Consider the following 55855-nt stretch of genomic DNA (forward strand, 5'->3'; position numbering starts at 1 on the left):
CTTCGAGAATATTCCCAAGTCGTGCAGGCGCTCGACCAGCAGATCGTCCTGGCTGGCGTCGAACTTGCCGCCCCAGCCGGTGAAGCGGAAATCGAGCAGGCGGAAGCCGTCGCCGGCGCGCAGGCTGATCGGGCCGGAATCGCGCAGCCAGGTGTCGTCGTAAGGCGCTTCGACGAAGCGCACCCGGTCCATGTCGATGCGGGCCGAGGACAGGCGCGCACGCGCATAAGCCTGCACGTCGTCGTCGGCGACGCAGACGATCGCCGGCTGGAAACGGGTGATCGCCGCGACCAGGGCGATGTAGGTCTCCTCGACCTCGCCCAGGCGATCGGCCCAGTCGGTGTCGGCGTTGGGCCAGGCGATCAGGACCGCGGACTGGGGTTCCCACTCCGCGGGGAAGCGCAATGCTTGCTCGGTCAAAACTACGGTCTCGTTCGGCGGCTCAGCGCACGGGCGGCTTGGGCCCGATCTCTTGCGCGTCGGCCTTGTTGGCGACCACGTCGACCACCTTGTTCTTCTCGAAGTACACGGTGAACGCCGGGTAGACCCAACGGTTGATGGTGGGCCACTGGCGCTTCTGGCCGCCGCGCGGGTCCAGGCGTTCGGCCGGGGCGCCGTAGCGGGCCTCGACCTGGGCCATGGTCTGGCCGCGGACGGGCATGGCCGCCTTGTTCTCTTCGGACACGCGCTCGATCAGCAGGGTGTCGGCGGAGGCGGCGGTGGACAGGAGCAGCAGGGCGGCAAGCGCGAGTACGGCAGGAGCGGTGCGGGACGTCATGGGTGCAACCTCGCTGGAGGACGCGAGATTGTACGCACAAGCCCCGATACCACGGCAGCACGCGGCCGTCACGTTTTCGCGATTCGGCCGGGCCGGCGAGGGCGCCGGTACGCAACGCAGAAAGGCCGCCTCGCGGCGGCCTTCCAGTCGAGCGGTTCGAGGCGCGAACGCCGCGAACGGGCTTCTTAGCGCTGACGCGCCTTGAAACGCGGGTTCGACTTGCAGATCACGAAGACCTTGCCACGGCGGCGAACGACTTTGCAGTCGCGGTGACGGGCCTTCGCCGACTTCAGGGAGGACAGGACCTTCATGACAGACCTCGGCAACAGGATTGGAATAGACAGCCCGCGATAATAGCGGGTAAATCCCACTGCGATCAAGTGTTTGCGCGAAATAAATTGCGGGTGGGCCGAATCGGGCCCCGCCGCGCATCCGGATCGGGGCGCTTGCGGCCGTCACGATGAACAGGGAAGGGCCGGCGTCCTTGCATAATAGCCGGCATGACTACCCCTCACGACAGCAGCATCCCCGTCCTCACCATCGACGGCCCCTCCGGCTCCGGCAAGGGCACGATCAGCCGCCTGGTCGCCCAGTCCCTGGGCTGGCATTACCTGGATTCCGGCGCCCTGTACCGCGCGGTCGGCGTCGCCGCCGGCTGGGCCGACCTCGACCTGGCCGACCCGGCCGCCCTGGTCCGCTGCGCCTTCGACACCCGGATCGGCTTCCGCGACGACGAGCGCGGCGAGCTGCGGGTGCTGGTCAACGACCAGGACGCCACCGACGAGCTGCGCACCGAGACCGCCGGCGCGGCCGCCTCGGCCATTGCCGCCATCCCCGAGGTCCGGGCCGCCCTCAAGGACCGCCAGCGCGCCTTCCGCCAGCCGCCGGGCCTGGTCGCCGACGGCCGCGACATGGGCACGGTGATCTTCCCGGACGCCCCCTACAAGGTGTTCCTGACCGCCAGCGCCGACGAAAGGGCGGAAAGGCGCTATAAGCAGTTGAAAGACAAAGGGGTTTCCGTTACTTTAGACGGTCTGCTGCGGGAGATTCTCGCCCGCGACGCCCGCGATGCACAGCGAGCGGTGGCACCGCTGCGCCCGGCCGACGACGCCGTGCGCATCGACACCACCGGCCTGGGCATCGCGCAGGTGGTCGAACGCGTGCTGGCCTTGTTGCCGGCGCGCTGACGTTTCCGCAAACGCGGATCGAGCGCGGCAGTACGCAACAAAAAACAGCCCCGCCGTAATTCCGCGGCGGGATCCACAACGACACATGGTGCAGTCCATCGCGCCACATAACGGGTGGGTCGACCACGTGCTGCTTGCGTCGCTACGACAGCGACGATGCCAGCCGGTGCGGCCCGTGTGTTCAACCGAGTAAATCAACCAATGACCGAATCATTTGCCGAGCTGTTCGAATCCAGCCAGCAGTACCTGGCCAAGCTGAAGCCGGGCGCTATCGTCGTCGGCGTAGTCGTGGAAGTCCGCGGCGACGTCGTCGTGATCAACGCCGGCCTGAAGTCCGAAGGCATCGTGCCGATCGAACAGTTCCGTAACGACGCCGGCGAGATCGACGTTGCCGTTGGCGACGAAGTCAAGGTCGCCCTCGACTCGATCGAGAACGGCTTCGGCGAAACCGTGCTGTCCCGCGAGAAGGCCAAGCGCGCGATGGTGTGGGACGAGCTCGAAGAGGCGCTCGAAAAGAACGAGACCATCACCGGCCGCATCAGCGGCAAGGTCAAGGGTGGTTTTACCGTCGACATCAAGGATGTCCGCGGCTTCCTGCCGGGTTCGCTGGTGGACGTGCGCCCCGTGCGCGACTCCGCCTACCTGGAAGGCAAGGAGCTCGAGTTCAAGCTCATCAAGCTCGATCGCAAGCGCAATAACATCGTCGTCTCCCGCCGTGCGGTGGTCGAGAGCGAGTACAGCGTCGAGCGCGAGCAGCTGATGGAGAAGCTGCAGGAAGGCGCGATCCTGAAGGGCGTCGTCAAGAACCTCACCGATTACGGTGCGTTCGTCGACCTCGGCGGCATCGATGGCCTGCTGCACATCACCGACATGGCGTGGAAGCGCGTGCGTCACCCGTCGGAAGTCGTGGAAGTCGGCCAGGAGCTGGACGTCCGCGTGCTCAAGTACGACCGCGAGCGCAACCGCGTCAGCCTCGGCCTCAAGCAGCTGGGCGAGGATCCGTGGGACAACATCGCGCGCCGCTACCCGGCCGACACCCGCGTGTTCGGCAAGGTCAGCAACGTCACCGATTACGGCGCGTTCGTCGAGATCGAGCCGGGCGTCGAAGGCCTGGTCCACGTCTCCGAAATGGATTGGACCAACAAGAACGTCAACCCGTCCAAGATCGTGCAGGTCGGCGACGAGGTTCAGGTCATGGTGCTGGACGTCGATGAAGAGCGTCGTCGTATCTCGCTGGGCATGAAGCAGGTCACCTCGAACCCGTGGGAGACCTTCGCGGCCATCCACAAGAAGGGCGACAAGGTCGAAGGCCAGATCAAGTCGATCACCGACTTCGGCATCTTCATCGGCCTGGACGGCGGCATCGACGGCCTGGTCCACCTGTCCGACATCAGCTGGAACACCACCGGCGAAGACGTGGTCCGCAACTACAAGAAGGGCGACACGCTCGAAGCCGTCGTCCTGGCCGTGGATCCGGAGCGCGAGCGCATCAGCCTGGGCGTCAAGCAGCTGGAGCAGGACCCGATGGGTCAGTACGTCGCTTCCAACGCCAAGGGCTCGATCGTCAAGGGCGTGGTGAAGGAAGTCGACGCCAAGGGCGCCACGATCGAACTCGCCGACGGCATCGAAGGCTACGTCGCCGCACGCGACATCGCCAAGGAGCGCGTCGAGGACGCCAGCCAGTACCTCAAGGTCGGTCAGGAAGTCGAAGCCAAGATCGTCGGCACGGACCGCAAGGGCCGTTCCATGCAGCTGTCGATCAAGGCCAAGGACGAAGCCGAGCAGCAGGAGGCCCTGGCCGACTACAACCGTTCGGCGTCGGATGCCTCCAGCGGCACCACCAAGCTGGGCGCGCTGCTGCGCGAGCAGCTGAGCGGCAACAAGTCCGAGTAATACCAGCGTCAAGGCGCGCCGTTCCGGGCAACCGGATCGGCGTGGCCGCACTACCGCGGAGGCGGCCCGGCCGAGCCGGGTCGCCTTCGATTTGTGGCACCGTCGCGGCGCCGTCGTATCGGCACCGTCCCGACATCCCAGTACTAGAGCTTGCGCAGCGCCCATGACCAAGTCCGAACTCATCGAGATCCTTTCGCAGCGTCAGGCCCACCTGAAGGGCGACGACGTGGATCTGGCGGTGAAGGCCTTGCTCGAAATGATGGGCGGCGCGCTGTCGGTGGGCGAACGCATCGAGATCCGCGGCTTCGGCAGCTTCTCCTTGCACTTCCGTCCGCCGCGCCTGGGCCGCAACCCCAAGACCGGCGAGTCGGTGGCATTGCCCGGCAAGCACGTCCCGCATTTCAAGCCCGGCAAGGAACTGCGCGAACGCGTCAGCGGCGTGGCGCCGCTGGATGACGAAGCCTAAGGGCTAGGAACGAGCTTAGAGCAGTGAGGAGCGAGTAGGGCGGCGTTGCCGTGCGCTCGTCATCGCGCTTTGTCGTTTCGCTATTCTGGCCGCTGGCATGGCCGGCATCGGCTTTTCTCTAGTTCCTCGTTCCTCTGCACTCGTTTCTGGCCTTAAGCTAGAGCGACATCGCGGACGTTGGACCCATCCCCCATGCGCCTGATCCGTTTCCTCATCGCCTTCGTCTGCCTCGCGGCCGGCGCCACCGTCGGCGCGCTCAATCGGCAGATCGTGCCCATCGACTTGGGCTTCGGCACCTTTCCGACCACTCTGGGCGTGGCCCTGATCGTGTCGCTGCTGATCGGCGTGCTCGCCGGCGGCCTGGCGATCACGGCCAGCCTGGTGCTGCCGCTGCGTCGCCGCCTGGCCCGCGCCGAGCGCGCCGCCGCCGCCCCGCGCGAGGCCTGACGCATGGAATTCATCAGCGAGTGGTTCTGGTTCTTTCTGCTGCTGCCGATCGCGGCCGTCAGCGGCTGGGTGATCGGCCGTCGTGGCGGCGAACGTCACAGCGACAACCAGGTCAGCCACCTGTCGACCACCTACTTCCGCGGCCTGAACTACCTGCTCAACGAGCAGCCCGACAAGGCCATCGAGATCTTCCTGCACATCGCCGAGCTCGATAAGGACACCTTCGAGACCCAGGTCGCGCTGGGCCATCTGTTCCGCCGCCGCGGCGAAGTCGATCGCGCGATCCGCCTGCACCAGGCGCTGGTGCAGCGCCCCGGCCTGAGCGATCAGCAGAAGGTCCAGGCGTTGCTGGCCTTGGGCGAGGACTACATGCGCTCGGGCCTGCTCGACCGCGCCGAGACCGTATTCAGCGACCTGGTCGCCTTGGACATGGCGCCGCTGGCGCTGCGCCACCTGATCGGCATCTACCAGTCCGAACGCGATTGGGACAAGGCGATCGAGAACGCGCGCCGCTACGAGGCCGCCACCGGCGAGCCCATGGGCAAGCTGATCGCGCAGTTCGAGTGCGAACTGGCCGATCGCCATCGCGCCGCCGGCGACGTCGAGGCCGCGCGCGGTTCGGTCAAGCGCGCCTTCGATGCCGACGCGAACTCGGTGCGCGCCGGCATGCTCGAGGGCCGGATCGAGGTCGAGGCCGGCAACGACGCCGCCGCCATCCGCGCGTTCGAGCGCGTCGCCCGCGCCGATCCCGACTACCTGCCCGAAGTGCTGCCGGCGCTGCTGAGCTGCTACGAACGCGACGGCGACCCGACCGGTGCGCGCGCGTTCCTGGCCGAGATGTGCGAGCACTACCGCGGCATCGCGCCGGTGCTGGCCCTGACCCGCATGGTCGAGGCCGAGGACGGCGTGCCGGCCGCGCGCAGCTATCTGGCGCGCCAGCTCAAGGACCGGCCCTCGGTGCGCGGCGAGGCCGCCCTGATCGACCTGACCCTGGCCGAGGGCGCCGATCCGCTGGCGACCCTGCACGATCTCAAGCACATCACCGACCAGCTGCTGGTGCGCAACCCCAGCTATCGCTGCAACCGCTGCGGCTTCGGCGCGCGCAGCCACCATTGGCAATGCCCCAGCTGCAAGGAATGGGGAACGGTCAAGCCGCTGCTGAACTACGCGGTGGTCTGATCCCATGGCGAGTTGGCTGCTCATCCACCTGCTGATCGGAGCGGTCGGCACCTGGCTGGCGCGTTGGTACGCGCTGCGCAACGAACTGATCGACCAGCCCGGCGAGCGCCGCAGCCACGCCGTGGCGACTCCGCGCGGCGGCGGCATCGCGCTGGTGATCGCCCTGCTGGTCGCGACCCTGGCCCTGGCCGTGCGCCTGCCCGCGCAGGCGCCCTTGCTGGCCGCGTTCGGCCTGGGCCTGGCCCTGGTGGCCGGGGTCGGCCTGATCGACGACCACCGCCCGCTGTCGGCCTCGCTGCGGCTGGCGGTGCACGCCGTGGCCGCGGCGGTGCTGGCCTACGCGGTCTGGCACGTGCTGGACGCGCCCTGGCTGGCCCTGGGCGCGTTCGTGGCCGCGCTGGCGCTGACCAACGTTTGCAACTTCATGGACGGCATCAACGGCCTGGCCGCCAGCCAGGCCGCCCTGATCGCCGTGGCGCTGGGTTGGCTGGCCGGAGCGCCGGGGCTGTGGCTGGGTCTGGCCCTGGCCGCGGCCTGCCTCGGTTTCCTGCCCTTCAACTTCCCCAAGGCCCGGATTTTCATGGGCGACGTGGGCAGCGGAGCGCTCGGCTATGCCCTGGCCGGGCTCATGGTCCTGGCCGCGACCGTGCTGGGCAGCCGATCAGCGGTCGTCCTGATGCCGCTGTCGGCGTTCTTTATCGACGCGGGCTTGACACTGTTGCGCCGCATGCTGCGTCGGGAAGCGTGGTGGACGGCGCATTCTCAGCATGCATATCAGGTTTGGGCCAGGAGGGTAGGGCACACCAAAGTCACCATCGCCTACGCCATGCACACCCTCGTCGCTGTGCTGGCGCTCCCAGTCCTGCTGCAAACGAGAATGGCTTTCATGTTGTGTACGGTTGCGGCGTGGTATATGTCCGGCGCTTTTTTGTGGTGGTGGTTACAACGCGCCGGCTCCGAGCCGGCGTTGAATTCTCCCGGCAAGGTATAGGGGCATGGAATGAGCTCATGGCGCGATCGTCTTAAAGGTGCACTGCCGCGCATGGCGGTAGTCGCGCACGATCTCGCGATGGTGTGGTTGGTCTGGCAGGCCCTGTACCGTTTGCGCTTCGGCATCATCCCCGCCCCGGTTCCGCTGCCGCTGTGGTCGTCCGAGATCGCGCTGGTGATGGTGGCCCAGGGCCTGGTGTTCTGGCAGGTCGGTCTGTACCGCGGCCTGTGGCGCTTCGCCGGCGTGCCCGACCTTTGGAACATCTTCAAGGCCTGCATGCTCGGTCTGTTCGCGATCGTGCTGGTGCTGTTCCTCTATAACCGCCTCGACACCACGATGCCGCGCACGGTGCTGGTGCTGTATCCGGTGGTGCTGGTGGGCATGCTGGGCGCGCCGCGCCTGCTGTACCGCGCCTGGAAGGACAGCCGCGTCGAACGCGCCGACACCGCCTCGGTGCGCATCCTGATCCTCGGCGCCGGCCGTGCCGGCGAAGCGCTGGTGCGCGACCTGCGCCGCTTCGGCACCTACGAACCCGTCGGCTTCCTCGACGACGCCGCGCGCCTGCGTGGCAGCAAGGTCCAGGGCGTGCCGGTGCTGGGGCGCGTGCCCGAAGTGGCGGAGATCGCGCGCGAGACCGCGGCCAAGCTGCTGGTGATCGCGATGCCGTCGGCCGACGCCAACGCGCTGCAACGGGTGGTGATCGCCTGCGAGCGCACCGGGCTGCCGTTCCGGATGGTGCCGCGCCTGCAGGACGTGCTGGAAGGGCGTTCGCTGCCGGGCGAGTTGAAAGAGGTCGCGATCGAGGACCTGCTCGGCCGCAAGCCGGTACTGCCGGATTGGAAGGCGATCCGCAGCTGGCTGGGCGCGCGTTCGGTGCTGGTCACCGGCGCCGGCGGTTCGATCGGCTCGGAGCTGTGCCGCCAGTGCGCGCGCCACGGCGCACGCCGCATCGCCTTGATCGAGATCGACGAACTCGCCCTGACCCAGACCGAGGCCGCGCTGCGCCGCGACTTCCCCGATCTGGAATACATCCCCATCCTCGGCGACTGCGGCGATCCGGCGGTGATCGCGTTCGCGCTGGGCCAGTCCGAACCCGACGCGGTCTTCCACGCCGCCGCCTACAAGCAGGTGCCGCTGCTGGAAGCGCAACTGCGCGAGGCCGTGCGCAACAACGTGCTCGCCACCGCGACCGTGGCCAAGGCCTGCCGCGAGGCCGGCGTCGGCACCTTCGTGCTGATCTCCACCGACAAGGCGGTCGATCCGGTCAACGTGCTCGGCGCGACCAAGCGCCTGGCCGAGATGACCTGCCAATCGCTGGCCGACCAGCGCTCGACCCGCTTCGTGACCGTGCGCTTCGGCAACGTGCTCGACTCGGCCGGCAGCGTGGTGCCGTTGTTCCGCGAACAGATCCGCAGCGGCGGCCCGGTCACGGTCACCGATCCGGAGGTCACGCGCTTCTTCATGACTATCCCCGAAGCCTGCCAGCTGATCCTGCAGGCCTCGGCGATCGGCACGCACGAGGCGATCTACACCCTCGATATGGGCGAGCCGGTGCCGATCCGCCTGTTGGCCGAGCAGATGATCCGTCTGGCCGGCAAGCAGCCGGGCCGCGACGTCGCGATCATCTACACGGGCCTGCGTCCGGGCGAGAAGCTGCACGAGACCCTGTTTCACGCCGACGAGCGCTACCGCCCGACCCAGCACCCCAAGATCCTGCAGGCCGAGCCGCGCGAGGTGTCCGCCCACGCGATCGAGTCGGCCATCGCACAGCTGCGCGAGGCCTCGGCGCGCTACGACCGCGAATTGCTCAACCAGCTGCTGCGCATGGCGGTGCCCGAATTCGCGCCGGTCGGCGAGCATCCCGACTATGTCGAATCCGCCACCGTGGTGGCGTTCCCCACACGCAACGCCAGGAAGGTTTGATGGCCGCTCGCATCCGCAAAGCCGTATTCCCGGTCGCAGGGCTGGGGACCCGGTTCCTGCCCGCGACCAAGACCGTCCCCAAGGAAATGCTGCCGATCGTCGATCGGCCCCTGATCCAGTACGCCGTCGACGAAGCCATCGAAGCCGGCTGCGACACCCTGATCTTCGTCACCAACCGCTACAAGCACGCGGTCGCCGACTACTTCGACAAGGCCTACGAGCTGGAACAGAAGCTCGAACGCAGCGGCAAGCTCGAGCAACTGGAACTGGTGCGCAACGTGCTGCCTCCGGGCGTGCGGGCGGTGTTCGTGACGCAGGCCGAGGCGCTGGGCCTGGGCCATGCGGTGCTGTGCGCCAAGCCCGTGGTCGGCGACGAGCCGTTCGCGGTGGTGCTGCCGGACGACCTGATCTGGAACCGCGGCCCGGGCGCACTCAAGCAGATGGCCGACGCGGCCGAAATCTCCGGCGCCAGCGTGATCGCGGTGCAGGACGTGCCGCGCGAGCAGACCGGCAGTTACGGCATCGTCGCCACCGACGGTTTCGCCGCGCGCCAGGGCCGTATCCGCGCCATCGTCGAGAAGCCCTCGCCGGACGTCGCGCCCAGCAACCTGGCCGTGGTCGGCCGCTACGTGCTCAACCCGCGCATCTTCTCCCTGCTGGAGAACACCACGCCTGGCGCCGGCGGCGAGATCCAGCTCACCGACGCGATCGCGGCGATGCTCACCGAGGAGGCCGTTAACGCTTACCGCTTCCAGGGCACGCGTTTCGACTGCGGCACCCACTTGGGCCTGATCGAAGCCACGATCCGTTTCGCTCTGGACCACGAAGTGCTCAGCGACTCGGCGCGCCAGCTGATGCAGAACGCCTTGGCTGAGCTGGGCGTGGCGGATCTGGAGTGAGGCAGTAGCTAGTGTGAAGTAAGGAGCAACGAGTAGAGGCGGGCAGCTGTCTCACTCGTTACTACTTACTCGCTACTACTTACTCGTTCCTACCCCTAACCCGCAGCGCCAGAACGTCGCCATCGCCATCGGCCCGCGCAACGCGCGCACGGCGATGGCGGCTCGATCAAGGCGTGCCGCGATGCGCCCGATAGGCCAGCAACGCGCATAGCGCGGTGAACCCGATCCAGAGCGTCACGATCGCAGCGGCCGCGACGCGGCCTGCCAAACCGCCCTCGGGATCGCCGGCCTGCGCGGCGCGCGCGCGGCACTCGATCATGACGGTCGCTGGAATCATGCGGATCGCCCAGGCGATCCCTAGCGGAAGCAGGAGCAGGTCGTCCAGATAGCCCAGGACCGGGATGAAGTCCGGAATCAGGTCGATGGGGCTGAGCGCATAGGCCACGATCGCCGCGACCAGCAGCTTGGCGTACCACGGCGTGAGCGGGTGCCGCGCCGCGAGATAGAGCGCATGGATCTCGCGCTTGAGTTCGCGAGCGCGTTGCCGCAATGCATCGATCCACTGCACGTCTTCGACCTCTATGGCGCTTGGGCTGCGGGCACGCATCACGATGTATGCGAAGGCCAGTCAGGGCAACCGTTTCCTGCGCTTACCGTTCACCGGTAATACCAGAGCATCGCCATCGCCAGGACCGCGCACAGGATGGCCAGCACGCTCGCGGCCGCGGCCATGCGCCGCACCCGCACGATCCAGCGCTGCGCGACCACGCCGCGCAGCACGCGCACGTCGCGCAGGGTGCGCCAGTCGCGTGGTGGGAAGCGCCGCTCGGCCTGGGCCGCCGCGGCCAGACGCCGCAAGCTGCGCGCCAACAGCGACAGCGGGACCACCGGCAACAGCGCCAGCGCGACCAGCAGGCCGCGCAGCCAGCGCCGGGCGCGCTGCGGGTCGCCGTCCTGGGCCAGCTGGGTCGCGAGCCCGCTCAGCCAGCCGTCGAGTTGCCACAAGCCGAACAAGGCCAGCACCACGATCGCGGCGATGATCAGCAGGCTGCGCCTGCGATAGGCTAGGTCGGCCGGGTGGATGTCCGCTTCGCGCACCGTCGCGTTCCTGTGAGTCCGAGCGTTCCCGCGCATTTCAACAAACCCGACCGCCGCATTCCAGACCGCCCATGACCGTCCCCAGCTACTACCGCGCCACCTTGCCACCGACGCCCGAACGCCCGGCGCTGCAGGGCCGCCGCGAGGCCTCGGTGTGCGTGATCGGCGGCGGCTTCGCCGGGCTCAACACCGCGCTGGGCCTGGCCGAGCGCGGCGTCGCCGGCGTCGCCCTGATCGAGGCCCAGGGCCTGGGTCACGGCGCCTCGGGTCGCAACGGCGGTTTCGTGTTCGGCGGCTATTCGCGCGGCGAGGACGCGCTGCTGCGCGAACTGGGCCCCGAACGCGCGCGCGCCCTCTATGCGGGCACCACCGAGGCGGTCGAGCTGATCCGCACGCGCATCCATCGCCACGGCCTGGACTGCGACGCGGTCCAGGCCGGCGTGATCTGGGCCAATTGGTTCCGCGATCCCGAGGTCCTGCGTTCGCGCCAACGTCTGCTGGCCGAGCGCTACGGCGCCGAGTGGCGCTGGCTGGCGCAGGACGAACTGCGCGACCTGGTACGCAGCCCGCGTTACCACGACGGCCTGTTCGAACCGCAGGCTTTCCATTTTCACCCGCTCAAATACGCGCACGGGTTGGCCGCACTGGCCGAGCGCGCTGGCGTCGCCGTGCACGAGCGCACGCCGGCGACCGCGCTGCGTCGCGACGGCGCGGGGTGGCGGGTGATAACGCCGCAAGGCGAGATCGCCGCGCGCCAGGTCGTGCTGGCCTGCGGCGGCTACCTGGCCGGCCTGAGCGCGCGCGTGGACGCGGGCGTGATGCCGATCGCGACCTACGTCATGGTCACCGAGCCCCTGGGCGCGCGCCTGGACGAGGCTCTGCGCACGCGCGCGGCGGTCTACGACACCCGTTTCGCGTTCGACTACTACCGGCCGCTGCCGGACACGCGGCTGCTCTGGGGCGGCCGTATCTCGGTGCTGGACCGCTCGCCGGCGGCGGTGGAGCGCCTGCTGCGGCGCGACTTGCTCAAGGTGTTCCCGCAATTGGAGGGCGTGCGCATCGAGCAGGCCTGGTCCGGCCTGATGAGCTATGCGCGCCACCAGATGCCGCAGATCGGCCAGGTCGAGGACGGCCTGTGGCTGGCCCAAGCCTTCGGCGGCCACGGCGTGGCGCCGACCACCTACGCGGGCGAAGTGCTGGCCGCGGCGATCGCGCACGGCGATCCGCGCTGGCGCGAGTTCGCCCATTACGGCCTGGTCTCGGCGCTGAAGCCAGCGGGACTGCTGGGCGCGCAGCTGAGTTACAGCTGGGCCCAGTTCAAGGATCATTGGAAAGATTGGAACGAGGGCAGGCGCGCGTGAGCGAAAACGAAACCACGGTCGCCGGCGGCGATCTGAGCTGGAGCGAGTTCGAGCGGGTGATGCTGTGCGCGGGCACGGTGCTGCGGGTCGAGGCGTTCCCGGAAGCGCGCAAGCCGGCCTGGAAACTGTGGGTGGACTTCGGACCGCACGGCGTGCGCAAGACCAGCGCGCAGGTGAAACAGCTGTACACGGCCGAGGAACTGGTCGGGCGCCAGATCGTCGGCGTGATCAATTTCCCGCCCAAGCAGGTCGGCCCGTTCCGTTCCGAATTCCTGCTCACCGGCTTCCCCACCGACGAAGGCGTGGTGGTCACCGCGATCGAACGGCCGGTGCCGAACGGAACGCGCCTGGCCTGAGCTACCCGCACTGCTCTGGGGTAGGAGCGGCGTAAGCCGCGATCCGCCATCGCAGCAGCGACGCTAGCCTGTGGCGCGGTCGTGGCTTACGCCGCTCCTACACAAGAGTTGCCGGATTAAAAATGTTTAATCCCACGCCCAGCCGGCCGTAGTCTCGCCGCGCCTAGCCTGCGAACGCGATCGCACCGGTCGCGTCTTCGGGAGAGGCCGTCATGTTCCGTAAATCCCTGCTACCGATCGCCGCCGCCTTGCTGTCGCTGAGCCTGGCCGCCGGCGCCGCGCAACCCGCAGCGGCCACGCATCCGGCGCCCGCCGCCAAGCCCGCGCCCGCGCGTGCCGCCGTCCAACCGATGGCGGCCGCGGCCAAACCGGCGCCGGCCAAAGCGACCGCGGCGAACCACTGCCGCGATCCCCAGGGCAAGTTCGTGTCCTGCGACAAGCAGGCCGCCAGCAAGCGTTGCCGCGACGCCCAGGGCAAGTTCACCGCCTGCCCGAAGTAGTGCGCGCACGACGCCGGCTACCGTGGGCCGGGCGTCGCGCGCCCAGCGTGGTGCGAGGCGAGGGCAGTTCCGGCTGCCCTCGCTTTTTTTGTGGGCCGCAAACGCATCGGGGCGACCGTAGCCGCCCCGATGATTCGATGCGAAGGCCGAGGCCTTCGCTCGATGGCCGAACTCAGAGCGCCTCGAACACGCCCGCCGCGCCCATGCCGGTGCCGATGCACATGGTCACCAGGCCGTACTTCTGCTGACGACGGCGCAGGCCGTGGACGATGGTCGCGGTGCGGATCGCACCGGTCGCGCCCAGCGGATGGCCCAGCGCGATCGCGCCGCCCAGCGGGTTGACCTTGGACGGATCCAGGCCGCTGTCGCGGATCACCGCCAGCGCCTGCGCGGCGAAGGCTTCGTTGAGCTCGATCCAGTCGATCTGGTCCTGGGTCAGGCCGGCCTGCTTGAGCGCCTTGGGAATCGCCGCGATCGGGCCGATGCCCATCACTTCCGGGCGCACGCCGGCGACCGAGAAGCTGACGAAACGCGCGAGCGGGGTCAGGCCGTAGTCCTTGACCGCCTGGCCGGAAGCCAGCAGCACCGCGGCCGCGCCGTCGCTCATCTGCGAAGCGGTGCCGGCGGTGACCGTGCCGCCGAACTGGCCGTTGCGGAACACCGGCTTGAGCTTGGCCAGCGCTTCCAGCGAAGCATCGGCGCGCGGGCCCTCGTCCAGCTCGATCAGGCTCTTGCGCAGCTTGATCGTGTTGCCGCTCAGATCGGGCTGGTGCGACAGCACCTCGTAGGGGCTGATCTCGGCGGCGAACTCGCCGGCCTGCTGCGCGGCGATCGCCTTGCGGTGCGAGGCCAGCGCGAACGCGTCCTGGTCCTCGCGCGAAATCTTCCATTCCTCGGCGACCTTCTCGGCGGTGATGCCCATGCCGTAGGCGATGGCGACGTGGTCGTCCTTGAACACGCTGGGGCTCAGCGCGACCTTGTTGCCCATCATCGGCACCATCGACATCGACTCGGTGCCGCCGGCCAGGACCAGATCGGAGTTGCCCAGGCGGATCTCGTTGGCGGCCAGGGCCACGGCCTGCAGGCCGGAGGAGCAGAAGCGGTTGATGGTCTGCGCGGCGATGGTGTTGGGCAGGCCGGCCAGCAGCACGCCGATGCGCGCCACGTTCATGCCTTGCTCGCCCTCGGGCATGGCGCAGCCGATGATGGCGTCGTCGATGCGGTTGAGGTCGATGCCCGGGGCCTGCGCCACCACCGACTTCAACACGTGGGCGAGCATGTCGTCGGGACGGGTGTTGCGGAATACGCCGCGCGGGGCCTTGCCGACCGGGGTGCGGGTGGCGGCGACGATGTAGGCGTCTTGAACTTGCTTCATGATCTTTCTCCGAAAGAGGGATTCGGGATTAGGGATTCGGGATTAGTTAGGAACGGCGATTCGGGAACCGCTTTTGCGAATCCCGAATCTCGAATCACCAATCTCAGTTCCTCAGCGGCTTACCGGTCTTGAGCATGTGCGCGATGCGCTCCTGCGTCTTGGGCATCTGCGCCAGGGCGACGAAGTGTTCGCGCTCGAGCTTGAGCAGCCATTCCTCGTCGACCAGCGCGCCGCGGTCGACTTCGCCGCCGCAGATCACGGTGGCGATGCGGGTGGCGATCTCGTAGTCGTGCGGCGAGATGAAGCGGCCTTCCAGCATGTTGACCAGCAGCATCTTGAAGGTCGCGATGCCGACGTCGCCGGCGACCTGGACGCGGCGGCCGGGCAGGGGCGGGCGATAGCCGCTCTCGGCCAGGGCGCGGGCCTGGGCCTTGGCCACGTGCAGCAGTTCGAAGGCGTTGAACACCACCGCGTCGCCGTCGCGCGCCAGCTTGAGCTCGCGCGCCTCGAAGGCCGAGGTAGAGACCTTGGCCATGGCCACGGATTCGAACGCGGGCTTGAGCTGGGCGAACACATCGCCGCCCGGGCCGGCCGCGTCGGAGGCGCGCACCGCGAACTCCTTCAGGCCGCCGCCGGCCGGCAGCAGGCCGACGCCGGCCTCGACCAGGCCGATGTAGCTTTCCAGCGCGAACACGCTCTTGGCCGCGTGCATCTGGAACTCGCAGCCGCCGCCCAGGGCCAGGCCGCGCACCGCCGCCACCACCGGCACCAGCGCGTACTTGATGCGCTGACTGGTGGCCTGGAAGTTGGCGACCATGGCCTCGAAGCCCTTGAGGTCGCCGGCCTGCAGCAGGCCGAGCGCGCCGGACAGGTCGGCGCCGGCCGAGAACGGCTCCTTGGGCTGCCAGATCACCACGCCCTTGAACTTCTTTTCGGCGATGCCGATCGCTTCCTGGATGCCGTTGAGCACGTGGTCGTTGACCGTGTGCATCTTGGTCTTGAAGCTGATCACCGCGATGTCGTCGCCGTCGTCGGCCCACAGGCGGATGCCGTCGTTCTCGAACACGGTCTGGCCCTGCGAGAACTTCTCGCCGAGCAGGGCGTCGGGGAAGCGCTGGCGCGCGTAGACCGGGTTGGACGAGCGCGCGACCTTGGCGTTGCGGCCCGGGCTGTAGCTGCCGTCGGCGCCGTGCACGCCGTCGCGGCCGTCGAACACCCAGTTCGGCAGCGGCGCGGGCGCCATCGCCTTGCCGGCCACGATGTCCTCGGCGATCCAGTCGGCGACCTGCTTCCAGCCCGCGGCCTGCCAGGTCTCGAACGGGCCCAGCGACCAGCCGTAACCCCAGCGCATCGCGAAGTCGACGTCGCGCGCGGTGTCGGCGATCGATTCCAGGTGGAAGGCGCTGTAGTGGAAGCTGTCGCGGAACACCGCCCACAGGAACTGCGCCTGCGGATGGCCGCTGGCGCGCAGGGCGGCGAACTTCTTGGCCGGGTCGCGCTCCTTGAGCAGGGCGGCGACGTCGGCATCGAGCTCACCGGCCGAGACGCGGTAGTCCTGCGCCTTGAGGTCGAGCACCAGGATGTCCTTGCCGCGCTTGGTGTACACGCCGGCGCCGGTCTTCTGGCCCAGCGCGCCCTTTTCGATCAGCGCGGCCAGCCACTTGGGCGCCTTGAAGTACGAGTGCCAGGGGTCGTCGGGCAGGGTGTCGGCCATGGTCTTGATGACATGGGCCATGGTGTCCAGGCCGACCACGTCGGCGGTGCGGTAGGTCGCCGACTTCGGGCGCCCGATCGCCGGACCGGTCAGGGCGTCGACGGTGTCGAAGCCCAGGCCGAACTGCTCGGTGTGGTGCATCGCGGCCAGCATCGAGAACACGCCGATGCGGTTGCCGATGAAGTTCGGGGTGTCCTTGGCGATCACCACGCCCTTGCCCAGGGTGGTGGTGAGGAAGGTTTCCAGGCCCTCGAGCACGCTGGCGTCGGTGCCGCGGGCCGGGATCAGCTCGGCCAGGTGCATGTAGCGCGGCGGGTTGAAGAAGTGCACGCCCAGGAAGCGGTGGCGCAGTTCCTCGGGCAGGACTTCGGCCAGCTTGTTGATGCCCAGGCCGGAGGTATTGGAGGCCAGCACGGTGTGCGCGGCCACGAACGGCGCGATCTTCTTGTACAGGTCTTGCTTCCAGTCCATGCGCTCGGCGATGGCCTCGATGATCAGGTCGCAGTCGCGCAGCTGTTCCAGGCCGGTCTCGTAGTTGGCCGCGCTGATGCGCTCGGCCAGGCCCTTGGCGGCGAGCGGGGCGGGGCTGAGCTTGCCCAGGTTCGCGATCGCCTTGGCGACGATGCCGTTGGGGTCGCCCTCCTTGGCCGGCAGGTCGAACAGCACCGTGTCGACGCCCGCGTTGGTCAGGTGCGCGGCGATCTGCGCGCCCATGACGCCGGCGCCCAGGACCGCGGCACGGCGGACAAGCAATTTATTAGACATCGTCTGCAACTCCTTGGATTGATTGCATTTATGTTGCAGCGTCCGGACGGAAACGGAGGCGAGGGCCCCGGTGGGGTCGCCCGGACGCGACAGGAAAAAGCGGCTGGGCGCGGCTCAGCTCTTGAAGCCGGCGGCGGCGAAGCGGATCAGTTCGCGGCCCGCGCGTTCACGATGCGCCGCCTCGGTGACACCGGCGGGACGCTTGATCAGGCCGAAATCGGCCATGGCATAGGTCAGGGCGCCGGCCAGGAAGTCCAGGCGCCAGTACAGCTCTTCCTTGCTCAGGCCCGGCACCGCGGCCGCGATCGCCTTGGCGAACTCGCGCAGCACGTGGCCGTAATGGTCGGACAGGAACTTGCGCAGGCTGTCGTTCTTCTCGGCATAGGCGCGGGCGACCACGCGCACGAAGGCGGCGCCGCCGTGGCGGTCCTGGGCCAGGGCCAGGGCCGGTTCCACGAACGCGGCCAGGATCGGATCCAGCTCGCCCGGATGCTGCTGCACGGCCTCCTGCAGGGCGCTCAGGCGCTGCCGGCTCATGTCGTCCATGCGTCGGCGGAACACCTCGTTGACCAGGTTTTCCTTGCTGCCGAAGTGGTAGTTGACCGCCGCGATGTTGACGTCGGCGCGGCTGGTCACCTGGCGCAACGAAGTGCCGGTGAAGCCGAACTGGGCGAACAGTTCCTCGGCGGCGCCGAGAATGCGGTCCTTGGTGGAGAAATGCGCGGTGGCGGCCATGGGGCTCCGGGGCTGGGCTGAATCAAACGCTTGTTTGATCCTAGTCCCGCCCCGGCCGGATCGTCAACGGATTTTCAGCACAACCGTGCAAATCGCCTGACCGATCCGGTAGAATTACCGTAGCCATATTGGCTAAACCCGCGTCCTGTCGCGGGTTTTCTGTTATTCTCGGGCCCTCGCAAGGAAGCAGCAGCGGCCCGCCTACCCGGAGAATTTCCATGGCGCTGGAGCGCACCCTGTCCATCATCAAGCCCGACGCCGTCGCCAAGAACGTCATCGGTGAGATCTACACGCGCTTCGAGAAGGCGGGCCTGAAGGTCGTCGCCTCCAAGATGAAGCACCTCTCCAAGCAGGAAGCCGAAGGTTTCTACGCCGTGCACCGCGAGCGTCCGTTCTTCGCCGCCCTGGTCGAATTCATGATCAGCGGCCCGGTGGTGATCCAGGCGCTGCAGGGCGAGAACGCCGTGCTCAAGCACCGCGACCTGATGGGCGCGACCAATCCGAAGGACGCCGCGCCGGGCACGATCCGCGCCGACTTCGCCGACAGCATCGATGCCAATGCCGTGCACGGCTCGGACAGCCTGGAGAACGCCGCGATCGAAATCGCGTACTTCTTCCCGGCCACCGACGTCTACGCGCGCTAAATCGCCGTGACCGAGCTGCGCGCCAACACGAACGATCTTCCGCATGCCGGCGACGCGCCGGCGGCGGCAACGCCCGTGAGCGCGCAAGCCCTCGCCAACGACGTCGCGATCGCGGCGGCGCAGCCGGCCACGCCCGGCTACGTCGCCGTCGATCCGAGCAAGACCAATCTGTTCGATCTCGACCGCGTGTCGCTGGAAGATTTCTTCGAGCAGACCCTGGGCGAGAAGCGCTTCCGCGCGCACCAGGTGATGAAGTGGATCCACCACCGCTACGTCACCGACTTCAACGACATGACCGACCTGGGCAAGGCGCTGCGCGCCAAGCTCGAGCAGCATGCGCAGGTGCGCGTGCCGCAAGTCGTGTTCGACAAGGCCTCGACCGACGGCACCCACAAGTGGCTGCTGGGCATGGATCCGAAGAACGCGATTGAAACCGTGTTCATTCCCGACAAGGGCCGCGGCACCCTGTGCGTGTCCTCGCAGGTCGGCTGCGCCCTGAACTGCCAGTTCTGCTCCACCGCCACCCAGGGCTTCAACCGCAACCTGTCGACCGCCGAGATCATCGGCCAGGTCTGGGTGGCGGCGCGCCATCTGGGCAACGTCCCGCATCAGCAGCGCAAGCTCACCAACGTGGTGATGATGGGCATGGGCGAGCCGCTGGCGAATTTCGACAACGTCGTGCGCGCCATGAGCATCATGCGCGACGACCTGGGCTACGGCCTGGCCAACAAGCGCGTGACCCTGTCCACCGCCGGCATGGTGCCGATGATCGACAAGCTCGGCGAAGTCAGCGACGTCTCGCTGGCGGTGTCGCTGCACGCGGCCAACGACGAGTTGCGCAGCGAACTGGTCCCGCTCAACAAGAAGTACCCGATCGCGCAGTTGATGGAAGCCTGCGTGCGTTACGCGCTGCGCAAGCGCGGCACCTCGGTGACCTTCGAGTACACCCTGATGAAGGGCGTCAACGATCAGCCCCAGCATGCGCGGCAGCTGCTGCGTCTGCTGCGTCAGTTCGACAACGCGGTGCAGATGAAGGACGCCGCCAAGGTCAACCTGATCCCATTCAATCCGTTCCCGGGCACGCGCTACGAGCGCCCGGACGATGCCGCGATCCGCAGCTTCCAGAAGCTGCTCAACGACGCCGGCATGATCGCGCCGGTGCGCCGCACCCGCGGCGACGACATCGACGCGGCCTGCGGCCAGCTCAAGGGCCAGGTCATGGACCGGACCCGGCGCCAGGCCGAATTCCGCAAGAAACTCGAATCTCAAGGGCTGGGCGATGCGGCTTGAAGGACGTCCGCTGTGGGTCAAGTGGCCGCTGTTGGCGGCGCTGATCGCGCTCGCCGCGATCTCGCTGTCCGGCTGCAAGCGCTTGACCTTCGTGCGGCCGAACTTCGATAAGGCCAAGTACGAGCACACCGGGCCCGACTACGCGGTGCGCGACGACAAGCGCACCAAGGACGCTTCCTCGGCGCGCACCCGGGTCCAACTGGCCCAGGCCGCGCTGCGCAACGGCGACCTCGACGGCGCCGAGCGCGACGCCCGCACCGCGCTCAAGGCCGACCCGCGCTCGGTCGACGCCATCACCATCCTGGGCGCGGTCGCCGAACGCCGTGGCGACATGGCCGGGGCAGGGCAGCACTACAAAAAGGCGGTCGATCTCGCACCCGAGCGCGGCGCTTTCCTCAACAACTACGGCGCCTGGCTGTGCGCCAGCGGCCACGCCGCCGAATCGCTGAGCTGGTTCGACCGCGCCCTGGCCGACAGCGCCTACGCCACCCCGACCGCGGCGCTGGCCAATGCCGGCAGCTGCGCCGCCACCGCCGGCCAGACCCAGCGCGCCGAGCGCGACCTGCGCACCGCGCTGGCGCTGGACGCCAACAACGCGCTGGCCCTGGGCGGCCTGGCGCGGATCGAGCTGCAGCAGGGCAATGCCTTCGAGGCCCGGGCTTTTTCTGAACGCAGGCTGGCTGCCGCCCCGGCGGATCCGGACGCGCTGGTGCTTGCGTCACAAATCGAACAAAAACTCGGCGACACGGCTGCCGCCGCAAGATACGTTCAGCGTCTACGGGCGGAGTTCCCTGACGCGCAGGGCTCCGGGACAGGGGATGACGGTAAGCGATGATGCTTTCTAACGAAGTCGCGCCTGACGGCGGGGGTAGCTGTGGCGCGCGCCTGAAACTCGCCCGCGAACGGGCCGGTCTGTCGCACGCGGACGTGTCCGCGCGCCTCAAGATGCCGACCCGCGTGGTGCAGGCGCTGGAAGAGGACGACCTGTCGCGCATCGGCGCGCCGGTGTTCGTGCGCGGCCAACTGCGCAGCTATGCGCGCCTGCTCGGGGTCGATCTGGAACCCGAACTCGACCGTGTCGCCGTCGCCCAACTGGCGCCGTCGCAGCTGGTCAGCCACACCCACACGCCGCGCTACCGCCGCGTGTTCGAACAGGCCACCCGCCGCGCGATCTACATCGTGCTGACCGCCGCGATCGCGGTGCCGGTCTGGCTGGCCACGCGTCCGCACCTGGACAGCAACCTGGCCGTGCAGTCGCTGGACGTGCCGGCCAGCGCGCTGGGCGCCGGCGCCACGCCCTCCACCGAACCCGCCGCCGCGGCCCAGCGCACCCCGCTGATCGCCTCGATGGCACCGCTGCCGGCCGCGCCGGCGGCGCAAGCGCAGACCGCCTTGTCGCTGAACTTCACCGGCGACAGCTGGGTACAGGTCTACGCGACCGACGGCAGCACCCTGGAACAGGGCCTGCTCGGCGCCGGCGAACGCCGCAGCTACGCCGCCGGCGAAGTCGCGCGCGTGGTGCTGGGCAACTCGTCCGCGGTCGAAGTGCAGCAGGCGGGCCAACCCGTCGATCTGGCGCCGTTCAGCCGCGCGAACGTCGCGCGCTTTACGCTATCCTCTGACGGTTCCCTCGCGCCGGTCTCCGACTGACCCGCGACGCGGGTCTGCGCATGCCCCGGTAATCCGGCATGTCCCTCACTGGCCCGCACTGCGGGCCGGTCATATTCCTTTGGGCTCCAGCCGGTCGGCGGAGCGAGATGAACGATGGCGATCGACGATCTGGCTGACGAACACGAACAAAGCGAACGCGTATTGGAGTGGCTGCGCCGCAACGGCGCCGGACTGATCGGCGGCATCGCCCTGGGCTTGGCCGCGATCGGCGGCTGGAAGTGGTGGGAGAACCATCAGGTCCAGCAGCAGGCGCAAATCGCCAACCAGTATCAGGCCGCGCTCGACGCGATCGAGGCCAAGGACAAGGGCGCCGAAGCCAAGGTCAAGGCGCTGGGCCAGAACACCTATCACACGCTCGCCGCGCTGCGCCTGGCGCAGTCGCAGGTGGTCGCCAACCAGCGCGACGCCGCGATCGCGACCCTGCGCTCGATCCAGAGCGACGAGCCGGCCATCGCCGAGATCGTCAATCTGCGCCTGGCGCGTCTGTTGATCGACGCCAAGCAGGCCGACGCCGCGCTCAAGCTGCTGGCCAACGCGACCACGCCCACCGCCATCGCGGTGCGCGGCGACGCGCAACTGGCCCTGGGCCAGCGCGCCAAGGCGCAGGAAGCGTATACGCAGGCGATGACCAAGCTGGACGTGGCCTCGCCGCAGCGCCGCCTGCTCGAACTCAAGCTCACCGAAGCCGGCGGTTCCCCGGTCAAGCCCGAGGCCAAGTCTTGATGAAGGTTGCAGCCATGCCCCCCAGCCGCACCGTAGTCCGCGTTTCCGCCGTCCTGATGTGCGCTTTCGCGCTGGCCGGCTGCTCCACCGTCAAGGGCTGGTTCGGCGGTAGCAAGAAGGACGACGGCAAGCCCAACGAGCCGGTCGAACTGACCGACATCACCCCGACCGCCAACGTCGCCAAGCTGTGGTCGACGCATGCCGGCAAGGGCGAGGACCGCATGGGCGTGCGCCAGGGCCCGGCCATCGCCGACGGCCGCGTCTACGCCGCCGCGATCGAGGGCGGCGTGCACGCCTTCGACCTGCAGACCGGCAAGTCGATCTGGGACTACCTGCCGATGCGTCAGGGCGAGGACGCCAAGAAGAAGGACAAGGACATCCGCCTCTCCGGCGGCCCCGGCGTGGGCGAAGGCCTGGTCGTGGTCGGCAGCCTGGAAGGCGACGTGATCGCACTGGACGCCGCCAGCGGCGCCGAGAAGTGGCGCGCCAAGGTCGGCAACGAAGTCATCGCCGCGCCCGCCGTCGGCATGGGCCTGGTGTTCGTGCGTTCCAACGACGGCCGCCTGAGCGCGTTCGACGCCGCCAGCGGCGAGCGCCGCTGGTTCTGGACCCGCGACGTGCCGATGCTGTCGCTGCGCGGCAACGACGCGCCGGTGCTGGGCCCGGGCTTCGTCTTCGTCGGCAACGACGACGGCACCGTGGTCGCGCTGTCGGCCACCGACGGCCGCCCGATGTGGGAACAGGCCGTGTCGCAGCCGGAAGGCCGCACCGAGCTGGACCGCATGGCCGACATCGACGGCACCCCGGTGCTGGAAGGCAGCACGCTGTACGCGAGCAGCTTCAAGAAGCAGACCCTGGCGATCGACGGCCCCAGCGGCCGCCCGATGTGGAACAGCGAGCACGGCGGCGCCGGCCGCATCGGCGTCAGCGCCGACCGTCTGGTCGTCACCGATCCCACCGGCACCGTGTTCGGCCTGGACAAGGCCGGCGGCAGCGCGATGTGGCAGCAGGCCGGCCTGGCCCGCCGCAACGTCACCGGCGCCGCGATCCAGGGCGATTACGCCGTGGTCGGCGACTTCGACGGCTACGTGCATTGGCTGAAGCTCGACAACGGCGAGTTCGCCGCGCGTCAGCGCGTCGGCGGCAAGGCCCTGCGCGCCGCGCCGGTGGTCTCCGACGGCGTGCTGGTGGTGCAGAACGTCGAAGGCGAGCTGACCGCGTTCAAGCTGCAGTAAAGCCGGGATTCGGGATTCGGGAGTAGGGATTCGCAAGAGCGGGTCCCGAAGCGGCGCGGTTTGCGTCGTCCGGCTCGACCCACCGTCAGGTAGGGCCCGGTCGGCGTATGCCGCTCCGGGCCGTTCGTTTGTGGCCTTTAAGCGCGCCCTTTACCAGCGCGGCAAAACGCCGGGGCGGCCGCTCTGGCACTATGTACCGCTATGCCCTTCGGAAATCCGGCCGCGAGCCCCTGGGCTCCGCGCTTGTGCTTTTCCGAATCCCGAATCCCGATTCCCAAATCCCGGCTCTAAATCATGCTTCCGTTAGTTGCCCTCGTTGGCCGCCCCAACGTCGGAAAATCCACCTTGTTCAACGCGCTCACGCGCAGCCGCGATGCGCTGGTCCACGACCAGCCCGGCGTCACGCGCGACCGTCACTACGGCGTCTGCCGCCCCGAGGGCCTGCGCCCGTTCGCGGTGGTCGACACCGGCGGCATCGCCGGCGAGGACGAAGGACTGGCCGGCGCGACCGCGCGCCAGGCCCGCGCCGCCGCCGAGGAGGCCGACCTGGTGCTGTTCATCGTCGATGGCCGCGAAGGCGCCTCGGCCCTGGACGACGACATCCTCAAGTGGTTGCGCAAGGCCGCGCGTCCGACCTTGCTGGTGGTCAACAAGACCGACGGCATCGACGTCCAGGCCGCGCTCAACGATTTCGCCCGTTACGGCTTCAGCGACCGCGTCGCGGTGTCCTCGGCGCATCGCCAGGGCATCGACCGCCTGCTCGAGGAAGTGCTGGCCAAGCTGCCGGAAGAAGGCACCCAGGCTGAGCTCGACAGCGACCCCTCGCGCATCCGCGTGGCCTTCATCGGCCGCCCCAACGTGGGCAAGTCGACCCTGGTCAATCGCCTGCTCGGCGAAGAACGCATGATCGCCTCCGAAGTGCCGGGCACCACCCGCGATTCGGTCGCCATCGACATGGAACGCGACGGCCGCCTGTACCGGCTGATCGACACCGCCGGCCTGCGCCGCAAGTCGCGCGTCGAGGAAGCGGTGGAGAAGTTCTCCATCATCAAGACCCTGCAGGCGATCGAGCAGTGCCAGGTCGCGGTGGTGATGCTGGACGCGGGCGAGGGCGTGACCGACCAGGACGCCAGCGTGCTCGGTTACGCGCTGGACGCCGGCCGCGCGCTGGTGGTGGCGGTCAACAAGTGGGACGGCCAGACCGACTATCAGCGCCAGCAGACCGAAAACCTGCTGGTGCGCAAGCTCGCCTTCGTAGACTGGGCCGAAGCGGTGCGCATCAGCGCCAAGCATGGCTCCGGCCTGCGCGAGCTGTTCAAGGCGGTGCACCGCGCCCACGACTCGGCGACCCGCGAGTTCGCCACCGCCGAGGTCACCAAGGCGCTGGAAATCGCCTACGAGACCAATCCGCCGCCGGTGGTGCGCGGTCACGTCGCCAAGCTGCGCTACGCCCACCCGGCGGCCAGCAATCCGCCCACCTTCGTCGTCCACGGCACGCGCCTGCGGACCCTGGCCGACAGCTACAAGCGCTACCTGGAAAACTTCTTCCGCAAGCGCTTCAAACTGGTCGGCACGCCGGTGCGCTTCATCTTCAAGGAAGGCACCAACCCTTACGAGGGCAAGAAGAACGTGCTGACCGAGAAGCAGGTGGCGAAGAAGCGGCGCTTGATCCGGCATGTGAAGCGCGGGAAGTGAAGCGGGCGCGCAGGTGTTGCGCGCTTGCACCGATGAGCTTGTTGGCTAGCGTCCGCTCGGTTCGCGCTGAGGCTCTTCGCAGCAGCGCAGATACCCGCTCACTAACGTCGTCATTCCCGCGAAGGCGGGAATCCAGTGGCTTTAGCGTCATGTAGCGATGTTCGCAACGAGTTCCTTAGCACGTCGTAGTTCCATGCCGTGCTTTGTCACTGTCGAATCGTTTGAGAATGCCGGCTGAAGTCACCGGATTCCCGCCTTCGCGGGAATGACGAGCAAAAAAGCGGGGCGCTGCAGGTGCGTACTGCTACTTCGTCTTCGGAGTTGATACCAAGCTCATGCGAGCGCATCCTCCCGCCAACTTCATCGGTCCCTCCGACCTGACCCTAGGCCTCCTAGCCGGCGGCCGCGCCACCCGCCTAGGCGGCCTCGACAAAGCCTGGCTCGAACGCGACGGCGTCGCGCAGGTACTGCATCTCACCCAGCGCTACGCAGCCCAAACCAGCGCGACCCTGATCAGCGCCAACCGCGACCTCGACCGCTATACCGCCCACGGCCTGCGCGCCGTCCCCGACCCGCATCCCGACCTGGGCCCGCTGGGCGGCCTGGAAGCGCTGGCCGCGGCCACCGCCACGCCCTGGTTGTTCACTCTGCCGGTCGATGCCTTGAACCCGCCCGACGATCTGCTCGCGCGCCTCGCGACCGCCGGCCCGCACGGCGCCTGCGCGATCGACGACGACGGCCTGCAACCCTTGTTCGCGCTCTGGCACGTGGACAGCCTGCGCCCGACGCTGCGCGAGGCGCGCGCGCAGGGCCGCCTCGCGGTGCAGCGGCTGCAGACCGATCTGGGCATGGCGCGCGTGCGCTGCGATGGCCTACGCTTCGGCAACCTCAACACGCACGACGATCTGGCCGCGGCCGGGATCGTCGCGCCCGCACGCGATTGATCGAAGCCATGCATGAGTTCCCGACCGGTCTGAGCTACGACGAAGCGCTGGCCATCGTCGACGAGGTCGCGGCCGCGCACCGCCTCGACACCGAAAGCCTGGCCCTGCCGCGCTGCCACGGCCGCGTGCTGGCTCAGGACGTGGACGCGCCGCTGGCGTTGCCGCCGTTCGACAACAGCGCGATGGATGGTTACGCCTTCCGCCATGCCGATCTGGCCGGGCAGGGCGACGGCCTGCGTCTGGCCGGCGTGCAGTTCGCGGGCGCCGCGCTCGCGCTGGCGCTCGACGCGGGCCAGTGCCTGCGCATCACCACCGGCGCAGCGTTGCCGGCGGGCGCCGACACGGTCGCGATCAAGGAAAACGTGCGGCTCGACGGCGAGCGCGTGCGCATCCCGGCCGACACAGTCCCTGGCGCCAACGTGCGCTACGCCGGCGAAGACGTGCGTGTGGGCGACCGTGTGCTGCACGCGGGCCAGGCGCTGACGCCGGCGCGGGTGTCGCTGGCTGCCTCGCTGGGGCTGCCCTCGCTGCGCGTGGCGCGGCGCCCGACCGTGGCGGTGTTCACCACCGGCGACGAACTGGTCGAACCCGGACTGCCGCTGGGACCGGGTCAGATCCACGACAGCAATCGCGACCTGCTGATGGGCTTGCTGCGCGCCGACGGCCTGGAGCCCACCGCCTGGCCGCGCCTGCCCGACGATCCGCGCCAGGTCGAGATCGCGCTGCGCGACGCCGCCTGCGCCTTCGACCTGATCCTGACCTGCGGCGCGGTCTCGGCCGGCGAAAAGGACCATGTGCCGGCCGTGCTGGCGCAGTTCGGGCGTACCCATTTCTGGAAGGTGCGCATGAAGCCGGGCATGCCGCTGCTGTTCGGCAGCCTGGACCAGGCCCGCTTCCTCGGCCTGCCGGGCAATCCGGTCTCGGTGATGGCGACCTATCTGACCTTCGGACGCGCGCTGATCGACGGCCTGCAAGGCCGCAGCGAGCCGCGCCCGCGCTGGCGCGCGCGCCTCGCCGATGCGGTCGACAAGACCCACCCGCGCCGCGAGTTCATCCGCGCGCGCCTGTCCGCGGGCGAGGACGGCAGCCTGTACGCCGATCCCAATCCCGCCACCGGCTCGCACCGCCTGCGCGCGGCCGCCGATTCCAATGCCCTGATCGTGATCGGCGAAGGCCCGCAACGCCTGGCCGCCGGCGCGGTGGTCGAGGTGCTGCCGTATTGATGCGCGCAACGCTGCGTCGCCGCCCGCGCCGCACAGCGCCACCGCGAAGGCGGATAATCGCGGCATGAGCATCGAACGCATCACCCCGGCCGAAGCCCGGCGCCGGCAACGCGCGGGCGCCGTACTGATCGACGTGCGCGAAGCCCACGAACGCGCCGCCGGCCGCGCCGAGCACGCGCTGGGCGTGGCCCGCACCGAGCTGGAAACCGACCCCGCCGCCAGCGTCGCCGACCGCGACGCCGAGGTCCTGCTGATCTGTCAGTCCGGCGCGCGTTCGCTGCTGGCCGCGCAGGCGCTGCTAGAGGCCGGTTACACGCGCGTCGCCTCGGTCGACGGCGGCACCGCGCGTTGGATAGCCGAGGGCCTGCCGCTGGCGCCGCCGGATGCGCAGGCCGATTTCTACGACCGCTATTCGCGCCACCTGCGTCTGCCGGAAGTAGGCGAGGACGGGCAGCGCCGTCTGCAGGCCGCGCGCGTGGCCATGGTCGGCGCGGGCGGCCTGGGTTCGCCGGCCGCGTATTACCTGGCCGCGGCGGGCATCGGCACGCTGGTGCTCGCCGACGACGACCATGTCGATCGCAGCAACCTGCAGCGCCAGATCCTGCACACCGAAGCGCGCATCGGCAGCCCCAAGGTCGATTCCGCGCGGATCGCGCTGACCGCCTTGAATCCGCACATCGAGGTGATCGCGTTCCCCGAGCGCATCGATTCGGGCAACGTCGAGCGCCTGATCGCCGACGCCGATGTGGTCATCGACGGCGCCGACAATTTCCCGGTGCGCTACTTGCTCAACGATGCCTGCGTGAAGTTGGGCAAGCCGCTGATCTACGGCGCCGTGCATCGCTTCGAAGGCCAGACCAGCGTGTTCGACGCCGGCCGCCAACGCGGCCAGGCGCCGTGCTACCGCTGCCTGTTCCCGGAGCCGCCGCCGCCGGAAGCCGCGCCCAACTGCGCCGAGGCCGGCGTGCTCGGCGTGCTGCCAGGCGTGATCGGCCTGTTGCAGGCGACCGAGGCGATCAAGCTGATCCTGGGCTTGGGCGAACCGCTGCGCGGACGCCTGCTGCATTTCGACGCGCTGGGCATGCGCTTCCGCGAAACCCGCCTGCGTCCCGATCCGGGCTGCGCGGTGTGCGCGCCGGGCCTGGCCTTCCCGGGTTACATCGACTACGCCGCGTTCTGCGCCGCGCATTGAGCGCGGCGATGTGAAAACGGCCGACACACGGACTGTGCGACGTTCGCTCCATCGGGGATAGCCGATGGAGCGGAGCATGCGGGCAGGGTGGGCGACGATAGCGCTGTGGCTGGCCATGGCCCTGATACCCGCGCACGCCAGCGGCGTCTGCGTTCCCACCGCCGGGCCCGACAGCTACGCCAACCGCATCGCCGCCATCGCCTGCCAAGAGAACGCGCTGTGGTTCGGCGCCTTCATCGACGGCGACGGCCGCCTGGCCAGCACCACCGTCGCCGAAGCCGAGACCTCGCGCCTGCGCGACGCCAGCACCCCGGCCTGGCGCCGCGTCGCCGACTACTGGAAGGGCAGCGGCCTGCTGTGGCAGATGAGCGGTTTCGCCGGCGCCAGCGAATGCGGGTATTCGCCGGCCGCCGATCCCGACCAGATGCGCGTCGCCAACGCCTCCTGCCGCGCCTTCCTGATCGACAACCCCTGGTCGGCGGTGTTCGTGTCCTACGTGATGAACCGCGCCGGCGTGCCCAACTTCCGCGCCTCGGCCAGCCACATCGACTACGTGCGCGACGCCTACCTGCATCCCGATAGCAGCCCGTACACCTTCGCCGATCCCGACACCACCGCGCCCGCGCCGGGCGATCTGCTGTGCTTCGTGCGCGCCTCGTCCACGCCGTTCGGGTACGCGGGTCTCAAGGCCTTCCTCGATCGCGACCAGGGCGCCTTGAACATGCACTGCGACATCGCCGCCAGCATCGACGGCGGCAAGCTCTATCTGATCGGCGGCAACGTGCTGCAGAGCGTGACCCTGCGCGAGCTCAACCTCAATGCCGGCGGCCAGCTGTGGGCCTTGCCGCGCCGCGACGGAGCGCCCGCGGACTGCCGCCCCGGTCACGAGCAGGGCTGCAGTTTCAATCGCCAGGACTGGGCCGCGCTGCTCAAGCTCAAGACCATGGTGCCGACCACGCCGGCGCCGACCCTGACGCCGGTGCGCAATTGCTGCGAGGTCTGCCCGCTGCCTATTCCCGACGGCATGCAGCGCTGCCCGATCGCACCGGCTGCGTCGCCGCTGCCGGAAGCGCCCGCGCCGGCGAACTAGCGCGCCGCGTCCGCCACCGCGAAGAACTCGCGCAAGGCCTGCTCGAACGCCGGCTGCTCGCCGATGCTGCTGTGGTCGGCATAGGACAGCGCGACCACTTTGGGCGGTGTCGCCAGCGCAGCGATCAGGCGGTCGGTGTTGCCGGCCGGGATCACTTGGTCGAGGCCCGCGCGCAGCACCAGGGTCGGTCCGCGATAGCCCGCCAGCCAGCGCGCCGAGTCGAAACGGTCGCGCACCAGCCAGCCCACCGGCAGCAGCGGATAATGCGACTGCGCGACCGCGGCCAGGCTGTCGAACGGGGTCACCAGGGCCAGCCGCGCCACCGGCCGCTGCGAGGCGACGTGGCTGGCCACGCCGCTGCCCAGGCTGCAACCGATCACGTCGATGGGCTGGCCCGGATGCGCGGCGCGCACGCGGTCGTAGAAGCTCAGCGCGTCGCCGAACAAGGCCGCCTCGCTGGGCTGGCCGTCGCTGGCGCCGAAGCCGCGGTAGGCGAGCAGATAGACGCTGCGATCGGGGAACAAACGTGCGAGCTGGTCGCGGCGCGCCTCGATGCGCTCGGCGTTGCCGCCGAAGTAGAGCAGGGGGCGCGGCGCGTCCGGGTTCACCGCCCAGCCGCGCAACTGCACGCCCTCGCGTTCCAGCACGAAATCGGTGCTGGCCGGATCGACGCGCGTGTACTGGCCGTAATAGATCAGATCGCGCTGCTTGGCGTACATCAGGCCGCAGATGCCGGCGTAGACCACCGCCGGCAACCCCAACATCGCCATCCAGGCATGCCGCGAGACTTTGAGCGCCATCGTCACCCCCTGGCCGATACGGTTGCTTGCGAACGGTCTCGACTATGACCAACGACGAACGCGTCTGGCAACGGGCGTTCGACCGACGCAGTGTGAAAACACCCGAGCGAAGGCCGCGTCTAGGCCGCGGCGATCACCGCGTCGATCTGCTCGGGCGTGGTCGCGTAGCTGGTGACCAGGCGCAGAAAACGCTGGTCGGCGGCGATCGCGAAACCCTCGGGCAGGCCGCGGCTGGACCAGCCCGCGCAGACGATGCCGGCCTCGCGCCAACGCGCTTCCAGCGCCGCCGGCACCACCGCGAACACTTCGTTGGCCTGGGTCGGCCAGGGCAGGCGCACACCCGGCCGCGCAGCCAGCGCCGCGGCCAGGCGCGCCGCCATCGCGTTGGCGTGCAGGGCGTTGTCGCGCCAATGTCCGTCTTCGAGATAGGCGGCCATCTGCGCGCCGAGCAAGCGGCTCTTGGACAGGGTGTGGCCGGCGCGCTTGCGTTGGAACGGCAGCGACGCGGCCAGCGCCGGATCGAACATTAGCACCGCCTCGCAGGCCAGCGCGCCGTTCTTGGTCGCGCCGAACGTGATCGCGTCGAAGCCGGCCTGCCAGCTCATCGCCGCGGCGCTGCAGTCCAGCGCCACCATCGCGTTGGCGTAGCGCGAGCCGTCCAGGTGGCAGCGCAGGCCGTGCTGGCACGCCAGCGCGGTCAGCGCCTGCAGCTCGTCCAGGCTGTACAGCGTGCCGGCCTCGGTGACCTGCGACAGCGACAGCGCCGCCGGCTGCACGCTGCGTGCGACGCCGGGGCTGAGGCGGGCGAGGGCGTCGGTCAGGCCGGCGGGGGTGATCTTGCCGGCCACACCGGGTATGCCGATCAGCTTGGCACCGCCGCTGTAGAACTCGGGCGCGCCGCACTCGTCTTCGAGGATGTGGCTTTCGGCGTGGCACAGCACCCCGCCCCAGGGCGGACACAGCGCGGCCAGCGCCAGCGCGTTGGCGGCGGTGCCGGTGGCGGTCAGGCAGACCTGCAGCGGTCGCTCGAACAGTTCGGCCAGCGCGGCCTCGGCCTGGGCGCAGTAGCGGTCGGCGCCGTAGGAGGGTTCGGCGTCGGCGTTGGCGCGCACGATCGCATCCAGCACCTGGGCGCTGGCGCCGACCACGTTGTCGCTGGCCAGATTGATGCGGGAGGCGGGCCCGGTCATCGCGGATGCGCGCGCTGCGCGGCCTCGAACGCGGCCAACTGCTCCGGGGTGGCCTCGGCCTGGTGCTGCGCCTTCCATTGCGCGAAGGGCTGGCCGTAGACCGCCTCGCGCGCTTCGTCGCGGGTCATGCCGATGCCGCGCGACTCGGCGGCATCGCGGTACCAGTCGGCCAGGCAGTTGCGGCAGAAGCCGGCCAGGATCATCAGGTCGATGTTCTGCACGTCCGGGCGATCCTGCATCAGGTGCTGGCGCAGGCGCCGGAACGCGGCGGCCTCGATGGCAAGGGTGTCGTGATCGATTTCGTTCATGGCGGCTCGGTTGGTGCGTCGTGAATGGGGGATAATGCGCGGCCCAGAACCCGACGCCAATCCCGCCTCATGACGTCCGCTCCGACCCCGGCCCGCATTCTCGACGGCAAACGCATCGCCGAGGACTTGCTCGACAATCTCAAGGCCCGGGTCGACGCGCGCGTGGCGGCCGGCCTGTCGCGCCCCGGCCTGGCCGTGGTCCTGGTCGGCAACGACCCGGCCTCCAGCGTCTACGTCAAGAACAAGCGCCGCGCCGCGCAGAAGGTCGGCATTCGCGCGATCGACTACGACCTGCCGGCCAGCACCAGCGACGCCGAGCTGCTGGCCCTGGTCGACCGCCTCAACGCCGATCCCGAGGTTCACGGCATCCTGGTCCAGCTGCCGCTGCCGGACCGCCGCGACGGCACCGCCCTGATCCACCGCATCGACCCGCGCAAGGACGTCGACGGCTTCCACCCCGAGAACGTCGGCCACCTCGCGCTGCGCCAGTTCGGCCTGCGCCCGTGCACCCCGCGCGGCATCACCACGCTGCTGGGCTATACCGACCGCCCGGTGCGCGGGCAGAGCGCCACCATCGTCGGCGTCAGCAACCACGTCGGCCGGCCGATGGCGCTGGAGCTGCTGATCGCCGGCTGCACCGTCACCAGTTGCCACAAATTCACCCCGCCCGAAGTGCTGGAAGCCTCGGTGCGCGGCGCCGACATCCTGGTGGTGGCCGCCGGCCGCCCGGGCCTGATTCCGGGCGAGTGGGTCAAGCCTGGCGCGGTGGTCATCGATGTCGGCATCAACCGCCTCGACGACGGCCGCCTGGTCGGCGATATCGGCTTCGAGGCCGCCGCCCAGCGCGCCAGTTGGATCACCCCGGTCCCCGGCGGCGTCGGCCCGATGACGGTCGCCACGCTGATGCAGAACACCCTGGAAGCGGCTGAGGCCTCCGACACCTAAGCTTCGCGGTTTCGGGGTAGGAGCGGCGTAAGCCGCGACCACGAAGCTACGGCCAACTGCGCGGGTCGCGGCTCACGCCGCTCCTACCCCTAGGCCGGCACCGAACCCCCATCTGGTGGCCCAGGCCCGGGGCGCACCCAGCCCTAGTGGCGCATCCGCCCGCGGAACGCCGAATTCCACCCGTCGCCCCAGCGCCGCGGCTGCGATTCGGGTTACAATGGCTCGCTTCATCCTCCCGGGACCGCCCATGCTGCGCATCCAGGCTGAAGCGCTTACTTACGACGATGTGTCTCTCGTCCCCGCGCATTCGAATGTCCTGCCTAAGGACGTAAACCTCTCCACGCGCCTGACCCGCGACTTGTCGATACGCCTGCCGATTTTGTCGGCGGCCATGGACACCGTCAGCGAGGCCCGTCTCGCGATCGCGCTGGCCCAGCTGGGCGGCATCAGCATCCTGCACAAGAACATGAGCCTGGAAGCCCAGGCCGCGCAGGTCGCCAAGGTCAAGAAGTTCGAGGCTGGCGTGATCCGCGAACCCTTCACCGTGGGGCCGGCGACCACCATCGGCGAAGTGCTCAAGCTGACCCGCGCGCGCAACATCTCCGGCGTGCCGGTGGTCGACGGCGGCCAGTTGGTCGGCATCGTCACCAGCCGCGACATGCGTTTCGAGACCAAGCTGGACGATCCGGTCCGTCACATCATGACCAAGCGCGATCGCCTGGTCACCGTGCACGAAGGCGCCAGCGACGAGGAAGTGCTGCAACTGCTGCACAAGCACCGCATCGAAAAGATCCTGGTGGTCAACGACGGTTTCGAGCTGCGCGGGCTGATCACGGTCAAGGACATCCAGAAGAAATCCGACAACCCCAACGCTGCCAAGGACAGCGCCGAGCGCTTGCTGGTCGGCGCCGCGGTCGGCGTCGGCGGCGACACCGAAGCGCGCGTGGAAGCGCTGGCCATGGCCGGCGTGGACGTGATCGTGGTCGATACCGCGCACGGCCATTCGCAGGGCGTGCTGGAGCGGGTGCGCTGGGTCAAGAAGAACTTCCCGCAGTTGCAGGTGATCGGCGGCAACATCGTCACCGGCGATGCCGCGCTGGCGCTGATGGATCATGGCGCCGACGCGGTCAAGGTCGGCGTGGGTCCGGGCTCGATCTGCACCACGCGCGTGGTCGCCGGCGTCGGCGTCCCGCAGGTCACCGCGGTGGCGATGGTGGCCGAAGCCTTGCAGGACCGCATCCCGCTGATCGCCGACGGCGGCATCCGCTATTCCGGCGACATCGGCAAGGCGCTGGTCGCGGGCGCGTCCACGGTGATGGTCGGCGGCCTGTTCGCCGGCACCGAGGAAGCGCCGGGCGAGATCGAGCTGTTCCAGGGCCGCAGCTACAAGAGCTATCGCGGCATGGGCAGCCTGGGCGCGATGGAGCAGGGCTCCAAGGACCGTTATTTCCAGGACGCTTCCGACGCCGACAAGCTGGTACCCGAAGGCATCGAAGGCCGCGTGCCGTACCGCGGCTCGCTCGGCGGCGTGGTCCACCAGCTCGCCGGCGGCCTGCGCGCCACCATGGGCTACGTGGGCTGCGCGACGATCGAGGAGATGCGCAAGAATCCCAGCTTCGTGCGCATCACCAACGCCGGCGCCCGCGAAAGCCACGTGCACGACGTCCAGATCACCAAGGAACCGCCGAACTATCGCGCCGGCTAAGCCGGCGCGCGGGATTGGGGATTGGGGATTCGAGATTCGGCGAAGCCGGTCCGTTCCCATCCCAGCGTTCCGCTTTGACGAATCCCGAATCCCCATTCCCGAATCCCGGCTCTCATGACTGACATCCACAGCGACAAGATCCTGATCCTCGACTTCGGCGCGCAGTACACGCAGTTGATCGCCCGCCGCATCCGCGAGATCGGCGTGTATTGCGAGATCTGGGCCTGGGACCACGACCCGGCCGAGATCGCCGCGTTCGGCGCCAAGGGCATCATCCTGTCCGGTGGCCCCGAATCGACCACCGAAGCCGGCGCGCCCAGCGCGCCGCAGCAGGTGTTCGACGCCGGCCTGCCGATCCTGGGCATCTGCTACGGCATGCAGACCATGGCCAAGCAGCTCGGCGGCGACACCGAAGCGGCCGACCAGCGCGAGTTCGGCCATGCCGAAGTGCAACTGGTCGCGCACGACCGCCTGTTCGACGGCCTCAAGGACCATCCGGGTTCGCCGCCGCGTCTGGATGTGTGGATGAGCCACGGCGACCACGTCTCCAAGGCCCCGGACGGCTTCGTCGTCACCGCCAAGACCGACCGCATCCCGGTCGCCGCTTTCGCCGACGACGCGCGCCGCTGGTACGGCGTGCAGTTCCACCCCGAAGTCACCCACACCAAGCAGGGCCAGACCCTGCTGCGCCGCTTCGTGGTCGACATCTGCGGCTGCCAGACCCTGTGGGACGCGGCCCATATCATCGAGGACCAGATCGAGCGCGTGCGCGCCCAGGTCGGCAGCGACGAGGTCATCCTCGGCCTGTCCGGCGGTGTCGATTCCTCGGTGGTGGCGGCGCTGCTGCACAAGGCCATCGGCGACCAGCTCACCTGCGTGTTCGTCGACACCGGCCTGCTGCGCTACAACGAAGGCGACCAGGTGATGGCGATGTTCGCCGAGCACATGGGCGTCAAGGTGGTGCGGGTGAACGCCGCCGACCGCTATTTCGAGCGCCTGGCCGGCGTCAGCGACCCGGAAGCCAAGCGCAAGATCATCGGCAACCTGTTCGTCGAGATCTTCGACGAGGAATCGCACAAGCTCGCCAACGCCAAATGGCTGGCGCAGGGCACGATCTACCCCGACGTGATCGAGTCGGCCGGCAGCAAGACCGGCAAGGCCCACGTCATCAAGAGCCACCACAACGTCGGCGGCCTGCCCGAGAACATGAAGCTGGGCCTGGTCGAGCCGCTGCGCGAGCTGTTCAAGGACGAGGTGCGGCGCCTGGGCGTCGAACTCGGCCTGCCGCGCGAGATGGTCTACCGCCATCCGTTCCCGGGCCCCGGCCTGGGCGTGCGCATCCTCGGCGAAGTGAAGCGCGAGTACGCCGATCTGCTGGCCAAGGCCGACCACATCTACATCGACGAACTGCGCAAGGCCGGCCTGTACGACAAGACCAGCCAGGCCTTCGCGGTGTTCCTGCCGGTGAAGTCGGTGGGCGTGGTCGGCGACGCGCGCGCCTACGAATGGGTGATCGCGCTGCGCGCGGTCGAGACCATCGACTTCATGACCGCGCACTGGGCGCACCTGCCTTACGACTTCTTGGGTACGGTTTCCAACCGTATTATCAATGAGTTGCGCGGTGTTTCTCGTGTCGTTTACGACATCAGCGGTAAGCCGCCGGCGACGATCGAGTGGGAATAGCCCACCTGCTTGCGAGCCAATGGCTCGCAGGTGGGCTATTGACCGGCCATGGATGGCCGGGCCGGACCCGCCGAAGCTGAAGTGTCGCGCCATGGACGGCAGCCGCGTCTTCGCGAGCCACTGGCTCGCAGCTCGACTACTGACCGGCCATGGATGGCCGGGCCGGACCAGCCGAAGCTGAAGTGTTGCGCCATGGACGGCAGCCGCGTGGCTGCTGGGCGCTAGCGCTTCCCCGCTAGCCGCACGGAGCCAGCTAGACAGTCGCCAGTTCGCTGCGTTTCGCCGGCCCGAACACCAGCAAGCTCAGCGCCGCGAGCACGCACACCCCCACGCCGCCGAACCACAGCACCCAACCGAAGCCGTGCACCAGCGCGGCGTGCCCGACGGCTTCGATCGCCGCGGGCGACAGCTCGCCCGAGGTTCCCGCCGGCAACGCGGCCGCATGGCCGGCCGCGATCCGCTGCGCCATCGCTTGCAACTGCGCGGCGTCGACCGAAGCGGGCAGCGCCTGGCGGAGGTGCGACGCGATGCCCGCCAGCAGCAGGAAGCCCATCAGCGCGATGTTGATCGCCAGGGTGATCAGGCGCGCGCTCATGTCGATGCCCGAGGCCATGCCGGCGCGGTCGCTCGATACCGCACCGGTCGCGGTGTTGGTGACCGGCGTATTGGTCAGGCCCAGGCCGATGCCGGCGAGCAGGGCGCCCGGCAGCATGCTCAGCCAGCTCGGCTGCGCGACCGCGCTGCCGTAACGCATCGCCACGAAGCCCAGGCCGATCGCGAACAAGCCGCTGGGAATGACCAGCCCCGGGCGATAGCGCAAGGCCAGGCGTTCGGCCAGCGGCGGCACCACCAGGGTCGGCAGGGTGTAGGCCAGCAGGGCCAGTCCGGTGGCGACCGCGTCGTAGCCCAACGCGCCCTGGAAGTAGATCGGCAGGTAGATCATGAACGGCCAGAAGCTGAAGTTCATGCCGACCGAGCCGATCAGCGCGCCGGAAAAGTCGCGCGACTTGAACACCGAAAAGTCGAACATCGGGTGCGGCGCGATGCGTTCGACGACGCAAAAAGCGACGAAGGCCGCGAGCGTCGCCGCGACGATGCCGATGCCGACGGGACTGGCGTAGCCCAGTTCCGGCCCCTGGGTGATGTAGTAGGTCAGGCCCAGCACGGACAGCGACAAAGTGAGGATGCCGGGCACGTCCAGCCGCTGCGCCTGGGTGTCGCGCGACTCCACGATGCCGGCCACAGCCAGCGACATGGTCAGCAGGCTCAGCGGCGCATGCACCAGGAACACCCACTGCCAGTTCGACAGCGCCACGATCGCGCCGCCGATGATCGGGCCGAAACCCAGGCCGACGCCGAACACGATGCCCCAGACGGCGAAGGCCTTGCTGCGTTCCGGGCCGGGCCGGAACTGATGCGAGAGCACGGCGGTCTGGCAGATCAGCATCGTGCCCGCGCTCATGCCCTGCAGGAAGCGCGCGACGATCAACACCTGGGCGTCCCACGCCAGTCCGCAGATCAACGAGGTCAGGCCGAACAGCAGCAGGCTGATGAGCAGGACGCGCTTACGGCCGTAACGATCGGCGAGGGTGCCGGCGGCCATCAGCACCGTGGTGCAGGCGATGGTGTAGGCATTCATGATCCACTGCATGTCGTTGAAGTCGCCATGCAGCAGCGTCTCCAGGGTCGGCAGGATCACCGGCACGCTGGAAATTTCCAGGCCGAACATCAAGGCCGACAGGGACACGGCGGCCAGCGCGATCGCGTTCTTGCCGGTGGCGGATGAACTCATGCGTAGGTTCTCGATAGTGAGGCGGGCACGCGGCGGCGTCGCGGATATCGCGGCCGGACCCATCGGGTAGGGGAGGAAGAAACCGCCGCAGCGTGCGGCGTAGGCGGCGCGCGGCTGACGCGTCCGGCACATCGGTCCGCGTTCGGCGCGGCCCGCCGAGGCGCCGCCGTCGTCAGCCTGAAGGCGCCTGCAGGCCGGTCGACGCAGGCCATTCTCGGCCCAGCGATTTCATGATGGAAATGATTTAATTTTGTAGTATTGATTAATTCACATCATGGATGTCCGGCCGTGGACTTCGACCCGACCCTGTTGCGCGCCTTCGTCGCCGTCAAACACTGCGGAGGATTCACCCGCGCGGCGCAGCGCCTGCACCTGACCCAGTCCGCGGTCAGCCATCAGATACGCCGCCTCGAAGAACACGTCGGCCGGCCGCTGCTGCATCGCACGACGCGCAGCCTGACCCTGACCGAGGACGGCGAAGACTTCCTGCGCTACGCCGAGCAGATCCTGGAGTCGCTGGATGCGTTGAGCCGGCGTTTTCTGCCGTCGCCGGTGTCGGGCATCGTGCGCTTCGGCGTGCCGGAGAACTTCATGGGCGAACGCCTGCCGACCCTGCTGTGCCAGTTCGCGCGCGGCTATCCGGCGGTGCGAATGGACGTGAGCGTGGGCATGAACTTCGATCTGCACAGCATGATCGACGCCGACGATCTCGATCTGGCGGTGGTGATTTCCGTGCCCAAGCACGAGCGCGGCACCGTGCTGCGGCGCACGCGCCTGGTCTGGATCGCCGCGGACGGCTTCGACCCCGCGCCCGGCGCTTCCTTGCCGCTCGCGTTCTATCCGCCGCCTTGCGTCTATCGGCGCGAGAGCCTGGCCGCGCTCGGCCGCACCGACGTCGAATGGCATGTGATCTTCACCTCGCCCAGCCATCAGGGCCTGCGCGCGGCCGTGCTCGCCGGGCTGGCGGTGACCGCGCTGACGGTGGACGACCTGGAGCCGGGCATGAAGATCGTCGACGGCATGTACGGTCTGCCGTCGCTGCCGAAGGCGGATTTCGCCCTGATCTGCGGCGCCGGCGGCAAGACCCCGGCCGCGCTGGAGTTCGGCCGCTTGATCCTGGATATGCCCGAGCCGTCGATCGCCGCAAAACGGGCGAACGCGAGAGCCTGAGACCCGCGACGATGCCACGCCGCGAGGCACGCACGCTCGCGCGTCGAAACCCGCAAGCCACGGCTGCAACGGTGCGCGCCCGGCGCGGCTCGGGGATAATCGCGGTTTGCCCGTACGGGATGCCTTGGTGAGCGAGCAGGACGACATCGACGAACGCTGGATGCGCCACGCCCTGGCCCTGGCCGAGCGCGCCGAACGCGAGCACGACGAGATCCCGGTCGGCGCGGTGCTGGTCTCGGCCGCGGGCGAGGTCCTGGGCGAGGGCGGCAACCGCAACATCGGCGACCGCGATCCCAGCGCCCACGCCGAGATCGTGGCGATGCGCGAGGCCGGCCGCCGCCTCGATAACCACCGCCTGATCGGCACCACCCTGTACGTGACTCTGGAGCCCTGCGCGATGTGCGCGATGGCGATGGTGCATGCGCGCGTCGCCCGGGTGGTCTACGGCGCCAGCGACCCCAAGACCGGCGCCGCCGGCAGCGTGTTCGACCTGCTCGCCGACCCGCGCCACAACCACCGCGTCGAAGTCCGCGGCGGCGTGCTGGGCGAGGAAGCCGGTGCCCGGCTGACCGCGTATTTCCGACGCAAGCGCGGCAAGACCGACTGAGCCACACCCGCTTTGGGGTAGGAGCGGCGTGAGCCGCGACCGCCATGCCCCGCCCACGGTGCTACTGCGATTCCGTCGCCGCGCGATCGCGTGCGTATCCGGCCTGCGCCGTAATTCAATCGACGCGGTCGCGGCTCACGCCGCTCCTACCCCAAGGCGGGGCGCCGCCTCACTCCGTCGGCAGCTTGCGCCCGTCGCGGTCGAACTCGCGCTTGAGCTCGGCGTCCAGCATGGTCACGCTCATGCGCGCCTCGCGGCCCAGGTTGATCGAGGCCGCCAGCACCAGCAGCACGCCCAACATGGCCAACCCGGTCGGCACGCCGCGCAGGCGGTAGTCGCTGAACTGGTCGATGCCGATCGACAGGCTGGTGGCCACGAACGCGCTCATTGCCGCGTACAGCAACTGCAGGCAGGTCAGGATCAGCCGGACCCGGCGCCGGTGCTGGATGATGCGCGCCTCCAGATAGGCGCGCGCATCGTCGTTGGTGGTCTCTTCGAGTTGCTTGAGCTGCTGGCGCATGCGGTCGACCACGCGCGCCAGGCGATTGTTCGACGACACCAGCAGCGACGCGGTCGCGGTCAGGAAGAACGCCGGCGTGATCATCGCCGAGACCACGGCGTAGTGGCCGGTGGTCAGGTTCAGCACATCGCTCATGGGCGCGGTTTCCGACGGCAAGGTCCCGTTGGGACGACCCGCCTATGATGCCGCCAGACGCGTCGTTCGTCAGTCGCCGTCGCGCGGGCGCCGGACCTTGGCGCGGCGGTGGCCGTGGTCCATTTCCTCGTTCACCGCTTCCACCGCCAGCGAGGACTCCAGCGCCAACAGCACGCTGGCGGCGAACATCGCCAGCACGCCGAACACCGCCAGGATGGTCGGCAGCGAGGCCAGGCGGTAGCCCAGGTAGGCGTCGCCGGCGACGGTCAGGCTGGTGCCGACGAAGAAGCTGATCGCGGTGTACAGCAGCTGGCTGCCGCGCAGGATGATCTTGCTGCGGCGCTTCTGGCGGGTGATGTGGCGTTCCAGCATCTCGCGCTCTTCCTCGTCCTCGCTCTCGGCCAGCTCCTTCAGCAGTACGCGCGCGCGGTCGATCACGCGCGCCAGGCGGTTGTTGGCCGACAGCAGCAGCGAGGCGGTCGCGGTCAGGAAAAACGCGGGCGCCAGCATCGCGGTCAGGATCGCGTAATGGGCGTAGGCGGCGGTCTGCGACATCGGCCGGGAGAGCGGGGAGGGGAGGTGGGCTATGATGCCCCGAACGGACGCATCACGGCGAGGACACGACAGGGGCCCATGACAGCGAAGAACGGCAACGACCACCGACTGATCTGGATCGACCTGGAGATGACCGGGCTCGACACCGACAACGACGCCATCCTGGAGATCGCGACCGTCGTCACCGACGCCCAATTGCAGGTGCTGGCCGAAGGGCCGGAACTCGCGATCCGCCAGCCGCTGGAACGGCTGATGGCCATGGACGAGTGGAACCGCAACCAGCACAGCAAATCCGGCCTGTGGCAGCGCTCGCTGGACCAGGGCGTGAGCCTGGAAGAGGCCGAGGACCGCACCCTGGCCTTCCTGGCGCAGTGGGTGGCGCAGAACGCCTCGCCGATGTGCGGCAACTCGATCTGCCAGGACCGCCGCTTCCTGCACCGCCAGATGCCGCGCCTGGAGAAGTACTTCCACTACCGCAACCTCGACGTCAGCACCGTCAAGGAGCTCGCGCGCCGCTGGGCCCCGGAGGTGCTGGCCGGCGTCGGCAAGGATGCCAAGCACACCGCCCTGAGCGACGTGCACGACTCCATCGCCGAACTGCGCCATTACCGCGCCTCGATGGGCAAGCTGGGCGGCCTGGGCTGAGCCTCCTAGCTCAACGCAACACGTCGCGCGGAGCCGCCCGCAAGCCCCTGTAGGAGCGGCGCAAGCCGCGACCACGCCCCTACGGCCACCTGCGCAGGTCGCGGTTCACGCCGCTCACCCAAAAGCAGCGCACAGAGGCCGCCAGGCCGGCACACGACCCGCCCCTGTAGGAGTTGCGTAAGCCGCGACGCGATTGCGCGCCGTAATCGTTGCCAGAATTCAATCGCGGCTCACGCCGCTCTCGCAACGGCGCCCGCTCAGGTCTTCGGCTTGCCCGCAGGCCGCGCCACGTCGCCGTCGTCGGCGACCGCCTTCACCAGCACGTCCGACAACGGCCGGCCGTCGGCATCGTGGTGGTACACGTGCAGATCGCGCTGCGGATACGGAATGCTCAGCCCGCGCCCGATGATGTCGTTGCGCACCGCTTCGTTGAGATCGCTGCGCGTGCGCAGCACGTCCGCCGTCTTGGCCCAGACCCGCAGCTCCAGATTGACGCTGCTCTCGCCCAGCGCCACCACCAACACCTCCGGCGCGGGCTCCTTCAACACCTTCGGATGCGCGGCCGCGGCGCCCAGCAGGGTCTCGCGCGCCTGCTGCAGATCGTCGTCGTAGCCCACGCCCACCGCGATGTCGATGCGGCGGCGCGGATTGGCGGTGAAGTTCACGATCGGCGCGGTGGTGATGAGGCTGTTGGGCAGCACCACGGTGCGGTTGTCGATGGTGCGCAGGCGGGTCTGGAACACCCGGATCTGGTCCACCGTGCCCTCGACGCCCGCGGCCTGCACGTAGTCGCCCACGCGGAACGGGCGCTGCATGATCAGCATCACGCCCGAGGCGATATTGGACAGCGAATCCTTCAGCGCCAGGCCGATCGCCAGGCCGGCCGCGCCCAGCACCGCCAGCACCGAGGCCGGCGACACGCCCAGGGTGAACAGCGCCGAGGTGGTGACCACGACCACCATGCCGGCGTAGGCGATGTTGCGCAGGAAGCCGCGCAGGGTGGCTTCCATGTGGCCGCGCGCCATGGCCCGGTCCAGCGCGTTGGACAGGCGCTTGGCCAGCCAGATCCCGATCAGCAGGACCAGCAGCGCGCCGATCAGCTTGAGCCCGGCGGCCTGCGCCATGCCCAGCCAATCGAAGCCCTTGAGCTCCGCCAGCGACGCCGGGACCTCGACCTGCACCGGCGGGACTTTCGCCGTCACCGCCTCAGCCCGCCTTGGCCTTCGCCAGGCGCAGCCAGGTGTCGACCACGGTATCGGGGTTCAGCGACACCGACTCGATGCCCTGTTCCATCAGCCACACCGCCAGATCGGGGTGATCGCTGGGGCCCTGGCCGCAGATGCCGACGTACTTGCCCTTGGCGCGCGCGGCCGAGATCGCCATCGCCAGCAGCTTCTTCACCGCCGGGTCGCGCTCGTCGAACAGCTTGGCCACGATCGCCGAGTCGCGATCCAGGCCCAGGGTCAGCTGGGTCAGGTCGTTGGAGCCGATCGAGAAGCCGTCGAAGATGTCCAGGAACTCGTCGGCGAGCAGCGCGTTGGACGGCACCTCGCACATCATGATGATCTTCAGGCCGTTCTCGCCCTGCTTGAGGCCGTTCTTCTCCAGCACCTCGACCACGCGCCGGCCTTCGTCCAGGGTGCGCACGAACGGGATCATGACCCAGCAATTGGTCAGCCCCATCTGCTCGCGCACCTTCAGCACCGCCTGGCATTCCAGCGCGAACGCGTCGGAGAAGGACGGATCGACGTAACGGCTGGCGCCGCGGAAGCCGATCATCGGGTTCTCTTCGTGCGGCTCGTAGCGCGAGCCGCCGATCAGGTTGGCGTATTCGTTGGACTTGAAGTCCGACAGGCGCACGATCACCGGATGCGGCGCGAACGAAGCGGTGATGGTGGCGATGCCCTCGGCCAGGCGATCGACGTAGAACTGCACCGGATCGTCGCCGTAGCCGGCGATCTTCTCGTCGATCTTCTTCTTGGTCGCCGCGTCCTGCTGCGCGTATTCCAGCAGCGCCTTGGGATGGATGCCGATGTGGCTGGCGATGATCATCTCCAGGCGCGCCAGGCCGACGCCGGCGTTGGGCAGCATGGCGAAGTCGAACGCGCGCTCCGGGTTGGCGACGTTCATCATCACCTTGAGCGGCGCCGGCGGCATCTTGTCCAGGTCGGCGACGTGGCGCTCGAAGGGCAGGGCGCCGTCGTAGATGAAGCCGGTGTCGCCCTCGGCGCAGCTGACCGTGATGGTCTCGCCGTCCTTGATCGTCTCCAGCGCGTTGCCGGTACCGACCACGGCCGGCACGCCCAGCTCGCGGGCGATGATCGCCGCGTGGCAGGTGCGGCCGCCGCGGTTGGTCACGATCGCGGCCGAACGCTTCATCACCGGCTCCCAATCGGGATCGGTCATGTCCGCCACCAGCACGTCGCCGGGCTGCACGCGGGCCATGTCGTCCAGGCTGCGCACCACGCGCGCCACGCCGCTGCCGATCTTCTGGCCGATGGCGCGGCCCTCGGCGATCACCGGGCCGCGGGCGCCGAGCTGGTAGCGCTCGATCTGGGTGGCCTTGCCGCGCGATTTCACCGTTTCCGGGCGCGCCTGAACGATGAACAGCTTGCCGCTGACGCCGTCCTTGGCCCACTCGATGTCCATCGGGCGGCCGTAGTGCGTTTCGATCACCAGCGCCTGCTTGGCCAGCTCGTGCACGTCGGCGTCGTCGATCGAGAAGCGGTTGCGCAGCTCGGCCGGGGTGTCCTCGGTGCGCACGCGCTCGCCGGGCTGGTCGGAATAGACCATGCGCAGCTGCTTGGCGCCGATCGAGCGGCGCAGGATCGCCGGCTTGCCCTGGCTCAGGGTGGGCTTGTAGACGTAGAACTCGTCCGGATTGACCGCGCCCTGGACCACCATCTCGCCCAGGCCGTAGCTGGAGGTGATGAAGACCACATCGCGGAAGCCCGATTCGGTGTCCAGGGTGAACAGCACGCCGGAGGAACCGACGTTGGAGCGCACCATCAGTTGCACGCCGGCGGACAGGAACACGTCCTCGTGCTTGAAACCGTGGTGGACGCGGTAGGCGATGGCGCGGTCGTTGTAGAGGCTGGCGAAGACCTCCTTGACCTTGCGGACCACGTCGTCTTCGCCGGTCACGTTCAGGAAAGTCTCCTGCTGGCCGGCGAAGGAGGCGTCGGGCAGGTCCTCGGCGGTGGCCGAGGAGCGCACCGCCACCGCCACGTCGCCGCCGCCGTTCTCGGCGCAGAGCTGGCGATAGGCGGTGCGGATGTCCTGATCCAGGGCCGGCTGCAGCGGGGCGTCGATGACCCAGCCGCGGATCTCGCCGCCGGCCGCGGTCAGGGCCGGCACGTCCTCCACGTCCAGCGTGGCCAGGCGGTCGAAAATGCGCTGGTGCAGGTCGTTATGGGCGATGAAGTCCTTGAACGCCTCGGCCGTGGTGGCATAGCCGCCCGGGACCGAGACCCCCAGATTGGCGAGGTTGCCGATCATCTCGCCGAGGGAGGAATTCTTGCCGCCTACGCGGGCCAGATCGTTGAGGCGCAGCGCGTGCAGCCAGAGGATATTCTCGTTCAAGGCACACTGTCTCCGAGGGGGGCGCGCGTGGGGGCGCGGCCAAGCGGATATGATCGCCGCTGCGTCGGGCGCATACAAGCTTGATCCGACGGGCTTTTTCGTATTGGAACGCGGTTTTGGAGGGGTGGGCGATGGCGGGAACACGGCCGGTTTTCTACGTTTCGGACGGCACCGGCATCACCGCCGAGACCATAGGCCATAGCCTGCTGACCCAATTCACCGAGACCCGCTTCGTCACCGACCGCATCCCGTTCGTGGACAGCGTCGAGCGCGCGCGCGAGGTCGGGGCCAAGATCCGCGAGGCCGCGGAAGTCCATGGCGTGCGCCCGATCGTGATCAATTCCTGCATGGACGGCGACGTGGGCGCGGCCCTGGCCGAGAGCGGGGCGCTGATGCTGGACGTATTCGCGCCCTTCATCGAGCCGCTGGAGCGCGAACTGGGCGAGGGGCGCCAGCGCCGCATCGGCCAGGCCCACGGCATCGCCGATTTCGAGACCTACCATCGCCGCATCAACGCGATGAATTTCGCCCTGACCCACGACGACGGCCAGAGCATCGACTACGCCGAGGCCGATCTGATCCTGGTGGCGGTGTCGCGCGCGGGCAAAACGCCCACCTGCGTTTACCTGGCGTTGCACTACGGCGTACGCGCGGCCAACTATCCGCTGACCGAGGAAGACCTCGAGCACGACCGCCTGCCGCCGCGCCTGCGCCCATACCGCAACAAGCTGTTCGGCCTGACCATCGACCCGATCCGCCTGCAGCAGATCCGCCAGGAACGCCGCCCCAACTCGCGCTACGCCCAGCTGGACACCTGCAAGCGCGAAGTCGCCGCGGCCGAGATGATGTTCCGCGCCGAGCGCATTCCGACCCTGAGCACGACCCATACCTCGATCGAGGAAATCTCGAGCAAGGTGCTGACGACGTTGGGGATCCACCGCGAGATGTTCTAAGCGCCGGCGGCGCCTGGCGGCGGCGTTTTCGCCATCGCCATCAATGATGCGGTAGGAACCCTTAACTTAGGCCTCCGCGACAGGTCCGTCAACGCTGCCGCGAAGCGGTTTGCGCGTGTAGCATCGCTCGCATGACATCGCTTGCCGCCCGCTCCGCACGCATCCCGCGACTGACCCGTTTCGGTTGGCTGATGGGCCTGTACGCCGAGAACCACCGCCGCCTCACGCGCCTGTTCGCGCCGGCCGACCTGGCCGTCGGCACCTACCGGTCCTCGATCGGGGACGGGCTGGATCTGCAGCTGGACGTGATCGAGCAGCACCGCTACACCACCGAGCTGCGCATGACCTACGCGCTGCTGGATCCGCTCACCGGCGAGCCCGATCCCTCGGCCTGGCTGCGCCTGTACAACGACGCCCATCAACTGGAAGCCACCCATTGCTATGTCGGGCGCCGCTGGCAGGACGTGATCGGCATGTATCCGCCGCCGGCGGAGCTGATCGGCCACCGCATGCGCATGAACACTTTTCTAGGAAAGTGGCTCGAGTATCTAGCCGAACGCGGTCATGGCATGGCAACATTGCGCCCGGTCGAGATTCGCCCGCCCGGAACACCCCTCAACGAGGGTCCCGGCGGGGCGGCAAAAAAATTAGCGATGAATGCTTGACGACATCGCTGAACGCCCGCTAGAATTTTCGTCTTTCCAGCACGTGGGGCCATAGCTCAGCTGGGAGAGCGCTACAATGGCATTGTAGAGGTCGCCGGTTCGATCCCGGCTGGCTCCACCACTCTTCGAACACTGTGAAAGGGTTTCGACGAGTTAGCTGCAAGAACAATCAGTTTTGTCCCCATCGTCTAGAGGCCTAGGACATTACCCTTTCACGGTAGCGACCGGGGTTCGAATCCCCGTGGGGACGCCAAGTAAAAAGCACTTAGGGCTCGGGAAACCGGGCCCTAAGTGTTTTTGGCGTTCGGCATCTTGCGCGCGACTAGCGCGGCCGATGGCGGCGCGATTGCGTGGGGCCGAACGAATGCGATGCGCTTTCTTACTTTTGCTTCCGTGCGCGAGGACGCAGGCGCACGCATGAGAACCCGCATCCGCGTACGCGATGGAGTACGTCGCGCACGGCGCGGATGATGCGTCGCGCGATCGAGATCTTGCGCACCGATTCCGCGGCGGCCGCGCGCTCGCGTTGCGCTCGGCTCGTCGAACGACAAGCATCGCAGCGTCGAGCCGCCGCTGCGCGCTGCGCTATAGACGCTACGCGTCCAGATGCGGACGGATCAGCGCCTGGAACCAGTCGACGAACGCGGTCAACCGCCGCGAGCGCTGACGACGGTGCGGATACAGCGCCGAGACCGTCATCGCGCCGGCGCGATAGGCGGGCATCACTTCGATCAATTCGCCGCGGTCGAGCAAGTGCTGCACGTCGAAGCGCGGCACCTGGATCAGCCCCAGACCGGCGCGGCAGCAGGCGATGTAACTCTCGGCGTTGTTGACCAGCACGCGACTGTGCAGCGGCGCCGTATGCGTGCTGCCGCCGTATTCGTACTCCCAAGGCAATTCGCGTCCGGTGCTGGGCGAGGCGTAGCCCACCGACCAATGGCCGCGCGTCAGTGCGTCCGGCGTTTCCGGCAAGCCGAACTCGCGCAGATAGGCGGGGCTGGCGCAGTTCACCAACGCGATCCGGCCCAGCGGGTAGGCGACCAGCCGGCTGTCTTGCAGGTCGCCGACGCGGATGGCGCAATCCACCCCTTCATGGACCAGATCGATCATGCGATCGCTGGAGCCCAGGGCCAGTTGCAGGCGCGGGTAGCGCCGCACCAGGCCGGGCAGCGCGGGCGCGACCAGGCGCCGGGCGATGCGGCTGGGCAGGTCGACGTTCAGGCGGCCGGCCACTTGGCGCTGGCGGGTCTGAAACAGTTGCTGGATGTCTTCGGCATCGGCCAGCAAGGGACGCACGCGCTCCAGCAGTTGCGCGCCATCGGCGGTCAGCCGCACCTCGCGCGTCGTGCGGTGCAGCAGGCGCGCGCCGATGTCGCGCTCGAGTTGCTGTATCGCCGCGGATGCGGACGCGCGCGGCAGGTCCAAGGCGTGGGCGGCCTTGATGAAGCTGCCCATTTCGGCGATCCGCACGAATACGCGGTATTGGTCGAGGAGATCCACGGCGGTTCCGGCCTTGGGCGCTGGGGTGCTTGCAGAATAGACGCCGCCGCGCCCGTCGCGCCCCACCGAGCGCACGGCGACGCGGGCGCGGCCGTGCGCGATGAGGTCACTTGGTGGTGTAACCGCCGTTGATCAGCAGGGTCTGGCCGGTGATCCACCAACCCTCGGACACCAGGAAGCGGACGAAGGGCACCACGTCCTCGATGTCGGTCAGGCCGGTCTTGGAGAACGGCGACAGCGCCGCGGCGCTCTTGTGGTACTCGACCGCGTCGGCGCCTTCGGCCGGATAGAAGAACGGCGTATCCATCGGGCCCGGGCCGATCGCGGTGACCGAAATGCCGCGCTGGCCGAACTCCTTGGACGCGGCGCGGGTGTAGTGCTCAACCGGCGCCTTGGTGCCCGCGTAGGCGGCGTAGTAGGGCGTGAACGCACCCAACAGCGAGGTCACCAGGGTGCAGACCTTGCCGTTGTCGTTGAGGTGACGGCCGGCCTGCTGCAGGAAGAAGAATGCCGACTTCGAATTCACCGCCGTCATCTCGTCGTATTCGGCTTCGCTGATGTCGACGAAGGGCTTCTTCAGGACTTTACCGACGGTATTGATGGCGATGTCGGGCCGCCCCACCGCGGCGACCGCGTCTTCGAAAAGCTTGGCCATCGCACCGGCGCTGGTCAGGTCGGCCTGCAGCGCGACCGCATGCGCGCCCGCGGCTTTCACCGCCGCCACCGTGGCCTCGGCGTCGGCGCGAGTCGCCGCGCTGTTGTAATGGATCGCCACGGCCTTGACGCCGTGCTTGGCCAGATCGCGTGCGATCAAGCCGCCTAGATTCTTGGCGCCGCCAGCGATCAGCGCGACTTTGCCGTTGAGAGAATGATCTGCCATGAACGTCTCCGTGGTGAGGGGAGATCCGATTCTAGGCAAGGCCATCGTCCGCATTGGCCGGGCGATCGTGGATGGATTATCCAGAGAATCGGCCCAATGACGCAGCGGTCGCAAGCGGGGATCTGTACATCCGCGGCCCCACGAAGACCGGTTCCCGTCGCCACGAGCGCGGCCAGGCACCGGCGCTACCCAGCGCCGGTGAAGCCCTCGGATTAAGTGGCATTTATGTGGCTTGAAGATGCCTTACACGCCAGCAGCCGCCATCTACCAGCCTGCGAATGTGCCCATTGCGCGTGCCCGCCGCAGCGGAATCGCGGCGACAAGCGTGCAGGACACTCGACAGCCGGTCCGATCGTGGCGACGATTCGCTGAAATAGGAGAAACCTCATGCACGCACGCGTCATCGCAGGCGGGATCCTGGGCGCCTTGTGGCTGGCCGGATCGGCTGTCGCCCAGGAGCCGAAGCCCAAGACACCCGAGATCGCGTTTCAATGGAACGTGAGGATTCCGCTGCGCGATGGCGTGAACCTCAGTGCGATCCGCTATCGCCCGCAGGCCCAGCAAGTCGGCACGCCGTGCATTTTCGCGCTGACTCCGTACACGGCCCAGCGCAATCATCCGCGCGCGATGTACTTCGCCGGCCAGGGTTACACCTACTACGCCGTCGACGTGCGCGGCCGCGGCAATTCCGAAGGCGTATTCACGCCGATGCTGCAGGAGGCGAAGGACGGCTACGACGTGAGCGAATGGCTGGCGCGACAGCCCGAATGCAACGGCAAGGTCGCGATGAGCGGTGGATCGTATGGCGGCTACAGCCAATGGGCGGTAGCCAAAGAGTTGCCGCCGCATCTGGTGACGATCGTTCCGGTGGCGGCGGTGGGGCCGGGCATCGATTTCCCGATCCTCAACAACATTCCCTATACCTACAACATGCAATGGCTGACCTTCGTCAGCGGCCATGCCTCGCAGGATCGGATTTTCGCGGATGGCGCGTTCTGGGGCGCGCAATACAAGCGTTGGTACGAGGCGCACGCGCCGTTCAAGGAACTCGATACCTACATCGGCAATCCGTCGCCGATCTTCCAAGGCTGGATCGAGCATCCGCAACAGGACGCCTACTGGGACAGTTATCGGCCATCGCCCGAGCAGTACGCGAAGATGACGACGCCGATCCTGAGCATTACCGGCCACTACGACGACGATCAGCCGGGCGCGCTGAGCTACTACAAGGAGCACATGCGCCACGGCGGCAGCCGCGCCAAGGCCGCGCACTACCTGATCATCGGCCCGTGGGATCACGACGGCACCAATATTCCGCAGGCGGAGATGGGCGGGCTCAAGTTCGCGCCGGCCGCCTTGATCGACATGCCCGCCCTGCATATCGCGTGGTACGACTGGGTTTTGAAGCAGGGCAAGAAACCCGAGTTCCTGAAGGACAAGGTCGCGTTCTACATGGTCGGCGAGGAGGCCTGGCGTTACGCGCCGTCGCTGCAGGCCGCCACCGCGAGCACCCAGACTTGGTATCTGGATTCGCAAGGCGGCCGTGCCAACGATGTATTCGAAGCCGGCCAACTGCGCGGCGCGCCGTCGGCCGCCAGCACGCCGGACCGATACGTCTACGATCCGCTGGACACAAGCCCGCTGCAGTACGAGTACCGGCCGGAGGTGTTCGCGCCGGGCTACGCCTACATCCTCGATCAACGCGGGACGCAGTTGTCGTCGGGCAAGCAGTTGGTCTACCACACGCCCGTGCTGGAGCGCGATACCGACATCGCCGGTTTCTTCAAGCTATCGGCGTACATCGCCCTGGATCAGCCGGACACCGACTTCACCGCGAAGCTTTACGAAGTCAGAGCCGACGGCAGCACGGTATACCTGACCCAGGAGCTCAAGCGCGCGCGCTATCGCGCAAGTCTGCGCGAGGCGGTATTGGTCACGCCGGGCAAAGTGGAGCGTTACGACTTCGATCGCTTTCCCTTCACCGCGCGACGCTTGAGCCAAGGCAGCCGCCTACGCCTGGTGATCGCGCCGCTGAACAGCCTGGCGATGCAGAAGAACTACAACAGCGGCGGCGTCGCCGCGGACGAATCCGGCAAGGATGCGCGCAAGGTGACGGTGACGCTGTATCACGATGCGCAGCATCCCAGCGCCTTGTACGTACCGATCGCGGCGAAGTCTTCGGTTGGCGAGAACTAGCGTCGCCTAGGCGCCCTGGCGAGGCGGGCTGACTCTGATCGTCAAGTCCGTGCGGTACGGGGAACGCCAAGCGAGGTATGCCTGGCCGGCGGCCCTTGCGAATCGGGCTTAATGCACCGCTTCGTTACCGCCGCTAGGCCCATCCAGCGAGGGTCGCTGGCTGTCGGCGAGTTCCTTTTCGAACTCGGCCTCGAACTGCTCGAAACTCAGGCCGCGGTCGGCGGCTTCCTGGGCGGCGGCGGCGCTGAGCGCGGGCGAGAACTTGAGCTGCACGGTTTCGCCTTCGCGCTCGTGCAGCGCGGCCGCGCGCTTGAGCATGATCAACACCTTGGCGGCGCTGTCGGAGCCGCCGACGATGCGTCCGCCCAGGCCCAGGGTCCATTCGCCGTCGCGCCGCACGATGCCGCCCAGCAACTGGCCGTTGCGGTCGCGCATCTCGGCGTGGGGCTCGATCGCGGGCGGGGCGGGGGCGCGGGCGGCCTTGGCGGCCTTGCGCTTCTTGGCGTCGCGACGGGCTTTGGAATGGATCGACATGGGGCTTCCTCTGGCCGCTACCGGACTGTCTACGCGCAGATCATAGCCCGAGCCGGAAGGCGCCGCGCCCCGTCGCCGGGAGCGCGGCGCGGCCTGGCGTTCAGCCGATCCGTGTCGAGTTCAGGCGCAGGGCGTTGGCCACCACCGACACCGAGCTCAGGCTCATCGCCAGCGCGGCGATCATCGGACTCAACAGGCTGCCGGTGAACGGATACAGCAGACCCGCCGCGATCGGTACGCCCAGCGCGTTGTAGAGGAAGGCGAAGGCGAGGTTCTGTTTCATGTTGGCCACCGCCGCCGCCGAAATCGCGCGTGCGCGCACGATGCCGTTCAGATCGCCCTTGATCAGGGTGACCTGGGCGCTGGCCATGGCCACGTCGGTGCCGGTGCCCATGGCGATGCCGACGTCGGCGCTGGCCAGCGCGGGGGCGTCGTTGATGCCGTCGCCGGCCATGGCCACGTGTCGGCCCTGCGCGCGCAGGCGTTCCACCAGCGCCGCCTTGTCCTGCGGCCGCATCTCGCCGTGCACGCCGTCCAGACCCAGCTTGCGGCCGACCGCGTGCGCGGTGGTCGCGGCGTCGCCGCTGGCCATGACCACCTTGAGGCCGGCGTCCTGCAGCGCACGGATCGCGGCGGCGGTGGTGGCCTTGATCGGGTCGGCCACCGCCAGCACGCCGGCGGCGCGGCCGTCCACGGCCAGGAACATCGCGCTGGCGCCGTCCTGGCGCAGGGTTTCGGCCTGGGCCGCCAGGTCGCCGAGCTCAACGCCGTCCTGCGCCATCAAGGCCGCGTTGCCTAGCGCCAAACGTCGCTCGCCGATGCGCCCGCGCACGCCCTGGCCCGTCGCGGAATCGAAGTCCTGCGCGCCTTCCAACGCCAGGCCACGTGCGCGTGCGGCGGCGATCAGGGCCGCCGCCAGCGGGTGCTCGCTGCCCTGGTCCAGGCTGGCGGCCAGGCGCAGCACCTCGTCGGGCGTGCGGCCTTCGACCGCGATCGCATCGCGGAACGCGGGCCGGCCTTCGGTGAGGGTGCCGGTCTTGTCCACGATCAGGGTATCGATCTCGCGCAGGCGCTCGATCGCTTCGGCGTCGCGGAACAGCACGCCGGCTTCGGCGGCGCGGCCGCTGGCGACCATGATCGACATCGGCGTGGCCAGGCCCAGCGCGCAGGGGCAGGCGATGATCAGCACCGCGACCGCGTTGAGCACGCCATAGGTCCACGAGGGTTCCGGGCCGAACAGGCCCCAGCCGAGCAGGGTGGCCACGGCGATGCCGAGCACGCCCAGCACGAACCAGAACGCGACCCGATCGGCCATGCGCTGCATCGGCGCGCGCGAGCGCTGCGCCTGCGCCACCAGTTGCACGATCTGCGCCAGCACCGTGTCGGCGCCCACGCGCGAGGCGCGCATGACCAGGCTGCCGGTGCCGTTGAGGGTGGCGCCGATCAGGTTGTCGCCGGCCTGCTTGGCGACCGGCATCGGCTCACCGGTCAGCATCGATTCGTCGATGCTGGAGCGGCCGTCCAGCACTTCGCCGTCCACCGGTACCTTCTCGCCCGGACGCACGCGCAGACGGTCGCCGACCTGCACCTGCGCCAGCGGCACGTCCTCCTCCTCGCCGTCGTCGCGCAAGCGGCGGGCGTGGTCCGGCGCCAGGCCGAGCAGGCGCTTGATCGCGGCCGAGGTCTTGGAGCGCGCGCGCAGTTCCAGCAACTGCCCCAGCAGGGTCAGCGACACGATCACCGCGGCTGCCTCGTAGTAGACGCCGACGCGGCCATGCTCTCGGAACGAGGCCGGGAAGATGCCCGGCGCCAAGGTCGCCACCACGCTGTAGCCGAAAGCCGCGGCCACGCCGATGCCGATCAGGGTCCACATGTTGGGGCTGCGATTGCGGATCGAGGCCAGGCAACGTTGGAGGAACGGCCAACCGGCCCACAGCACCACCGGCGCGCTCAAGGCGAGTTCCAGCCAGGTGCGGGTGTCGGTGGACAGCGCCGACCAGCGGTGGCCGAACATCGCCAGCAGCAGGGTCGCCACGCTCAGCGGCAAGGTCCAGGCGAAACGGCGGCCGAAATCGCGCAGTTCCGGATTGTCTTCCTCGTCCAGGCTGGGCATGTCCGGCTCCAGCGCCATGCCGCAGATCGGGCAGGTGCCGGGCCCGATCTGGCGCACGTCCGGATGCATGGGGCAGGTGTAGATCGTGCCGGCCGGCGCCGCCACCGTTTCGGCGGGCGAGGGCGCGAGGTACTTGAGCGGATCGGCGACGAACTTATTGCGGCACCCGGCCGAGCAGAAGGCGTGATCGTGGCCTTCGTGCTGGGCGTGGTGCGGGCTCTTGGCCGGATCCACGCGCATGCCGCAGACCGGATCGATCACGGTCGGGACGCCGGCGTCGGCGGACTTGTTCGCGCAGCAGGCATGCGCGGCGGCGGGGGCGGGCGTCGGATGCGCGCTGTGGTCGTGGTCGCGGTGGTTCATGCGTCCTCCTGCGCCAGCGCGGCCAGGATCGGGCAACGCTGCAGCGCGCCGTGGCCGGGACAGGCCTCGATCAGCATGCGCAGGCCGTCGCGGATGAGGCTCAGTTCGGCCAGCTTGCGCTCGACATCGGCGAGCTTCTCGCTCGCGGCCGCCTTGAGGCTGCCCATGTCGTCGTCGCGGCGCGAGGACAGTTCCAGCAGGTCGCGGATCTCGACCAGGGTGAAGCCCAGCGCCTTGGCGCGGCGCAGGAAGCGCAGGCGTTCGACGTCGCGCTCGTCATAGGCCCGATAGCCCGAGGCCTGACGCTCGGGAGGCGGCAGGATGCCGTTGCGTTCGTAGTAGCGCACGGTGTCGATGGGAACGCCGGCGCGTTTGGCCAGTAGACCGATCTGCATGGCTGCAGTCCCTTGAAGAGAGTGGAGAGGGGGCCAGTCTCCGGTCTGGACCATGGTCCAGAGTCAAGCCTTCGCGGGCGACGGCGTGCGCCGCCGCCCGCGCCTAGGGCTCAGTGTCGGGCGTAGGCCGTGGTCGTGCCGTCGTCGGCCACCAGTTCGACGGCGTAGGCCTGCTTGCTGCCGTCGGGCATCTCCATGCCCGGCGAACCGGCAGGCATGCCCGGAACGGTCAGACCGCGCGCCTGCGGACGTTCCTGGAGCAGGCGCTGGATATCCACGGCGGGGACATGCCCCTCGACGAAATAGCCGCCGACTTCGGCGGTGTGGCAGGAGCCTTTGGCGTAGGGCACGCCCAGGCGCTCCTTGATCGCCGACAGGTCCTCGCGATCGCGCACTTCGACCTCGAACCCGGCCGCGCGCACGTGATCGACCCAGAGGCTGCAGCAGCCGCAGGTCGGACTCTTGTGCACCACCATTTTCGGCCGCGATGCGGACACGGAGGCGGTCGCAGGCTTGGCGTGGTCGGCTTGCTCGCCGTGAGCCGCGTGCGCGCTGTGATCGGCGTGATCGGCGTGATCGGCGTGATCGGCGTGATCGGCGTGATCGGCGTGATCGGCGTGATCGTCAGCAGCTTGCGAGGCAGAGGCGGCTGTGGGTGTCGCCGGCGTCGTTGCCGCGACGGCTCGCTCCGGCGCGGCGGTGTCGCTGCAGGCGCTGGCCGCCAACGCGACGCTCAACGCGACGACGAATCGGCTCGTTGCTGGTTTCATCGTGGATCCTCGCGGTCAATGCGCATGCTCATGCGCCTGGTGTTCGTCGGTGGGCGGTTCGGCGGGCGCGGCTCGCGGCGCGACCGCCTTGGTCGGCGCCTTCGGCGTTGGCGCGTGCGCATGCGGCTTGCCATCGGCGGGGGCGTGAGCGGACTCGGACGCGGCGCCTGGCTCGCTCGCGGCCAGTTGGCTCACCGCTTCGTGGTGGCCGTGTCCTTGCGTCTCGACGGGCGCGGTGCGGCCGTGGTGGTCGTCGCCGGCTGCGGTCTCGCCGCCGCCGTGCGAATGTCCGCCACTTTCGGCGACCAGTGCGCGGTACTGGGCCGCGTCCATGCTCGGCAAGGCCTGCAATAAGGCCGCCATGTTCCAGATGTACTCGTCGCCCATGCTCGCGCCCCAGGCCGGCATGCCCGAGGCCTTGATCCCGTGCTTGATGGTCCAGAACGCGTGGCGCGGATCGACCGGCGTCTTGCTG

At 68.6% G+C, this 55855-nt stretch carries 53 protein-coding genes, 2 tRNA genes and 1 pseudogene (2 of these 56 running past the window's edge); 33 read left to right on the top strand and 23 right to left on the bottom strand.

From position 1 onward, the window contains the following. From ASE43_RS01805 to ykgO, 3 genes are all read right to left on the bottom strand, one after another. Positions 1-420: the 5' end (the start) of an agmatine deiminase family protein gene (locus ASE43_RS01805; RefSeq protein WP_057159263.1), read on the bottom strand. It extends 612 nt beyond the left edge of the window; the window shows 420 of its 1032 coding nt (coding positions 1-420); it begins with the start codon at positions 418-420; its stop codon lies off the left edge, out of view. A 22-nt stretch (positions 421-442) separates the two neighbouring features. Then, positions 443-778: a hypothetical protein gene (locus ASE43_RS01810; protein WP_056174615.1), complete on the bottom strand. Its 336-nt coding sequence runs from the start codon at positions 776-778 to the stop codon at positions 443-445. A gap of 185 nt (positions 779-963) precedes the next feature. Next, positions 964-1089, bottom strand: a complete 126-nt coding sequence (gene ykgO / locus ASE43_RS01815) for a type B 50S ribosomal protein L36 (RefSeq protein WP_010342887.1) — start codon at positions 1087-1089, stop codon at positions 964-966. 189 nt (positions 1090-1278) lie between these two features. On the opposite strand from ykgO, the gene cmk reads away from it, so the two are divergent. The 8 genes from cmk to galU all read left to right on the top strand — a co-directional run bounded on the left by cmk (position 1279) and on the right by galU (position 9763). Then, on the top strand, positions 1279-1965 hold the full coding sequence (cmk, locus tag ASE43_RS01820) for a (d)CMP kinase (protein ID WP_056174617.1): 687 nt from the start codon (positions 1279-1281) through the stop codon (positions 1963-1965). A gap of 201 nt (positions 1966-2166) precedes the next feature. After that, the gene (rpsA, locus tag ASE43_RS01825; RefSeq protein WP_056174620.1) at positions 2167-3858 is read left to right on the top strand and encodes a 30S ribosomal protein S1; all 1692 of its coding nucleotides are present in this window, start codon (positions 2167-2169) and stop codon (positions 3856-3858) included. A 163-nt stretch (positions 3859-4021) separates the two neighbouring features. Further along, positions 4022-4324 carry an integration host factor subunit beta gene (locus tag ASE43_RS01830; RefSeq protein WP_055906732.1) on the top strand — a complete coding sequence of 101 codons (303 nt, stop codon included), beginning with the start codon at positions 4022-4024 and terminating at the stop codon, positions 4322-4324. A gap of 192 nt (positions 4325-4516) precedes the next feature. Next, on the top strand, positions 4517-4771 hold the full coding sequence (locus ASE43_RS01835) for a LapA family protein (RefSeq protein WP_056174623.1): 255 nt from the start codon (positions 4517-4519) through the stop codon (positions 4769-4771). A gap of 3 nt (positions 4772-4774) precedes the next feature. After that, positions 4775-5950, top strand: coding sequence for a lipopolysaccharide assembly protein LapB (gene lapB, locus ASE43_RS01840; protein WP_056174625.1), 1176 nt, complete (start codon positions 4775-4777; stop codon positions 5948-5950). 4 nt (positions 5951-5954) lie between these two features. Continuing rightward, positions 5955-6941: a hypothetical protein gene (locus ASE43_RS01845; protein WP_057159264.1), complete on the top strand. Its 987-nt coding sequence runs from the start codon at positions 5955-5957 to the stop codon at positions 6939-6941. 9 nt (positions 6942-6950) lie between these two features. Then, positions 6951-8864, top strand: coding sequence for a nucleoside-diphosphate sugar epimerase/dehydratase (locus ASE43_RS01850; RefSeq protein ID WP_056174633.1), 1914 nt, complete (start codon positions 6951-6953; stop codon positions 8862-8864). Next, a complete protein-coding gene (gene galU, locus ASE43_RS01855) occupies positions 8864-9763 on the top strand; it encodes a UTP--glucose-1-phosphate uridylyltransferase GalU (protein ID WP_056174635.1) in 900 nt (299 codons plus the stop codon). Before ASE43_RS01850 ends, galU begins: the two co-directional genes overlap by 1 nt. Before the next feature lie 226 nt (positions 9764-9989). Here galU and ASE43_RS01860 read toward each other — a convergent pair. Together ASE43_RS01860 and ASE43_RS01865 are read right to left on the bottom strand one after the other, a co-directional pair. Then, positions 9990-10292, bottom strand: a pseudogene (locus ASE43_RS01860) (DUF1232 domain-containing protein); the annotation flags it as partial. Between the two features lie 128 nt (positions 10293-10420). Beyond that, positions 10421-10861 carry a hypothetical protein gene (locus ASE43_RS01865; RefSeq protein WP_057159266.1) on the bottom strand — a complete coding sequence of 147 codons (441 nt, stop codon included), beginning with the start codon at positions 10859-10861 and terminating at the stop codon, positions 10421-10423. Positions 10862-10932: 71 nt separating this feature from the next. On the opposite strand from ASE43_RS01865, the gene ASE43_RS01870 reads away from it, so the two are divergent. The 3 genes from ASE43_RS01870 (at position 10933) to ASE43_RS01880 (ending at position 13078) form a co-directional block, all read left to right on the top strand. Continuing rightward, positions 10933-12222: an FAD-binding oxidoreductase gene (locus ASE43_RS01870; RefSeq protein WP_057159267.1), complete on the top strand. Its 1290-nt coding sequence runs from the start codon at positions 10933-10935 to the stop codon at positions 12220-12222. After that, the gene (locus ASE43_RS01875) at positions 12219-12578 is read left to right on the top strand and encodes a tRNA-binding protein (protein WP_082576271.1); all 360 of its coding nucleotides are present in this window, start codon (positions 12219-12221) and stop codon (positions 12576-12578) included. Before ASE43_RS01870 ends, ASE43_RS01875 begins: the two co-directional genes overlap by 4 nt. Positions 12579-12790: 212 nt before the next feature. Then, the gene (locus ASE43_RS01880) at positions 12791-13078 is read left to right on the top strand and encodes a hypothetical protein (RefSeq protein WP_057159268.1); all 288 of its coding nucleotides are present in this window, start codon (positions 12791-12793) and stop codon (positions 13076-13078) included. A gap of 172 nt (positions 13079-13250) precedes the next feature. Here the strand turns inward: ASE43_RS01880 and ASE43_RS01885 are convergent, their stop codons facing one another. From ASE43_RS01885 to ASE43_RS01895, 3 genes are all read right to left on the bottom strand, one after another. Then, positions 13251-14456, bottom strand: a complete 1206-nt coding sequence (locus ASE43_RS01885; RefSeq protein WP_056174645.1) for an acetyl-CoA C-acyltransferase — start codon at positions 14454-14456, stop codon at positions 13251-13253. A 100-nt stretch (positions 14457-14556) separates the two neighbouring features. After that, entirely contained in the window at positions 14557-16932 is a 2376-nt protein-coding gene (locus ASE43_RS01890; RefSeq protein ID WP_057159269.1) for a 3-hydroxyacyl-CoA dehydrogenase/enoyl-CoA hydratase family protein, read from the bottom strand. Between the two features lie 114 nt (positions 16933-17046). Next, positions 17047-17667, bottom strand: coding sequence for a TetR family transcriptional regulator (locus ASE43_RS01895; protein ID WP_056174648.1), 621 nt, complete (start codon positions 17665-17667; stop codon positions 17047-17049). Positions 17668-17885: 218 nt separating this feature from the next. On the opposite strand from ASE43_RS01895, the gene ndk reads away from it, so the two are divergent. From ndk to ASE43_RS01950, 11 genes are all read left to right on the top strand, one after another. Then, entirely contained in the window at positions 17886-18311 is a 426-nt protein-coding gene (gene ndk / locus ASE43_RS01900; RefSeq protein ID WP_055906769.1) for a nucleoside-diphosphate kinase, read from the top strand. Between the two features lie 108 nt (positions 18312-18419). Beyond that, entirely contained in the window at positions 18420-19601 is a 1182-nt protein-coding gene (gene rlmN / locus ASE43_RS01905) for a 23S rRNA (adenine(2503)-C(2))-methyltransferase RlmN (RefSeq protein ID WP_057159837.1), read from the top strand. After that, the gene (pilW, locus tag ASE43_RS01910) at positions 19591-20436 is read left to right on the top strand and encodes a type IV pilus biogenesis/stability protein PilW (protein ID WP_057159270.1); all 846 of its coding nucleotides are present in this window, start codon (positions 19591-19593) and stop codon (positions 20434-20436) included. Before rlmN ends, pilW begins: the two co-directional genes overlap by 11 nt. Continuing rightward, positions 20436-21251, top strand: a complete 816-nt coding sequence (locus ASE43_RS01915; protein WP_157499677.1) for a helix-turn-helix domain-containing protein — start codon at positions 20436-20438, stop codon at positions 21249-21251. Before pilW ends, ASE43_RS01915 begins: the two co-directional genes overlap by 1 nt. A gap of 114 nt (positions 21252-21365) precedes the next feature. Then, positions 21366-21995 (top strand): tetratricopeptide repeat protein, encoded by a 630-nt coding sequence (locus tag ASE43_RS01920; protein WP_056174655.1) that lies wholly within the window; start codon positions 21366-21368, stop codon positions 21993-21995. 14 nt (positions 21996-22009) lie between these two features. Beyond that, positions 22010-23230, top strand: a complete 1221-nt coding sequence (gene bamB, locus ASE43_RS01925) for an outer membrane protein assembly factor BamB (protein ID WP_056176591.1) — start codon at positions 22010-22012, stop codon at positions 23228-23230. Positions 23231-23524: 294 nt separating this feature from the next. Beyond that, entirely contained in the window at positions 23525-24925 is a 1401-nt protein-coding gene (gene der / locus ASE43_RS01930) for a ribosome biogenesis GTPase Der (protein WP_056174656.1), read from the top strand. Between the two features lie 335 nt (positions 24926-25260). After that, positions 25261-25869, top strand: coding sequence for an NTP transferase domain-containing protein (locus ASE43_RS01935; RefSeq protein WP_057159272.1), 609 nt, complete (start codon positions 25261-25263; stop codon positions 25867-25869). A gap of 8 nt (positions 25870-25877) precedes the next feature. Continuing rightward, on the top strand, positions 25878-27092 hold the full coding sequence (glp, locus tag ASE43_RS01940) for a gephyrin-like molybdotransferase Glp (protein ID WP_057159838.1): 1215 nt from the start codon (positions 25878-25880) through the stop codon (positions 27090-27092). A 64-nt stretch (positions 27093-27156) separates the two neighbouring features. Next, entirely contained in the window at positions 27157-28284 is a 1128-nt protein-coding gene (gene moeB / locus ASE43_RS01945) for a molybdopterin-synthase adenylyltransferase MoeB (protein WP_057159273.1), read from the top strand. Between the two features lie 76 nt (positions 28285-28360). Further along, positions 28361-29374 (top strand): DUF2272 domain-containing protein, encoded by a 1014-nt coding sequence (locus tag ASE43_RS01950; RefSeq protein ID WP_157499610.1) that lies wholly within the window; start codon positions 28361-28363, stop codon positions 29372-29374. On the opposite strand, the gene ASE43_RS01955 is transcribed toward ASE43_RS01950, so the two are convergent. From ASE43_RS01955 to ASE43_RS01965, 3 genes are all read right to left on the bottom strand, one after another. After that, the gene (locus ASE43_RS01955) at positions 29371-30174 is read right to left on the bottom strand and encodes an alpha/beta fold hydrolase (protein ID WP_056174665.1); all 804 of its coding nucleotides are present in this window, start codon (positions 30172-30174) and stop codon (positions 29371-29373) included. The genes ASE43_RS01950 and ASE43_RS01955 overlap by 4 nt on opposite strands. 119 nt (positions 30175-30293) lie before the next feature. Beyond that, a complete protein-coding gene (locus ASE43_RS01960; RefSeq protein WP_200956197.1) occupies positions 30294-31364 on the bottom strand; it encodes a beta-eliminating lyase-related protein in 1071 nt (356 codons plus the stop codon). Beyond that, positions 31361-31672, bottom strand: a complete 312-nt coding sequence (locus ASE43_RS01965) for a DUF1244 domain-containing protein (protein ID WP_057159275.1) — start codon at positions 31670-31672, stop codon at positions 31361-31363. Before ASE43_RS01965 ends, ASE43_RS01960 begins: the two co-directional genes overlap by 4 nt. A gap of 69 nt (positions 31673-31741) precedes the next feature. On the opposite strand from ASE43_RS01965, the gene folD reads away from it, so the two are divergent. The 3 genes from folD to guaA all read left to right on the top strand — a co-directional run bounded on the left by folD (position 31742) and on the right by guaA (position 36005). After that, positions 31742-32617, top strand: a complete 876-nt coding sequence (folD, locus tag ASE43_RS01970; protein WP_056174668.1) for a bifunctional methylenetetrahydrofolate dehydrogenase/methenyltetrahydrofolate cyclohydrolase FolD — start codon at positions 31742-31744, stop codon at positions 32615-32617. A gap of 247 nt (positions 32618-32864) precedes the next feature. Further along, positions 32865-34322, top strand: coding sequence for an IMP dehydrogenase (gene guaB / locus ASE43_RS01975; protein WP_056174670.1), 1458 nt, complete (start codon positions 32865-32867; stop codon positions 34320-34322). Between the two features lie 114 nt (positions 34323-34436). Continuing rightward, the gene (gene guaA, locus ASE43_RS01980; RefSeq protein ID WP_056174672.1) at positions 34437-36005 is read left to right on the top strand and encodes a glutamine-hydrolyzing GMP synthase; all 1569 of its coding nucleotides are present in this window, start codon (positions 34437-34439) and stop codon (positions 36003-36005) included. Positions 36006-36258: 253 nt separating this feature from the next. Here the strand turns inward: guaA and ASE43_RS01985 are convergent, their stop codons facing one another. Further along, positions 36259-37797 carry an MFS transporter gene (locus ASE43_RS01985; RefSeq protein ID WP_057159276.1) on the bottom strand — a complete coding sequence of 513 codons (1539 nt, stop codon included), beginning with the start codon at positions 37795-37797 and terminating at the stop codon, positions 36259-36261. Positions 37798-38085: 288 nt separating this feature from the next. On the opposite strand from ASE43_RS01985, the gene ASE43_RS01990 reads away from it, so the two are divergent. After that, on the top strand, positions 38086-38967 hold the full coding sequence (locus ASE43_RS01990) for a LysR family transcriptional regulator (protein ID WP_056174676.1): 882 nt from the start codon (positions 38086-38088) through the stop codon (positions 38965-38967). Positions 38968-39091: 124 nt separating this feature from the next. Next, positions 39092-39574, top strand: coding sequence for a tRNA adenosine(34) deaminase TadA (tadA, locus tag ASE43_RS01995; RefSeq protein WP_082607040.1), 483 nt, complete (start codon positions 39092-39094; stop codon positions 39572-39574). Positions 39575-39743: 169 nt separating this feature from the next. Here tadA and ASE43_RS02000 read toward each other — a convergent pair whose 3' ends face one another. Beyond that, the gene (locus ASE43_RS02000) at positions 39744-40229 is read right to left on the bottom strand and encodes a DUF2721 domain-containing protein (RefSeq protein WP_056174678.1); all 486 of its coding nucleotides are present in this window, start codon (positions 40227-40229) and stop codon (positions 39744-39746) included. A 69-nt stretch (positions 40230-40298) separates the two neighbouring features. Then, complete coding sequence (locus ASE43_RS02005) at positions 40299-40784, bottom strand: DUF2721 domain-containing protein (protein WP_056174680.1); 486 nt, start codon at positions 40782-40784, stop codon at positions 40299-40301. A 78-nt stretch (positions 40785-40862) separates the two neighbouring features. Here ASE43_RS02005 and orn point away from each other — a divergent pair, with 78 nt between their 5' ends. Continuing rightward, complete coding sequence (gene orn / locus ASE43_RS02010; protein WP_056174682.1) at positions 40863-41429, top strand: oligoribonuclease; 567 nt, start codon at positions 40863-40865, stop codon at positions 41427-41429. A 257-nt stretch (positions 41430-41686) separates the two neighbouring features. On the opposite strand, the gene ASE43_RS02015 is transcribed toward orn, so the two are convergent. Beyond that, the gene (locus ASE43_RS02015; protein WP_056174684.1) at positions 41687-42631 is read right to left on the bottom strand and encodes a mechanosensitive ion channel domain-containing protein; all 945 of its coding nucleotides are present in this window, start codon (positions 42629-42631) and stop codon (positions 41687-41689) included. Between the two features lie 4 nt (positions 42632-42635). Further along, complete coding sequence (gene ppsA / locus ASE43_RS02020) at positions 42636-45011, bottom strand: phosphoenolpyruvate synthase (protein ID WP_056174686.1); 2376 nt, start codon at positions 45009-45011, stop codon at positions 42636-42638. A gap of 131 nt (positions 45012-45142) precedes the next feature. Here ppsA and ASE43_RS02025 point away from each other — a divergent pair, with 131 nt between their 5' ends. From ASE43_RS02025 to ASE43_RS02040, 4 genes are all read left to right on the top strand, one after another. Next, the gene (locus tag ASE43_RS02025; protein ID WP_057159277.1) at positions 45143-45964 is read left to right on the top strand and encodes a pyruvate, water dikinase regulatory protein; all 822 of its coding nucleotides are present in this window, start codon (positions 45143-45145) and stop codon (positions 45962-45964) included. Positions 45965-46095: 131 nt separating this feature from the next. Further along, entirely contained in the window at positions 46096-46629 is a 534-nt protein-coding gene (locus ASE43_RS02030) for a DUF1249 domain-containing protein (protein WP_057159278.1), read from the top strand. Positions 46630-46674: 45 nt separating this feature from the next. After that, a tRNA-Ala gene (locus ASE43_RS02035) sits at positions 46675-46750 on the top strand. Between the two features lie 56 nt (positions 46751-46806). Beyond that, a tRNA-Glu gene (locus ASE43_RS02040) sits at positions 46807-46882 on the top strand. A gap of 341 nt (positions 46883-47223) precedes the next feature. Here ASE43_RS02040 and ASE43_RS02045 read toward each other — a convergent pair. Further along, positions 47224-48129 (bottom strand): LysR family transcriptional regulator, encoded by a 906-nt coding sequence (locus ASE43_RS02045; protein WP_057159279.1) that lies wholly within the window; start codon positions 48127-48129, stop codon positions 47224-47226. 106 nt (positions 48130-48235) lie between these two features. Continuing rightward, complete coding sequence (locus ASE43_RS02050; RefSeq protein WP_057159280.1) at positions 48236-49009, bottom strand: SDR family oxidoreductase; 774 nt, start codon at positions 49007-49009, stop codon at positions 48236-48238. Between the two features lie 387 nt (positions 49010-49396). Between ASE43_RS02050 and ASE43_RS02055 the strand changes: the two genes are divergently transcribed. Continuing rightward, positions 49397-51205 (top strand): CocE/NonD family hydrolase, encoded by a 1809-nt coding sequence (locus tag ASE43_RS02055; RefSeq protein WP_057159281.1) that lies wholly within the window; start codon positions 49397-49399, stop codon positions 51203-51205. Positions 51206-51313: 108 nt separating this feature from the next. Here the strand turns inward: ASE43_RS02055 and ASE43_RS02060 are convergent, their stop codons facing one another. The 5 genes from ASE43_RS02060 to ASE43_RS02080 form a co-directional block, all read right to left on the bottom strand. Continuing rightward, positions 51314-51739, bottom strand: a complete 426-nt coding sequence (locus ASE43_RS02060) for a hypothetical protein (RefSeq protein ID WP_056174696.1) — start codon at positions 51737-51739, stop codon at positions 51314-51316. A gap of 100 nt (positions 51740-51839) precedes the next feature. After that, positions 51840-54215, bottom strand: a complete 2376-nt coding sequence (locus ASE43_RS02065) for a heavy metal translocating P-type ATPase (protein WP_082607041.1) — start codon at positions 54213-54215, stop codon at positions 51840-51842. Continuing rightward, positions 54212-54610, bottom strand: a complete 399-nt coding sequence (locus ASE43_RS02070; RefSeq protein WP_057159282.1) for a heavy metal-responsive transcriptional regulator — start codon at positions 54608-54610, stop codon at positions 54212-54214. Before ASE43_RS02070 ends, ASE43_RS02065 begins: the two co-directional genes overlap by 4 nt. Positions 54611-54720: 110 nt before the next feature. Beyond that, a complete protein-coding gene (locus ASE43_RS22885) occupies positions 54721-55380 on the bottom strand; it encodes a DUF411 domain-containing protein (protein WP_343123554.1) in 660 nt (219 codons plus the stop codon). 15 nt (positions 55381-55395) lie between these two features. After that, positions 55396-55855, bottom strand: partial view of a cytochrome c gene (locus ASE43_RS02080; protein WP_082607042.1) — the 3' portion only. 332 nt of this gene lie beyond the right edge of the window; only the last 460 of its 792 coding nucleotides appear in the window; its start codon lies beyond the right edge, outside the window; it ends in the stop codon at positions 55396-55398.

The sequence above is a fragment of the Lysobacter sp. Root983 genome (assembly GCF_001429345.1).
Taxonomy (GTDB): Bacteria; Pseudomonadota; Gammaproteobacteria; order Xanthomonadales; family Xanthomonadaceae; genus Lysobacter.

What these genes read in the sequence shown, in the direction of transcription:
- ASE43_RS01810 (WP_056174615.1), bottom strand. Translation starts at nt 778, where the DNA reads ATGACGTCCCGCACCGCTCCTGCCGTACTCGCGCTTGCCGCCCTGCTG.
- ykgO (WP_010342887.1), bottom strand. Translation starts at nt 1,089, where the DNA reads ATGAAGGTCCTGTCCTCCCTGAAGTCGGCGAAGGCCCGTCACCGCGAC.
- cmk (WP_056174617.1), top strand. Translation starts at nt 1,279, where the DNA reads ATGACTACCCCTCACGACAGCAGCATCCCCGTCCTCACCATCGACGGC.
- rpsA (WP_056174620.1), top strand. Translation starts at nt 2,167, where the DNA reads ATGACCGAATCATTTGCCGAGCTGTTCGAATCCAGCCAGCAGTACCTG.
- ASE43_RS01830 (WP_055906732.1), top strand. Translation starts at nt 4,022, where the DNA reads ATGACCAAGTCCGAACTCATCGAGATCCTTTCGCAGCGTCAGGCCCAC.
- ASE43_RS01835 (WP_056174623.1), top strand. Translation starts at nt 4,517, where the DNA reads ATGCGCCTGATCCGTTTCCTCATCGCCTTCGTCTGCCTCGCGGCCGGC.
- lapB (WP_056174625.1), top strand. Translation starts at nt 4,775, where the DNA reads ATGGAATTCATCAGCGAGTGGTTCTGGTTCTTTCTGCTGCTGCCGATC.
- ASE43_RS01845 (WP_057159264.1), top strand. Translation starts at nt 5,955, where the DNA reads ATGGCGAGTTGGCTGCTCATCCACCTGCTGATCGGAGCGGTCGGCACC.
- ASE43_RS01850 (WP_056174633.1), top strand. Translation starts at nt 6,951, where the DNA reads ATGAGCTCATGGCGCGATCGTCTTAAAGGTGCACTGCCGCGCATGGCG.
- galU (WP_056174635.1), top strand. Translation starts at nt 8,864, where the DNA reads ATGGCCGCTCGCATCCGCAAAGCCGTATTCCCGGTCGCAGGGCTGGGG.
- ASE43_RS01870 (WP_057159267.1), top strand. Translation starts at nt 10,933, where the DNA reads ATGACCGTCCCCAGCTACTACCGCGCCACCTTGCCACCGACGCCCGAA.
- ASE43_RS01880 (WP_057159268.1), top strand. Translation starts at nt 12,791, where the DNA reads ATGTTCCGTAAATCCCTGCTACCGATCGCCGCCGCCTTGCTGTCGCTG.
- ASE43_RS01890 (WP_057159269.1), bottom strand. Translation starts at nt 16,932, where the DNA reads ATGTCTAATAAATTGCTTGTCCGCCGTGCCGCGGTCCTGGGCGCCGGC.
- ASE43_RS01895 (WP_056174648.1), bottom strand. Translation starts at nt 17,667, where the DNA reads ATGGCCGCCACCGCGCATTTCTCCACCAAGGACCGCATTCTCGGCGCC.
- ndk (WP_055906769.1), top strand. Translation starts at nt 17,886, where the DNA reads ATGGCGCTGGAGCGCACCCTGTCCATCATCAAGCCCGACGCCGTCGCC.
- pilW (WP_057159270.1), top strand. Translation starts at nt 19,591, where the DNA reads ATGCGGCTTGAAGGACGTCCGCTGTGGGTCAAGTGGCCGCTGTTGGCG.
- ASE43_RS01915 (WP_157499677.1), top strand. Translation starts at nt 20,436, where the DNA reads ATGCTTTCTAACGAAGTCGCGCCTGACGGCGGGGGTAGCTGTGGCGCG.
- ASE43_RS01920 (WP_056174655.1), top strand. Translation starts at nt 21,366, where the DNA reads ATGGCGATCGACGATCTGGCTGACGAACACGAACAAAGCGAACGCGTA.
- bamB (WP_056176591.1), top strand. Translation starts at nt 22,010, where the DNA reads ATGCCCCCCAGCCGCACCGTAGTCCGCGTTTCCGCCGTCCTGATGTGC.
- der (WP_056174656.1), top strand. Translation starts at nt 23,525, where the DNA reads ATGCTTCCGTTAGTTGCCCTCGTTGGCCGCCCCAACGTCGGAAAATCC.
- ASE43_RS01935 (WP_057159272.1), top strand. Translation starts at nt 25,261, where the DNA reads ATGCGAGCGCATCCTCCCGCCAACTTCATCGGTCCCTCCGACCTGACC.
- glp (WP_057159838.1), top strand. Translation starts at nt 25,878, where the DNA reads ATGCATGAGTTCCCGACCGGTCTGAGCTACGACGAAGCGCTGGCCATC.
- moeB (WP_057159273.1), top strand. Translation starts at nt 27,157, where the DNA reads ATGAGCATCGAACGCATCACCCCGGCCGAAGCCCGGCGCCGGCAACGC.
- ASE43_RS01950 (WP_157499610.1), top strand. Translation starts at nt 28,361, where the DNA reads ATGCGGGCAGGGTGGGCGACGATAGCGCTGTGGCTGGCCATGGCCCTG.
- ASE43_RS01955 (WP_056174665.1), bottom strand. Translation starts at nt 30,174, where the DNA reads ATGGCGCTCAAAGTCTCGCGGCATGCCTGGATGGCGATGTTGGGGTTG.
- ASE43_RS01960 (WP_200956197.1), bottom strand. Translation starts at nt 31,364, where the DNA reads ATGACCGGGCCCGCCTCCCGCATCAATCTGGCCAGCGACAACGTGGTC.
- ASE43_RS01965 (WP_057159275.1), bottom strand. Translation starts at nt 31,672, where the DNA reads ATGAACGAAATCGATCACGACACCCTTGCCATCGAGGCCGCCGCGTTC.
- folD (WP_056174668.1), top strand. Translation starts at nt 31,742, where the DNA reads ATGACGTCCGCTCCGACCCCGGCCCGCATTCTCGACGGCAAACGCATC.
- guaB (WP_056174670.1), top strand. Translation starts at nt 32,865, where the DNA reads ATGCTGCGCATCCAGGCTGAAGCGCTTACTTACGACGATGTGTCTCTC.
- guaA (WP_056174672.1), top strand. Translation starts at nt 34,437, where the DNA reads ATGACTGACATCCACAGCGACAAGATCCTGATCCTCGACTTCGGCGCG.
- ASE43_RS01985 (WP_057159276.1), bottom strand. Translation starts at nt 37,797, where the DNA reads ATGAGTTCATCCGCCACCGGCAAGAACGCGATCGCGCTGGCCGCCGTG.
- ASE43_RS02000 (WP_056174678.1), bottom strand. Translation starts at nt 40,229, where the DNA reads ATGAGCGATGTGCTGAACCTGACCACCGGCCACTACGCCGTGGTCTCG.
- ASE43_RS02005 (WP_056174680.1), bottom strand. Translation starts at nt 40,784, where the DNA reads ATGTCGCAGACCGCCGCCTACGCCCATTACGCGATCCTGACCGCGATG.
- orn (WP_056174682.1), top strand. Translation starts at nt 40,863, where the DNA reads ATGACAGCGAAGAACGGCAACGACCACCGACTGATCTGGATCGACCTG.
- ASE43_RS02025 (WP_057159277.1), top strand. Translation starts at nt 45,143, where the DNA reads ATGGCGGGAACACGGCCGGTTTTCTACGTTTCGGACGGCACCGGCATC.
- ASE43_RS02030 (WP_057159278.1), top strand. Translation starts at nt 46,096, where the DNA reads ATGACATCGCTTGCCGCCCGCTCCGCACGCATCCCGCGACTGACCCGT.
- ASE43_RS02050 (WP_057159280.1), bottom strand. Translation starts at nt 49,009, where the DNA reads ATGGCAGATCATTCTCTCAACGGCAAAGTCGCGCTGATCGCTGGCGGC.
- ASE43_RS02055 (WP_057159281.1), top strand. Translation starts at nt 49,397, where the DNA reads ATGCACGCACGCGTCATCGCAGGCGGGATCCTGGGCGCCTTGTGGCTG.
- ASE43_RS02060 (WP_056174696.1), bottom strand. Translation starts at nt 51,739, where the DNA reads ATGTCGATCCATTCCAAAGCCCGTCGCGACGCCAAGAAGCGCAAGGCC.
- ASE43_RS02065 (WP_082607041.1), bottom strand. Translation starts at nt 54,215, where the DNA reads ATGAACCACCGCGACCACGACCACAGCGCGCATCCGACGCCCGCCCCC.
- ASE43_RS02070 (WP_057159282.1), bottom strand. Translation starts at nt 54,610, where the DNA reads ATGCAGATCGGTCTACTGGCCAAACGCGCCGGCGTTCCCATCGACACC.
- ASE43_RS22885 (WP_343123554.1), bottom strand. Translation starts at nt 55,380, where the DNA reads ATGAAACCAGCAACGAGCCGATTCGTCGTCGCGTTGAGCGTCGCGTTG.